Origin of the sequence: Paracoccus sp. 22332 (assembly GCF_052045125.1) — a bacterium.
GTDB lineage: Bacteria > Pseudomonadota > Alphaproteobacteria > Rhodobacterales > Rhodobacteraceae > Paracoccus > Paracoccus haematequi_A.
Map to the genome: position 1 here is coordinate 1 of NZ_JBQEOI010000013.1, position 53,084 is coordinate 53,084.

64 protein-coding genes (1 of these 64 running past the window's edge) are annotated in these 53,084 nt (G+C 62.6%); 40 read left to right on the forward strand and 24 right to left on the reverse strand.

Features of this window, described 5'->3' with window-relative positions; all coding sequences use genetic code 11:
• Together istA and istB are read left to right on the forward strand one after the other, a co-directional pair.
• The coding region (gene istA / locus ACTJI6_RS13825) for an IS21 family transposase (RefSeq protein ID WP_440801491.1) at positions 1-1,409 on the forward strand (1,409 nt) is incomplete at its 5' end.
• 58 nt (positions 1,410-1,467) lie between these two features.
• Positions 1,468-2,211, forward strand: a complete 744-nt coding sequence (gene istB, locus ACTJI6_RS13830; RefSeq protein WP_440801589.1) for an IS21-like element helper ATPase IstB — start codon at positions 1,468-1,470, stop codon at positions 2,209-2,211.
• 268 nt (positions 2,212-2,479) lie between these two features.
• Here the strand turns inward: istB and ACTJI6_RS13835 are convergent, their stop codons facing one another.
• Positions 2,480-3,802 (reverse strand): Nramp family divalent metal transporter, encoded by a 1,323-nt coding sequence (locus tag ACTJI6_RS13835; protein WP_440801493.1) that lies wholly within the window; start codon positions 3,800-3,802, stop codon positions 2,480-2,482.
• 97 nt (positions 3,803-3,899) lie between these two features.
• Between ACTJI6_RS13835 and mntR the strand changes: the two genes are divergently transcribed.
• Positions 3,900-4,352 (forward strand): manganese-binding transcriptional regulator MntR, encoded by a 453-nt coding sequence (gene mntR, locus ACTJI6_RS13840; protein ID WP_289895915.1) that lies wholly within the window; start codon positions 3,900-3,902, stop codon positions 4,350-4,352.
• Between the two features lie 45 nt (positions 4,353-4,397).
• On the opposite strand, the gene lspA (ACTJI6_RS13845) is transcribed toward mntR, so the two are convergent.
• From lspA (ACTJI6_RS13845) to ACTJI6_RS13855, 3 genes are read right to left on the reverse strand one after another with little or no spacing between them, the layout of a single operon-like run.
• Positions 4,398-4,874, reverse strand: a complete 477-nt coding sequence (lspA, locus tag ACTJI6_RS13845; protein WP_052081730.1) for a signal peptidase II — start codon at positions 4,872-4,874, stop codon at positions 4,398-4,400.
• The gene (locus ACTJI6_RS13850) at positions 4,871-5,494 is read right to left on the reverse strand and encodes a methyltransferase family protein (protein WP_036743564.1); all 624 of its coding nucleotides are present in this window, start codon (positions 5,492-5,494) and stop codon (positions 4,871-4,873) included. The genes lspA (ACTJI6_RS13845) and ACTJI6_RS13850 overlap by 4 nt, the downstream gene beginning before the upstream one ends.
• Positions 5,495-5,498: 4 nt before the next feature.
• Positions 5,499-7,757 (reverse strand): heavy metal translocating P-type ATPase, encoded by a 2,259-nt coding sequence (locus ACTJI6_RS13855; protein ID WP_052081729.1) that lies wholly within the window; start codon positions 7,755-7,757, stop codon positions 5,499-5,501.
• Between the two features lie 86 nt (positions 7,758-7,843).
• Here ACTJI6_RS13855 and ACTJI6_RS13860 point away from each other — a divergent pair, with 86 nt between their 5' ends.
• The 9 genes from ACTJI6_RS13860 to ACTJI6_RS13900 all read left to right on the forward strand — a co-directional run bounded on the left by ACTJI6_RS13860 (position 7,844) and on the right by ACTJI6_RS13900 (position 13,830).
• Positions 7,844-8,278: a MerR family transcriptional regulator gene (locus tag ACTJI6_RS13860; RefSeq protein WP_036743563.1), complete on the forward strand. Its 435-nt coding sequence runs from the start codon at positions 7,844-7,846 to the stop codon at positions 8,276-8,278.
• A gap of 506 nt (positions 8,279-8,784) precedes the next feature.
• On the forward strand, positions 8,785-9,969 hold the full coding sequence (locus ACTJI6_RS13865; RefSeq protein WP_052081728.1) for a M23 family metallopeptidase: 1,185 nt from the start codon (positions 8,785-8,787) through the stop codon (positions 9,967-9,969).
• Between the two features lie 63 nt (positions 9,970-10,032).
• The gene (locus tag ACTJI6_RS13870; RefSeq protein WP_231564792.1) at positions 10,033-10,479 is read left to right on the forward strand and encodes a disulfide bond formation protein B; all 447 of its coding nucleotides are present in this window, start codon (positions 10,033-10,035) and stop codon (positions 10,477-10,479) included.
• On the forward strand, positions 10,476-11,138 hold the full coding sequence (locus ACTJI6_RS13875; RefSeq protein ID WP_036743562.1) for a DsbA family protein: 663 nt from the start codon (positions 10,476-10,478) through the stop codon (positions 11,136-11,138). Before ACTJI6_RS13870 ends, ACTJI6_RS13875 begins: the two co-directional genes overlap by 4 nt.
• A gap of 12 nt (positions 11,139-11,150) precedes the next feature.
• Positions 11,151-11,738: an SCO family protein gene (locus ACTJI6_RS13880; RefSeq protein WP_036743561.1), complete on the forward strand. Its 588-nt coding sequence runs from the start codon at positions 11,151-11,153 to the stop codon at positions 11,736-11,738.
• A complete protein-coding gene (locus ACTJI6_RS13885; RefSeq protein WP_052081727.1) occupies positions 11,735-12,211 on the forward strand; it encodes a copper chaperone PCu(A)C in 477 nt (158 codons plus the stop codon). The genes ACTJI6_RS13880 and ACTJI6_RS13885 overlap by 4 nt, the downstream gene beginning before the upstream one ends.
• Positions 12,193-12,804, forward strand: a complete 612-nt coding sequence (locus ACTJI6_RS13890; protein WP_036743560.1) for an SCO family protein — start codon at positions 12,193-12,195, stop codon at positions 12,802-12,804. Before ACTJI6_RS13885 ends, ACTJI6_RS13890 begins: the two co-directional genes overlap by 19 nt.
• On the forward strand, positions 12,801-13,265 hold the full coding sequence (locus ACTJI6_RS13895; protein ID WP_036743558.1) for a DUF411 domain-containing protein: 465 nt from the start codon (positions 12,801-12,803) through the stop codon (positions 13,263-13,265). The genes ACTJI6_RS13890 and ACTJI6_RS13895 overlap by 4 nt, the downstream gene beginning before the upstream one ends.
• A 34-nt stretch (positions 13,266-13,299) precedes the next feature.
• On the forward strand, positions 13,300-13,830 hold the full coding sequence (locus ACTJI6_RS13900; protein WP_036743555.1) for a L,D-transpeptidase family protein: 531 nt from the start codon (positions 13,300-13,302) through the stop codon (positions 13,828-13,830).
• Between the two features lie 106 nt (positions 13,831-13,936).
• Here ACTJI6_RS13900 and ACTJI6_RS13905 read toward each other — a convergent pair whose 3' ends face one another.
• Positions 13,937-14,596, reverse strand: a complete 660-nt coding sequence (locus ACTJI6_RS13905; protein WP_289895919.1) for a L,D-transpeptidase — start codon at positions 14,594-14,596, stop codon at positions 13,937-13,939.
• Positions 14,597-14,781: 185 nt separating this feature from the next.
• Between ACTJI6_RS13905 and ACTJI6_RS13910 the strand changes: the two genes are divergently transcribed.
• Positions 14,782-15,054, forward strand: coding sequence for a hypothetical protein (locus ACTJI6_RS13910; protein WP_289895920.1), 273 nt, complete (start codon positions 14,782-14,784; stop codon positions 15,052-15,054).
• A 48-nt stretch (positions 15,055-15,102) separates the two neighbouring features.
• Here the strand turns inward: ACTJI6_RS13910 and ACTJI6_RS13915 are convergent, their stop codons facing one another.
• On the reverse strand, positions 15,103-15,768 hold the full coding sequence (locus ACTJI6_RS13915; RefSeq protein ID WP_289895921.1) for a L,D-transpeptidase: 666 nt from the start codon (positions 15,766-15,768) through the stop codon (positions 15,103-15,105).
• Between the two features lie 805 nt (positions 15,769-16,573).
• Here ACTJI6_RS13915 and ACTJI6_RS13920 point away from each other — a divergent pair.
• Positions 16,574-17,341: a DsbA family protein gene (locus tag ACTJI6_RS13920; RefSeq protein ID WP_289895922.1), complete on the forward strand. Its 768-nt coding sequence runs from the start codon at positions 16,574-16,576 to the stop codon at positions 17,339-17,341.
• On the opposite strand, the gene ACTJI6_RS13925 is transcribed toward ACTJI6_RS13920, so the two are convergent.
• Positions 17,226-17,873 carry a MerR family transcriptional regulator gene (locus ACTJI6_RS13925; protein ID WP_440801500.1) on the reverse strand — a complete coding sequence of 216 codons (648 nt, stop codon included), beginning with the start codon at positions 17,871-17,873 and terminating at the stop codon, positions 17,226-17,228. The two genes, ACTJI6_RS13920 and ACTJI6_RS13925, sit on opposite strands and share 116 nt — an antisense overlap.
• Here ACTJI6_RS13925 and ACTJI6_RS13930 point away from each other — a divergent pair.
• Genes ACTJI6_RS13930 through ACTJI6_RS13940 form a run of 3 tightly spaced genes read left to right on the forward strand, consistent with a single transcriptional unit; the run spans position 17,852 to position 20,539 of the window.
• Positions 17,852-18,721: a cation diffusion facilitator family transporter gene (locus tag ACTJI6_RS13930; RefSeq protein ID WP_440801502.1), complete on the forward strand. Its 870-nt coding sequence runs from the start codon at positions 17,852-17,854 to the stop codon at positions 18,719-18,721. The genes ACTJI6_RS13925 and ACTJI6_RS13930 overlap by 22 nt on opposite strands.
• On the forward strand, positions 18,718-19,230 hold the full coding sequence (gene lspA / locus ACTJI6_RS13935) for a signal peptidase II (protein WP_440801503.1): 513 nt from the start codon (positions 18,718-18,720) through the stop codon (positions 19,228-19,230). The genes ACTJI6_RS13930 and lspA (ACTJI6_RS13935) overlap by 4 nt, the downstream gene beginning before the upstream one ends.
• A complete protein-coding gene (locus ACTJI6_RS13940) occupies positions 19,223-20,539 on the forward strand; it encodes a cytochrome P450 (protein ID WP_440801505.1) in 1,317 nt (438 codons plus the stop codon). The genes lspA (ACTJI6_RS13935) and ACTJI6_RS13940 overlap by 8 nt, the downstream gene beginning before the upstream one ends.
• Before the next feature lie 91 nt (positions 20,540-20,630).
• On the opposite strand, the gene ACTJI6_RS13945 is transcribed toward ACTJI6_RS13940, so the two are convergent.
• The 3 genes from ACTJI6_RS13945 to ACTJI6_RS13955 all read right to left on the reverse strand — a co-directional run bounded on the left by ACTJI6_RS13945 (position 20,631) and on the right by ACTJI6_RS13955 (position 22,578).
• Entirely contained in the window at positions 20,631-20,795 is a 165-nt protein-coding gene (locus tag ACTJI6_RS13945; RefSeq protein WP_440801507.1) for a hypothetical protein, read from the reverse strand.
• A gap of 149 nt (positions 20,796-20,944) precedes the next feature.
• The gene (locus tag ACTJI6_RS13950; protein WP_217896912.1) at positions 20,945-21,694 is read right to left on the reverse strand and encodes a helix-turn-helix domain-containing protein; all 750 of its coding nucleotides are present in this window, start codon (positions 21,692-21,694) and stop codon (positions 20,945-20,947) included.
• Between the two features lie 314 nt (positions 21,695-22,008).
• Positions 22,009-22,578 (reverse strand): hypothetical protein, encoded by a 570-nt coding sequence (locus ACTJI6_RS13955; RefSeq protein WP_089389359.1) that lies wholly within the window; start codon positions 22,576-22,578, stop codon positions 22,009-22,011.
• A 586-nt stretch (positions 22,579-23,164) separates the two neighbouring features.
• Between ACTJI6_RS13955 and ACTJI6_RS13960 the strand changes: the two genes are divergently transcribed.
• From ACTJI6_RS13960 to ACTJI6_RS14025, 14 genes are read left to right on the forward strand one after another with little or no spacing between them, the layout of a single operon-like run.
• The gene (locus ACTJI6_RS13960) at positions 23,165-23,503 is read left to right on the forward strand and encodes a hypothetical protein (protein WP_176430369.1); all 339 of its coding nucleotides are present in this window, start codon (positions 23,165-23,167) and stop codon (positions 23,501-23,503) included.
• Positions 23,504-23,561: 58 nt separating this feature from the next.
• Positions 23,562-24,194, forward strand: coding sequence for a lytic transglycosylase domain-containing protein (locus tag ACTJI6_RS13965; protein WP_244898846.1), 633 nt, complete (start codon positions 23,562-23,564; stop codon positions 24,192-24,194).
• Between the two features lie 15 nt (positions 24,195-24,209).
• Positions 24,210-24,515 carry a TrbC/VirB2 family protein gene (locus tag ACTJI6_RS13970; protein ID WP_141133747.1) on the forward strand — a complete coding sequence of 102 codons (306 nt, stop codon included), beginning with the start codon at positions 24,210-24,212 and terminating at the stop codon, positions 24,513-24,515.
• On the forward strand, positions 24,515-24,790 hold the full coding sequence (locus ACTJI6_RS13975) for a VirB3 family type IV secretion system protein (protein WP_089389357.1): 276 nt from the start codon (positions 24,515-24,517) through the stop codon (positions 24,788-24,790). The genes ACTJI6_RS13970 and ACTJI6_RS13975 overlap by 1 nt, the downstream gene beginning before the upstream one ends.
• A complete protein-coding gene (locus ACTJI6_RS13980) occupies positions 24,783-27,134 on the forward strand; it encodes a hypothetical protein (protein ID WP_440801509.1) in 2,352 nt (783 codons plus the stop codon). The genes ACTJI6_RS13975 and ACTJI6_RS13980 overlap by 8 nt, the downstream gene beginning before the upstream one ends.
• Positions 27,127-27,249, forward strand: coding sequence for a hypothetical protein (locus ACTJI6_RS13985; RefSeq protein ID WP_440801511.1), 123 nt, complete (start codon positions 27,127-27,129; stop codon positions 27,247-27,249). Before ACTJI6_RS13980 ends, ACTJI6_RS13985 begins: the two co-directional genes overlap by 8 nt.
• A 7-nt stretch (positions 27,250-27,256) precedes the next feature.
• A complete protein-coding gene (locus tag ACTJI6_RS13990; protein WP_089389355.1) occupies positions 27,257-28,414 on the forward strand; it encodes a lytic transglycosylase domain-containing protein in 1,158 nt (385 codons plus the stop codon).
• Positions 28,411-29,202: a type IV secretion system protein gene (locus ACTJI6_RS13995; RefSeq protein WP_440801512.1), complete on the forward strand. Its 792-nt coding sequence runs from the start codon at positions 28,411-28,413 to the stop codon at positions 29,200-29,202. The genes ACTJI6_RS13990 and ACTJI6_RS13995 overlap by 4 nt, the downstream gene beginning before the upstream one ends.
• Before the next feature lie 2 nt (positions 29,203-29,204).
• Positions 29,205-29,786: a hypothetical protein gene (locus ACTJI6_RS14000; protein ID WP_089389353.1), complete on the forward strand. Its 582-nt coding sequence runs from the start codon at positions 29,205-29,207 to the stop codon at positions 29,784-29,786.
• Positions 29,786-30,784, forward strand: a complete 999-nt coding sequence (locus ACTJI6_RS14005) for a type IV secretion system protein (protein ID WP_089389352.1) — start codon at positions 29,786-29,788, stop codon at positions 30,782-30,784. Before ACTJI6_RS14000 ends, ACTJI6_RS14005 begins: the two co-directional genes overlap by 1 nt.
• A 33-nt stretch (positions 30,785-30,817) precedes the next feature.
• Positions 30,818-31,504: a virB8 family protein gene (locus ACTJI6_RS14010; protein WP_089389351.1), complete on the forward strand. Its 687-nt coding sequence runs from the start codon at positions 30,818-30,820 to the stop codon at positions 31,502-31,504.
• On the forward strand, positions 31,501-32,226 hold the full coding sequence (locus ACTJI6_RS14015; RefSeq protein WP_089389350.1) for a TrbG/VirB9 family P-type conjugative transfer protein: 726 nt from the start codon (positions 31,501-31,503) through the stop codon (positions 32,224-32,226). The genes ACTJI6_RS14010 and ACTJI6_RS14015 overlap by 4 nt, the downstream gene beginning before the upstream one ends.
• Positions 32,226-33,599, forward strand: coding sequence for a TrbI/VirB10 family protein (locus ACTJI6_RS14020; protein ID WP_089389349.1), 1,374 nt, complete (start codon positions 32,226-32,228; stop codon positions 33,597-33,599). The genes ACTJI6_RS14015 and ACTJI6_RS14020 overlap by 1 nt, the downstream gene beginning before the upstream one ends.
• Positions 33,599-34,597, forward strand: coding sequence for an ATPase, T2SS/T4P/T4SS family (locus ACTJI6_RS14025; RefSeq protein ID WP_089389348.1), 999 nt, complete (start codon positions 33,599-33,601; stop codon positions 34,595-34,597). Before ACTJI6_RS14020 ends, ACTJI6_RS14025 begins: the two co-directional genes overlap by 1 nt.
• Here ACTJI6_RS14025 and ACTJI6_RS14030 read toward each other — a convergent pair.
• The 3 genes from ACTJI6_RS14030 to ACTJI6_RS14040 are packed head-to-tail and all read right to left on the reverse strand — an operon-like array spanning position 34,594 to position 39,108.
• Positions 34,594-36,705: a type IV secretory system conjugative DNA transfer family protein gene (locus tag ACTJI6_RS14030; protein ID WP_089389347.1), complete on the reverse strand. Its 2,112-nt coding sequence runs from the start codon at positions 36,703-36,705 to the stop codon at positions 34,594-34,596. The two genes, ACTJI6_RS14025 and ACTJI6_RS14030, sit on opposite strands and share 4 nt — an antisense overlap.
• An 11-nt stretch (positions 36,706-36,716) precedes the next feature.
• Entirely contained in the window at positions 36,717-38,567 is a 1,851-nt protein-coding gene (locus ACTJI6_RS14035) for a relaxase/mobilization nuclease domain-containing protein (protein ID WP_440801517.1), read from the reverse strand.
• Positions 38,560-39,108 (reverse strand): DNA mobilization endonuclease VirD1/MobC family subunit, encoded by a 549-nt coding sequence (locus tag ACTJI6_RS14040; RefSeq protein WP_176430368.1) that lies wholly within the window; start codon positions 39,106-39,108, stop codon positions 38,560-38,562. The genes ACTJI6_RS14035 and ACTJI6_RS14040 overlap by 8 nt, the downstream gene beginning before the upstream one ends.
• 548 nt (positions 39,109-39,656) lie before the next feature.
• Between ACTJI6_RS14040 and ACTJI6_RS14045 the strand changes: the two genes are divergently transcribed.
• From ACTJI6_RS14045 to ACTJI6_RS14065, 5 genes are all read left to right on the forward strand, one after another.
• Positions 39,657-40,385 (forward strand): nucleotide-binding protein, encoded by a 729-nt coding sequence (locus tag ACTJI6_RS14045; RefSeq protein ID WP_440801519.1) that lies wholly within the window; start codon positions 39,657-39,659, stop codon positions 40,383-40,385.
• A complete protein-coding gene (locus ACTJI6_RS14050; protein WP_440801521.1) occupies positions 40,382-41,176 on the forward strand; it encodes a hypothetical protein in 795 nt (264 codons plus the stop codon). The genes ACTJI6_RS14045 and ACTJI6_RS14050 overlap by 4 nt, the downstream gene beginning before the upstream one ends.
• Before the next feature lie 354 nt (positions 41,177-41,530).
• The gene (locus tag ACTJI6_RS14055) at positions 41,531-41,743 is read left to right on the forward strand and encodes a hypothetical protein (protein ID WP_440801523.1); all 213 of its coding nucleotides are present in this window, start codon (positions 41,531-41,533) and stop codon (positions 41,741-41,743) included.
• Positions 41,744-41,771: 28 nt separating this feature from the next.
• Entirely contained in the window at positions 41,772-42,251 is a 480-nt protein-coding gene (locus tag ACTJI6_RS14060; RefSeq protein ID WP_440801526.1) for a hypothetical protein, read from the forward strand.
• Positions 42,251-42,397 (forward strand): hypothetical protein, encoded by a 147-nt coding sequence (locus ACTJI6_RS14065; protein WP_440801528.1) that lies wholly within the window; start codon positions 42,251-42,253, stop codon positions 42,395-42,397. The genes ACTJI6_RS14060 and ACTJI6_RS14065 overlap by 1 nt, the downstream gene beginning before the upstream one ends.
• Before the next feature lie 144 nt (positions 42,398-42,541).
• Here ACTJI6_RS14065 and ACTJI6_RS14070 read toward each other — a convergent pair whose 3' ends face one another.
• The 8 genes from ACTJI6_RS14070 to ACTJI6_RS14105 all read right to left on the reverse strand — a co-directional run bounded on the left by ACTJI6_RS14070 (position 42,542) and on the right by ACTJI6_RS14105 (position 49,102).
• Positions 42,542-42,709 (reverse strand): hypothetical protein, encoded by a 168-nt coding sequence (locus tag ACTJI6_RS14070; protein ID WP_440801529.1) that lies wholly within the window; start codon positions 42,707-42,709, stop codon positions 42,542-42,544.
• Positions 42,706-42,885: a hypothetical protein gene (locus ACTJI6_RS14075; RefSeq protein ID WP_440801532.1), complete on the reverse strand. Its 180-nt coding sequence runs from the start codon at positions 42,883-42,885 to the stop codon at positions 42,706-42,708. The genes ACTJI6_RS14070 and ACTJI6_RS14075 overlap by 4 nt, the downstream gene beginning before the upstream one ends.
• Positions 42,882-43,760, reverse strand: a complete 879-nt coding sequence (locus ACTJI6_RS14080) for an ArdC family protein (RefSeq protein WP_440801533.1) — start codon at positions 43,758-43,760, stop codon at positions 42,882-42,884. The genes ACTJI6_RS14075 and ACTJI6_RS14080 overlap by 4 nt, the downstream gene beginning before the upstream one ends.
• Positions 43,761-44,201: 441 nt before the next feature.
• Positions 44,202-44,396, reverse strand: coding sequence for a hypothetical protein (locus tag ACTJI6_RS14085; protein ID WP_310458822.1), 195 nt, complete (start codon positions 44,394-44,396; stop codon positions 44,202-44,204).
• A 660-nt stretch (positions 44,397-45,056) separates the two neighbouring features.
• Positions 45,057-46,499, reverse strand: a complete 1,443-nt coding sequence (locus tag ACTJI6_RS14090; protein ID WP_440801535.1) for a DUF4942 domain-containing protein — start codon at positions 46,497-46,499, stop codon at positions 45,057-45,059.
• 51 nt (positions 46,500-46,550) lie between these two features.
• Positions 46,551-47,153 (reverse strand): DUF6927 domain-containing protein, encoded by a 603-nt coding sequence (locus ACTJI6_RS14095; protein WP_440801537.1) that lies wholly within the window; start codon positions 47,151-47,153, stop codon positions 46,551-46,553.
• A gap of 3 nt (positions 47,154-47,156) precedes the next feature.
• The gene (locus tag ACTJI6_RS14100; protein WP_440801539.1) at positions 47,157-47,585 is read right to left on the reverse strand and encodes a hypothetical protein; all 429 of its coding nucleotides are present in this window, start codon (positions 47,583-47,585) and stop codon (positions 47,157-47,159) included.
• Between the two features lie 614 nt (positions 47,586-48,199).
• Positions 48,200-49,102, reverse strand: a complete 903-nt coding sequence (locus ACTJI6_RS14105; RefSeq protein WP_440801541.1) for a LysR family transcriptional regulator — start codon at positions 49,100-49,102, stop codon at positions 48,200-48,202.
• A 98-nt stretch (positions 49,103-49,200) separates the two neighbouring features.
• On the opposite strand from ACTJI6_RS14105, the gene ACTJI6_RS14110 reads away from it, so the two are divergent.
• Together ACTJI6_RS14110 and ACTJI6_RS14115 are read left to right on the forward strand one after the other, a co-directional pair.
• A complete protein-coding gene (locus ACTJI6_RS14110) occupies positions 49,201-49,776 on the forward strand; it encodes an NAD(P)H-dependent oxidoreductase (RefSeq protein WP_440801543.1) in 576 nt (191 codons plus the stop codon).
• A 3-nt stretch (positions 49,777-49,779) separates the two neighbouring features.
• The gene (locus ACTJI6_RS14115; RefSeq protein WP_440801545.1) at positions 49,780-50,178 is read left to right on the forward strand and encodes a DUF6220 domain-containing protein; all 399 of its coding nucleotides are present in this window, start codon (positions 49,780-49,782) and stop codon (positions 50,176-50,178) included.
• A 15-nt stretch (positions 50,179-50,193) separates the two neighbouring features.
• Here the strand turns inward: ACTJI6_RS14115 and ACTJI6_RS14120 are convergent, their stop codons facing one another.
• The 3 genes from ACTJI6_RS14120 to ACTJI6_RS14130 all read right to left on the reverse strand — a co-directional run bounded on the left by ACTJI6_RS14120 (position 50,194) and on the right by ACTJI6_RS14130 (position 51,848).
• Positions 50,194-50,460 (reverse strand): hypothetical protein, encoded by a 267-nt coding sequence (locus ACTJI6_RS14120; RefSeq protein ID WP_440801547.1) that lies wholly within the window; start codon positions 50,458-50,460, stop codon positions 50,194-50,196.
• Positions 50,461-50,562: 102 nt separating this feature from the next.
• Positions 50,563-51,096 carry an SDR family NAD(P)-dependent oxidoreductase gene (locus ACTJI6_RS14125; protein ID WP_440801549.1) on the reverse strand — a complete coding sequence of 178 codons (534 nt, stop codon included), beginning with the start codon at positions 51,094-51,096 and terminating at the stop codon, positions 50,563-50,565.
• Between the two features lie 11 nt (positions 51,097-51,107).
• Positions 51,108-51,848, reverse strand: coding sequence for an SDR family oxidoreductase (locus ACTJI6_RS14130; RefSeq protein ID WP_440801550.1), 741 nt, complete (start codon positions 51,846-51,848; stop codon positions 51,108-51,110).
• A gap of 118 nt (positions 51,849-51,966) precedes the next feature.
• On the opposite strand from ACTJI6_RS14130, the gene ACTJI6_RS14135 reads away from it, so the two are divergent.
• Together ACTJI6_RS14135 and ACTJI6_RS14140 are read left to right on the forward strand one after the other, a co-directional pair.
• On the forward strand, positions 51,967-52,851 hold the full coding sequence (locus tag ACTJI6_RS14135; protein WP_440801552.1) for a LysR family transcriptional regulator: 885 nt from the start codon (positions 51,967-51,969) through the stop codon (positions 52,849-52,851).
• 156 nt (positions 52,852-53,007) lie between these two features.
• Positions 53,008-53,084: the 5' portion of a recombinase family protein gene (locus ACTJI6_RS14140; protein ID WP_440801554.1), read on the forward strand. 490 nt of this gene lie beyond the right edge of the window; the window shows 77 of its 567 coding nt (coding positions 1-77); its start codon is at positions 53,008-53,010; its stop codon lies off the right edge, out of view.

A 53,084-nucleotide genomic window follows, 5' to 3' on the forward strand; every position in this document is an offset into this window, starting at 1 on the left:
ACCGGCGGACGGCCGAGGTCAGGCGGCCGAAGCTTGATCCCTTTATCCCGATCATTGAGGGCTGGCTTGAGGCGGATCGCTCCATGCCGCGGAAGCAGCGGCACACCGCGAAGCGGGTGTTCGACCGGCTGCGTGACGAATGCGGGTTCACCGGCGGCTACACGATCATCAAGGATGGAGGCCGCCAGCCCGCCACCGGTTCAAGGGCAAGGCCGACGATCCGGGAGCGGGAACGGCGGGGCCAGGAAGTGTTCGTGCCGCTGGCGCATCCACCGGGCCATGCGCAGGCCGACTTTGGCGAAGCGATGGTCAGGATTGGCGGTGTCGAGCAGAAGGCCCACTTCTTCGTGCTGGACCTGCCGCACAGCGACGCCTGTTACGTCCGCGCCTATCCGGCGGCTGTGGCCGAGGCCTGGGTGGACGGCCATATCCACGCCTTTGCCTTCTTTGGGGCGGTCCCCCAATCGATTGTCTATGACAACGACCGGTGCCTGGTGGCGAAGATCCTGCCCGATGGCACCCGCAAGCGGGCCGCCCTGTTCAGCGGGTTTCTATCCCATTACCTGATCCGGGATCGCTATGGCCGCCCCGGCAAAGGCAACGACAAGGGGAATGTTGAGGGTCTGGTGGGTTATTGCCGCCGCAACTTCATGGTGCCGCTTCCCGAGTTCGCGACCTGGGAGGCGTTCAACCTCTGGCTGGAAGAGCAATGCCGCAAGCGCCAGCACGATGTCCTGCGCGGTGAGGGCGAAACGATCGGCGAGCGGCTGCAGCGCGATCTGGCAGAGATGCGATCCTTGCCTGCTTCACCCTTTGACGCCTGCGATCAGGACACCGGCCGCGTCTCATCGCAATCGCTCGTGCGCTACAAGACCAATGACTATTCGGTGCCGGTCGCCTTTGCCCATCAGGATGTCTGGATCCGGGCTTATGTCCACGACGTGGTGATCGGCTGCCGGGGCGAGATGATTGCCCGCCATCCCCGGTGCTGGGAGCGCGAGGAGATCGTCTTCAATCCGGTCCACTACCTGCCGCTGCTGGAGCAGAAGCTCAACGCATTCGATCAGGCCGCGCCGTTGCAGGCGTGGGAGCTTTCCGAGGAGTTCGCAACGTTGCGCCGGCTGATGGAAGCTCGCATGAACCGGCATGGCCGACGCGAATACGTCCAGGTCCTGCGGTTGCTCGAGACCTTCGACCTGGCTGACCTGCATGCCGCGGTAAAGCAGGCGCTTCAGATGGGCGCGATCGGCTTTGACGCCGTAAAGCACCTGCTGCTTTGCCGTATTGAACACCGTCCGCCCCGGCTGGACCTGGACTGTTATCCCTATCTGCCCAAGGCCACGGTCGAGAAGACCAAGGCCGGTTCCTACATGCGGCTGTTGTCGGGCAATGCGGAGGACGCGGCATGAACGATGTCCCGGAAATCCTGCTCGCCTTCGTCGGGCCAACAGTCCCCCGGACTGTTGCCTGATCCTCCTCAACCTCAAGGCGCTGAAGCTGCCGACGTTCCTGCGGGAACATCAGAAGCTGGCCCGGCAATGCGCGGCCGAAGGCATGGACCATGTCCGGTATCTCGCCCGGCTTGTTGAGCTGGAGTTGATCGACCGGGAGCGGAGGATGGTCGAACGCCGCATCAAGGCCGCCAAATTCCCCACGGTCAAAAGCCTCGACAGCTTCGACTTCAGCGCCATTCCGAAGCTCAACAAGATGCAGGTGCTGGAACTGGCGCGGTGTGAATGGATCAACCGTCGCGAGAACGTCATTGCCCTTGGCCCAAGTGGCACGGGCAAGACGCACGTCGCCCTTGGCCTCGGGCTGGCGGCTTGTCAGAAGGGGCTCTCCGTGGGCTTCACCACCGCCGCGAGCCTGGTCAGTGAGATGATGGAGGCCCGCGACGAGCGCCGCCTGCTTCGCGTTCAGAAGCAGATGGCCGGTTACAAGCTGCTCATCATCGACGAACTGGGCTTCGTGCCGCTGTCCAAGACCGGCGCCGAATTGCTGTTCGAACTGATCTCGCACCGCTACGAGCGCGGCGCGACCCTGATCACCAGCAATCTGCCCTTCGATGAATGGACCGAGACCTTCGGCTCCGAGCGCCTCACCGGCGCACTGCTCGACCGGCTGACCCACCACGTCAGCATCCTCGAGATGAACGGCGAGAGTTATCGCCTCGCCAACAGCACCGCCCGAAAGCGGCAACAAAAGTCCTGAAATCAGATGGTGCTGTTTTGGCCCCAAGGGGCCAATGCGCCATGGCACGCGCCAGCTATCTGGTAAGCGCGCGCGCCATGGCGCCGGTCACCGCCGCGTGGCCGGATTTTGCACCGCCGCGTGGCCGGATTTTGCACCGCCGTTGACAGCCACGCCCGACAGAGCTTCCTTTAAGATCCTCATAGATCTCCTTGACCGGTAACGACTACTCGCCAGGTTGAGTCGATCCAGTTGTGCGGCGGATCTCGGGCCCCGTGATGCGGGACGTTTATCCCACCATCACCGTCGCGAGCAGGTTTACATTGAGCACGATGATGGTGATGGCAATCAGGGCGCAGAGCGCGGTGAGCCACCTGGGCGACACCATCGCTCCCATCTTGGCGCGGCTGGCGGTGAACATGACCAGCGGCACAATGGCAAAGGGCAACTGAAAGGACAGCACGACCTGGCTGAGGATCAGCAGCTGCCCGGTCCCTTCGCTGCCATAAAGCAGGATCACCACCGTCGCCGGCAGGATCGCAAAGCCACGGGTGATCACGCGTCGCAACCAGGGCTTCAGCCGCAGCCGGATAAAGCCCTCCATCACGATCTGTCCTGCCATGGTTGCGGTGACGGTCGAATTCAGTCCCGAACACAGCAGCGCCAGTCCGAACAGGACAGGCGCGATCGAGGAGCCCAACAACGGCTCCAACAGCAGATGCGCCTTGTCGATCTCGGCCACGTCGGTCTCACCGACGGTATGAAACGCCGCCGCTGCCAAGATCAGGATCGAGGCATTGATGGTCAGCGCGAACATCAGCGCGATGGTTGAGTCCCACGTCGCCAGGCGCAGCGCCTCGCGTTTTGATGACAGGTCGAGGCCATAGGCGCGGGTCTGCACAATCCCGGAATGGAGATACAGGTTGTGCGGCATCACTGTCGCGCCAATGATCCCAAGTGCAAGATACAGCATGTCGGGATTTCCGATGATCTCACGGCTTGGCGCAAAACCTGCCATCACGGCGCCCCATTCTGGATCAGCGAGCGCGATCAGCACTGCGAAGCAGGCCGTGATCGTCGCCAACAGCGCAATGATGAGCGCCTCGATCCACCGAAAGCCCTTGTTCTGAAGCCACAGGATCAGGAACACATCAGCCGCGGTGATGAAGATCCCGATCTCAAGCGGGATGCCGAACAGCAGGTTCAGGCCAATGGCGGTGCCGATCACCTCGGCCAGATCGGTTGCAATGATCGCCAGTTCGGCAAAGATCCACAGGGGAATGGATACCCACCTGGGATAGGCGTCTCGACAGGCTTGCGCCAAATCCCGCCCTGAGGCCACTGCAAGGCGTGCGCACAGCGACTGCAGGAGTATGGCCATGATGTTGGACAACAGCGCCACGAACAGCAGCGTGTAACCGAAGGCCGCTCCTCCTGCCAACGAGGTCGCCCAATTACCCGGATCCATGTATCCGACGGCGACCAGATAACCAGGACCGACAAAGGACAGAAAGCGGCGGAAGGGCGTCACTCCACCACCTACAGCTATGGTGCGGAAAACCTCGGAAAGGGAAGGAGTGTCGCGCTCTTGGCGCCAGGCTTTTGATGACATGGGCTGCAACTTTCCAGAACACTCAAAAAGTTAGTCTCGGCTAAGAATTTACCCTTTGTCTTTGCCTGTCAATCTACGATGTGCAACAGTTCCCCCAATGACATGTGATAGCTCTTCAACTGCAGCCACTGATGAACCCCGTCCCGCCGACAGTCGCGCCGAGGCCTTTCAGGAAGTGCGCAGCGCACGGCGCAACGAACTGGCGGAAGATTACGTCGAACTTATTGCCGAGCTCATCCACGAGCACGGAGAGGCCCGGCCTGTCGCCATTGCCGCGCGCTTGGGTGTGCGCGCGCCAACGGTGACCAAGGCCTTGGAGCGGTTGGCCAGGGAGGGACTAATCACCCGCGAACGATACCGCTCGGTCTTTCTGACGGAAAAGGGGCGTGCCCTGGCCGATGAATGCCGCCGCCGGCACGAGATTGTGCTGCGCTTCTTGATCCGCCTCGGCCTTGATGCCGAGACGGCTGAACGGGACGCCGAAGGCATCGAGCATCACGTCAGTCAACGGACATTGGCTTTGTTCGAGGCTTACGCCGATCAGGTGTAGACTGGCGTCCAACTCGGCCTGTCCAGCTTCATAGTCTTGCTCTGGTTAAAACGCAGGTTCCTTGGATTTCGATGGGCGAAGCCATACGGTGAAGACCAGCAAGGCCCCGAGCGTGATTGCGATATCGGCGCCGTTGAACGTGGGCCAGTGCCAATTCCGCCAGTAGAGATCGAGGAAATCGGTGACCGCACCCTGCCGCAGTCGATCGATGATGTTGCCGAGCGCACCGCCCACGATCAGCGCAAGACCTGTCCGCTCACGAAGGCTTTCCGCACGAAACGCCATAATCGCGAACATCAAGGCGAGCCCGCCCGTCAGTGCTGCCATCAGCAGCGGCCGTCCCGCCATGGCACCCGACATCATGCCAAAACTGGCTCCTTCGTTGAAGCCAAGCGTCACATTAAACCCAGGAACAACAGGCAGGATCTCTCCTGGAGAAAGCAGCAACAGTGCCACCGTCTTGGTGGCCTGATCTGCCAACACGGTGGCACCAATCAGGAGAATGATCGGGGTCGCCTTCATGTTTCGTTTCTCCGGTGAAAGCCGATCCAGCGCGGCACAGTCTTGAGATAATGGTCATAGTCTCTTCCCAACGCCTGCTGCAACGCGGTTTCCTCGGATTGAACCTGTGTGGCAGCCGACCAAAGGAAGAGCATCGAAGCGAGAAACGTGGGAACTGCAGGAATGGCAAGACCCACTCCCGCAAGCAGCATGAACTGACCCACAAAGGTGGGGTTGCGGCTGAAACGATAAAGCCCGCCTGACACAAGCGTGCCCGTTGCACCCTCGGCGACACCCACACGCCACGAGCTGCCCATCGACATCTGCGCGGCGAAGGCGAGCATTGCGCCGGTGCCGGCGATAAAGACGCCGAGCAGGCCAATCGCCACCGCCTCACCCCCGGTCCAAAAAGGGTCAATCTTGTGCAGGGCGGGCCAAGCCAGCCAGAGCAGCGGGCCAAAAAAGCCCAGAACAAAGGCCGCCCGAAAGCCAAACGCTGCCCAGCGATCGCGTCCCCTGGCTTGGCCAAACAGCCAGATCGACGTCCGCGCTGCCTGAGCCGCCATGGCGCTGCCCCAGAAAAAGAGCAGCAGATAGCCCGCCAACAGCGCCAGTACGGACCAGCCAAACCCTGACAGCATGGCCTCAGCCCTCACGCTCGGGATTGAAGCCCAGCAGGCGGAGCGCGTTCAGCGTGACAAGCACTGTAGCCCCGGTATCGGCAAGGATGGCAATCCAAAGGCCGGTGATCCCCAGCACTGTTGTCACAAGAAAGACCGCCTTCAAACCAAGCGCGATGGTCACGTTTTGCCGAATGTTGGCCATGGCCGCGCGGGCAAGCCGGATCTGTGCGGGAATGTCAGTCACCCGGTCGCGCAGAATGGCCGCGTCGGCGGTCTCCAGCGCCACGTCGGTGCCCGAGCCCATGGCTACGCCAATGCTGGCCTGTTTGAGGGCAGGAGCATCATTGATGCCGTCACCGATCATCATCACGCCGCCCTGTTCGTTCATTTCGCGAATGGCGCTGAGCTTGTCCTCGGGCATCATGTCGGCCTGGAACTGCATGCCCAGACCTTCGGCAATAGCCGCGGCGGTGCGGGGGTTATCCCCTGTCAGAATGGTCGATGTGATGCCCATGGCCGACAACTGGCGCACCGCTTCTGCAGCGTCGGCCCGGGGTTCGTCGCGCATGGCAATAAGGCCAAGCGGGATGCCTTCGCGATAAACGGCCACGGCAGTCTTTCCCTGCTCCTCGAAGATGGTCGCTTGTCGCAGACCGAGTCCATCCAACCCGCCATTCTCGGAGGCATGTCGGGGCGAGGTCACCCAAGCCGGCGCATCCCCCACTGTTGCGACGACCCCCCGTCCTGCCAGTGCGCGTGCATCGCGGGCTGGAAGGGCCGGGACGCCGGCCGTTTCGGCCCTGTTCAAGATAGCCACGGCAAGCGGATGGCTGGATCCGCTTTCGACCCCTGCCGCAACCTCAAGCAGCTGCGCCTCGGTCGTGTGGCCGAACGGAACCAGATCGGTGACTTGCGGGCGGCCATGGGTCAGGGTGCCGGTCTTGTCGAATGCGACCTTCGAGACCTTGGCGGCGGCCTCGATCACAGCGCCCCCCTTCATCAGCAAACCTCGCCGGGCGCCGGTAGAGAGCGCCGATGCGATGGAGGCAGGAACCGAGATTACCAACGCGCAGGGACAGCCAATCAGCAGCAGCGCCAGCCCGCGATAGATCCAGGTGTCCCAGGACTGGCCCAAGACCAGCGGGGGCACCACGACCACAAGGACCGCGACCGCAACGATGGCGGGCATATACCAGCGGCTGAAGCGGTCGATGAAGCGTTCAGTTGGCGCACGCGCCTCCTCGGCTTCTTCGACAAGACGGATGATGCGGGAAATGGTGTTGTCCTGGGCGGCCTTGGTCACGGTGACGCGCAGCACAGCCTCGGTGTTGATCGAGCCCGCAAAGACCCTCTCCCCCGGACCGCGTGTGGCGGGCACGCTTTCCCCTGTTACCGGGCTTTCATCGACACCGGATATGCCTTCGATGATGTCTCCGTCGGCCGGGATCCGATCGCCCGGCCGGATCAGAACGGTCTGGCCCACCTGAAGACTGGCGGCGGCGACTTCGCGTGTCGTGCCGTTTTCCTCCAGCAGCGCTGTTTTTGGAACCAGATCGGCCAGTGCGCGGATGCCGTTGCGAGCCTTGCTTGCGGCGACGCCCTCAAGGACTTCGCCCACGGCAAACAAGAACACAACCAGTGCAGCCTCTTCCGCTGCATTGATGAACAGCGCGCCGATGGCAGCGACTGTCATCAGCCCCTCGATGGTGAAGAACTGGCCGGATCGCGCCGCAGCAAAGGCGCGACGGGCGATCGGGGCAACGCCGATCAGGCAGGCCGCGACGAATGCCCAGGCACCAATGCGAGGCGCGAACAGCTCCACGCCCCAAGCCGCAGCCAGCAGCAGACCGGTGAAGATGACCAGTCTGCCCTTGCCGGTCTGATACCAGTTCTTGCCGCGATCGGCTGGGTCGTCATGGACATGGCCGGGACTGCCATGCCCGGAATGAGCGGCCTCGACCCCAGCGGGACGTACGTGATCATCCGCCTCGTGATTGCCATCGGATGCCGCACCAGGAAGGACGAACTCCTTCTTCTCGGCCCCGCGTGGCTTGATCCCGTATCCCAAAGCTCGCACGGTCTTTTCGACTTGCTCCCGGCCGGTCTTGTTTTCGTCCAGGGTCAGGCGAAGACGTTCGGACATGATGCCCACCTCGACCCCGGTGACTCCCGGCAAACGGGTCACGGCGTTTCTGATCTTGCCTGCACATGATCCGCAATCCATGCCGGACACTGTCCAGTCGCAGACGGTTTCGTCAGCCAGATCCGATTTCGTCATCATTCTCTCCTCCGCCGAAGCAGGGCGGTTGCCATCATCGAATCAGGGTTTTAAGTGCTCTAGCTACTATAGGTTCAAGGAGAATCTTGATGCTGACCATCGGAAAGCTCGGATCGTCGACCGGCGTGAAGATCCCCACGATCCGCTATTATGAGCAGATCGGCTTGTTGCCGGAGGCCGAGCGCAGTCTTGGCAACCAGAGACTTTACACCCACAAGGCGCATGAGCGTTTGGTTTTCATCCGTCACGCACGCGACCTGGGATTTTCGCTGGAGGCAATCCGCGATCTGCTCAGCTTGTCGGACAATCCGGATCAACCCTGCGCCGCAGCGGATGCCATCGCAAGGGCACAGCTTGCCGAAGTCGAAAGCCGCCTTGCCCGACTTGCCGCACTCAAGACAGAGCTGGAGCGCATGGTGGTGCAATGCGCGGGCGACAGGATTTCCGACTGCAGGGTCATTGAAGTCCTCAGCGATCACTCCCAGTGCATCACCGACCACGCGATCGAGGATGCGACTTCCTGACGGAGGCTACGCGTCCTGCGCTGCTCATTGTCTGGTGCGTTAACCGCGCGCGCACCAGGTCCTGTAGCCGGCAAGCTTTGCCCCATTGCGATAGGCCGGAACATTTCCGCATCTCCCTTCCTTGCCGCGACCAACTGACAAATCTGTGATCCCCCCAGATTTGGCTTGAACCTCTAGCTGCTTGAGGTTGCAGAAGGCCCCGACCGGCCGCAACGAGCAGGACAGACAAAAATGATACCTTTCGGACATCGAGTGGACAGATGCTGACGCTCCTCGGGGCTATTCTGGGCGTCTGGCGCGGGATAATCCGCGCCCGCCAACTGGGCGGGAACAGACTGGACATGATCCAGTATGCCAGCGCTCACGCAATTGCTTTCGGAGTGCTGGGAGCATTGGTCGGAATAAGCCTCGGACGTCTTTTCACGCCATGAACCCGGAATGCTGCCGCTTGCTGGCTGTTTCCTGCAGCCAAAGCGACGCTTCCCACATCTGACGGGATATCAGACTTGAAGATCTTGCAAACCCTGCTTCTTGTCGGCGCTGTTGCCGTGACCGCGCCGCTACACGCCGAAACCCTGAGCGAGCCCGCGCCCCTGGCGGGACAAACAGCCAATCTTTCGCAACACGAAGTGGTGGCGGGCGATACGCTGGACGCGATCCTGTCTCGTGCAGGAATAGCCGCAGAAACGCGAAACGAGGCGGCACTGGCCATTGCGGATGTTTTCGACCTGTCGACCTTGACCCCTGGCCAGGTGCTGAGATGGAGCGTGTCGGAAGAGGATCCCGCCCGTTTGGAGCGCCTGTCGTTGTTGATCGAGAACGGGACCGACATTGTTCTCGATTTCAGCAAGCCTCTTGAGGCTGCCTTGGTCAACACTCAGATCCAGGTTCGAGATCGCCGCGAGGCCTTCGTGCTTGTCGGGCCGCTTTATGATGCGCTTGCAGAACGAGAGGCGCCGGAGAGCTTTGCCGTCGATCTTGCTGCGTTCCTGGCGGGACAAGTCGATTTCCGCCGCGACCTGAAGGGCGGAGAACGCGTGGCGCTGATCTGGCAGGAAAGTGCTCTGCCTGACGGAACAATCCTGGGAGAGCCTCGGCTGTCCTATGCCCGGCTGGAGTTGAACGGGCATGTTTACGAACTGGTAGCAGGTCCACCGGACGAACCGGCCATTCTGTTCAAGAATGGCAAGCCGGTGCAACACACCGCTCGACCTGTCATCGGTGCGCGTCTGTCGTCGGTCTTCGGCAAGCGAAAGCACCCGGTTCTTGGCGTAGGGCGAATGCATACCGGGGTAGATTACGCCGCAAAGATTGGCACCCCTGTCAGGGCGACCGGTGCGGGCAGGGTGATTTTTGCAGGAACCATGCGGGGATACGGCCGAACCATCGATATTGACCATGGTGGCGGCGTTGTGACCCGCTATGCCCATTTGTCCCGCTTCGCTCCTGGTATCGAGAAGGGCACTCAGGCGAGCGTGAATGACCATATTGGCGATGTCGGTGCGACGGGCCTCGTGAGCGGGCCGAACCTGCACTACGAAGTTCGTGTCGATGGCCAGCCGACAGACCCCATAGAGGAAGCGCCGGCATTACACGCCATGGCGATCAAGCCAGGCGATCTGTTGATGCTTGCGACGGCAAGGGTCGCGACCGGGTTCTTCATCCGCACGAATGTGGAGAACAAAGGCTGATGGTAGCCGGAGATGGCTGCCGACCGGCAGGACGCCCCAACACGAAGTCAGAGATTATGTTCGATGTTCGACTTGCCCATGCGTGACTCCACGACCTCTCGCGCCGAGACGCTTCTGCTCATCGCCTTCTTGATGGCCTTGGGCGCGACGCTGGGCGCGCTCTTCATTGGTGAGGTGCTGGGGCAGACCCCTTGTATCCTCTGCTGGTATCAACGCATCGCGATGTTCCCGCTGGTGCCGATCCTGGCTGTCGGCCTCTGGCGGGGTGATGCGACAGCAAGGATCTATGCACTGCCGCTGGTCCTGACGGGACTTGCGGTCGCGCTATGGCATTCAGGACTTTACGCCGGGCTGATCCCGGAAGGCGTCAGTCCTTGCACCCAAGACGGGCCATCCTGTTCCGACCGCACCCAGATGACCATCCTGGGACTGCCCATTCCCTATCTTTCGCTCGGTTGCTTTATGGCAATCGCGCTGTGTCTGAACGTCATGAAAGGAAAGCCATCATGAAACGAAGAACCGTCGTTGTAGGAGCCTTGGCTGTGGGCGCAGGCACATTTGCCGGAGGCTCATGGTATGTCACGCGTCAGCGAGAGGCCGAACAGGCCGAAGCTGCGCGCGCCGCCCTGCAAGCACAACCCGAGGCGCTGATCCGGCCCTATTCGCCGATCCTTGGTCCAGCCGATGCGCCAGTGACCCTGGTGGAATTCTTCGACCCTTCTTGCGAGGCCTGCCGAGCTTTTCATCCGGTTCTCAATGAGTTGCGTCGCGAATATCCTGTCCAGCTTCGTGTGGTTTTGCGATACACGCCGTTTCACGAGGGTTCGGATGAGGCCGTGCGTATCCTGGAGGTTGCGCGTCGTCAGAACCTCTTCGAGCCGGTGTTGGACATTCTCTTCGACCAGCAGCCCGCCTGGGCGCTTCATGGCCAACCCCGCATGGATCTGGCTTGGAAAATGGCCGGGGAAGCCGGCCTTGATCTGTCACGCGCCGAGTCCGAACGCTTGCATCCCGAAATTACTGGCGTGCTGAATCAGGATATGGCCGATGTTCAGGCCATGCAGATCGAAGGGACACCCACCTTCTTCGTGAATGGCGAGCGGCTGGCTAAACTCAGCATCGAGAACCTGCGCGCATCGGTCTCGAACGCGATTTCCGAACTTGGATAAGGCACACCACCAATGAGCCTTCGAGCAATCCGCCTGGCCCTCTGGGGAGTGGTCCTGGTGGCGGGAGCTGCCTTAGCAGTCCAGCAATGGACAGGACGGGAAAAGTCCGCAGAAACCTTCCGGCCAGACTTCGCCCTGCAGGACGGAAACGGACAAACCTACACCATGGCTGATTTCAGGGGAAAGTTCAGCTTGGTCTTCTTCGGCTTCACGAATTGTCCCGATGTCTGCCCGACCACCATGTCGGAAGTGGCCCAGCTCATGGACGATCTGGGTGCAAAGGCGGACGGGGTGCAGCCCTTGTTCATCTCGATCGACCCGGAGCGGGACCGCAGACAGGGCCTGACTGAATATGTGGCGGCCTTCCATCCGGCAATCCTGGGCTTATCGGGGGACGATGCCGCCACGAAGGATGCTGCCACCAGCTTCAAAATCTATTTCGGGCGCGAAGAGGATCGATCCGCTCCCGGAGGCTACACTATGTCGCACAGCTCGGGGCTGTATTTGATCGGGCCGGATGGTGAATGGTTGCGCCAGTTCGCCTATGAAACCCCTGCTGCCGAAATACTGGCGGACATCGAGGAAAGGATTCTACCATGAAGGTATCCGCGTTTGCCTTTGGATTTGCGATGCTCCTTCCCGCACTCGCCTCGGCCGATTGCGCCAGCGTGACGGCGGGCGATCTCACGATCTCGAAGGCCTGGTCGCGTGCCACAATAGGCGCCCAGCGGCCGGCTGCGTTCTATGTCGAGATCCGCAATGACGGTGAAGCCGATGATCGTCTGGTTGGGATCGAGACACCGGTTGCGGGAATGCCGATGCTGCACCAGACCGTCATCCAGGACGGCCTCGCCACGATGCCGCATGTCGAGGCTGTCGACGTTCCGGCAGGCGAAACGGTCTCCCTGTCACCTGGCGGCTACCACGGCATGCTGATGGAGTTGACCACGGCACTTTCGGAAGGCCAGACCTTTCCTGTCACTCTGACCTTCGAGCAGGCAGGGGCAATCGAGATCGACACCCAGGTCCTGCCGATGCGTGCGCAGGAGGCGCAATGCGACGCCGCAAACTGATCCTCGGCGGTGCAGGCCTTCTTGGCGCATTCGGCTTTACCTTGGGGCTTGGAGCATGGCGCAGCGGCGATTTGCGCCTGACGGCCGTCAGGGAAACTGAGAACGGTCGGCCAGACCTGTCCCGAATGGCGTGGCGGCTGATCGATGATCAAGGCAATCCTGTCGTCCCGCAGGATTGGCTTGGTCAAGCCAGCATGGTCTTCTTCGGCTTTACCTGGTGTCCAGATGTCTGCCCTACTACGTTGATGGATATTGCAGATTGGCTGGAGGGCCTGGGGCAGGACGCAGACCGGATCCGGGTCGCCATGATTACCGTCGATCCTGAACGGGATAGCCCTGAGATCCTGGCCGAATACTTGTCGAACTTCGACATCCGGATTCGCGGCTTGACGGGCTCGGCTGACGCGGTCGCCAAGGCTGCGGAAGCGTTTGGCGTGACCTACACCCGCCTGTCGCGAGATGACGGGGACTACACCATGAACCATACATCCGGCGTGTTCGTGTTTCGGCCTTCGGGTGAACTTGCCAGCACCATTGATTTTCATGAGGAGCGCCGCTTCGCGGTGCCCAAAATCCAGAGAGCCATCGGATGAAACATGCCTTGCTTATTGCAGTTGCCCTGATGGCAGCACCTTTGTCCTTGGAGGCGCAGGAGGTCTTCCCCGCCATTCATGTTGTTGAGGGACAAGGCTGCGAATGCTGCGTGAAATGGACAGAGTATCTGCAACAGCAGGGTTTCGACGTGACCTCCGAAGACCGCTTCGGTGTCCTGCTGATCCAGCACAAGATCGAGCTTGGCGTTCCCGCCGAACATTATTCCTGCCACACCGGCCAGATCGCTGGCTACTTCCTGGAAGGCCATGTCCCCGCCCAGGATATCCGAAGGCTTCTTGAAGAACGGCCCGATGCGGCGGGCTTGGCTGTGCCCGGAATGCCCTATGGCAGCCCCGGCATGGGCCCCGAAGACAAGCGCGAAGCGTATGACGTGTTGTTGATACGCAAAGACGGAAGCAGCGAAGTGTTCACCAGCTATCCCGCTGCCGACGGCATTTAGATCGATCATTTTACCTAGGACGGAGCATTCCTGAATGGCCAGTTTAGACCGGCGTCATTTTTCCCTGGCAGGCTTGGCGGCCCTTGCGGCGTGTGGCGCTCCGAAGCCGCAGACGCCGAAGCCGACGTTCAAGGTCTATTCCGGTCCCCCGGTCACCCAGGTCGTCATTCAGAAAGGGCAGCGCCGGATGTATCTTCTGAACGGAATGACGGTGCTGAAGTCTTATGATTTCGGCCTTGGATTTCAGCCGGTCGGACACAAGCAGTTCGAGGGCGACGGCAAGACGCCTGAGGGGCTTTATTTTGTGGACCGCTTCAATCCTCGCAGCCGGTATCACCTTTCCGTCGGCGTGTCCTATCCGAATGAGCGCGACCGCGCTTTTGCGGAACAATTCGGTCGCGATCCCGGCGGCGATATCATGATCCATGGCCGCGGGCCTGAAGGCAACCAGCTGGTGCGCCAGAAACGGGATTGGACGGCCGGGTGCATCACCGTCAGCGACGAAGAGATCGAGGATATCTATGCCATGCTGCAGCCCGGCGTCCCGATCATGATTCACGCCTGACAGAGGAATGAGACGAGTACAGAAAGCTGTGCTCAATCATTCTTTAGGCTTCTGGGAGGGACGCCAGCGACCAGGTTCGTTGGCGTCCCTCTATAAAGATCGGCTTCTAGAACACCGTCACCTGCGTTCCGATTTCTGCCAGCTCGTAGAGCCGGGTAATGTGCTCATTATAGAGTCCGTAGCAGCCGTTGGATGATTTTCGGCCAATCTTGCGTGTGTCATGCGTGCCATGGATCAAGTAGGCGGGCCATGACAGATAGAGGCCGTAAGGTCCCAGGGGATTGTCCGGACTTCCGCCCTCGACACGCTGCGGCAGATTGGGATCCTTCTCCCGCATGCTCGGCGTCGGTGTCCAAGGCGGATTCTTTGCTTTTCTGACAATTTCGGTCTCGCCCCGGCGCGTCAGATCTTCGGTAACAGGGATAGAGCACGGAAAGACCAGACTGATCGATCCATCACCTGACCAGTAGTGCACTGCACGCGATGTCACATCCGCAAGGATCACCCCTTTTCCCAAGCTCGGGTAAAACTCGCTCCAGTGTCTCGCGCGAAACGACGACTGATTTCGCCTGGGATCTGCGTTCGGGTCAACCTGATAGGCCCCGAGATCGGGCGCCCCGCTGGTCGGGGGGCCGCCATAGAGAGGCTGCCCGGTATAAGGATCAAAACCCTGCGCCAGGACGGCGCCGCCCGGCAGAACCGCCGCTGTGGCCAGCAGACCACCTAGAAAGCGCCGTCGGTCGCTACCTGTGTCCTTCAGGACCATTCACTGCCTCGCTTTTTTCAAATAGTTTATCTAACGATTGCAGAAGATTATTCGCCCAAGGGGATCTGGCCAAGAAGACGAAATGCCGCGTGGATCAAGATCCTGTGCGTTTCAGCTGAGACCCAATGCCGCGATATCGAATGCGAAGGACAGTCCTGATAAGCAAACTACACAAGGAGATAGAAATGAAAAACAGTTCCCTCCCTATCTTGGCAGTTGTCCTGATCACTGCCGGTTGCGGAAACATGGCAGCAAGAACAGAAACGACAGAAGCCGGGTCCGAAAGTCTTCCTCCAGACCTGTTCGCGCTAGCTGCGCCGGGGCAGGACGTTGCATCGGCCCGTCTTCTTTCAGAGGATAATTGCTATTGGTACGAGCATCGGGGGCAGGTGGAAACAACACTTCTTCCGCTTACCACGCCTGAGGGCCGTCCAATTTGCATGCAGTCGCAAGCCTGAAGCCGCTCGGGCATATGGTTAGGCCTGCAACTCCAGCAAAGGCATGGCCTAGCTACGCGTAGTCACACTATCCGCGGCCGAATATAGAAACGCGGTGGAGCCGAGTTCTACCTTCGGAAAGAGATCGTTGATATGCGTCATGACCATTCGCACGCAGCCAGAACTAGCGCTAGTGCCGATGCTTTTGGGAAACGGGGTTCCATGGATGCGCAAGTAAGTATCCTTGTCGCCCACATAGAGATAGAGAGCCCGTGAGCCGAGGGCGTTTTCGGGACCGGGCTCCATTCCACCTTCAAACTGCCCATAGATCTCCGGCTCACGCTCAATCATGTTCTGAGTTGGTGTCCAGTGGGGCCATTCGACCTTTCGCTTGATCGTATAAACCCCTGGCTCGTATAGGTCCCCTCGTCCAATGGCTACGCCATAGCGCATTGCGGTTCCGCCAGCCTCGATGTGGTAAAGATACTTCGCCACAGCATCCACATGAATGTCACCCGGCACCAGGCCGTCGTTGGCCCTTACCCTTTGGGGTAGGAAGCGTGGATGCAATCCCCACGGATTCGAACTGGTGGGATTGTAACCGGCAGGGGTGACCTGTGCATCCCAAGCAGTCTTCTGTGCTTCCGTTGGCCATGAGGCCGCAAACAGAGGCCCAGAAATAGTTGCCGAAAACAGCGCCGTGGTTGTGTGGATGAAGTGTCGTCTTGTCAGCATCTGTTGAGCTCCTATTATCCTTAGATACCCTCACGGTCCATGCTTCCAATGCAACCTGCTCAGCCCGCCATTTCGAGTTGTTGAGATCAAATATGCTTGTGCCATCGCACCCCTGTAACCCTAGGGCCGGTGCCTTCCTTTCCTCTTGACCTATGGTAAGCATCAGACTTCTCTGGCGCCCGCTTATGCTGTTCTCACCCAATCCGCCGCAGGGGTGCGACAATCTGTCCTCGTCGCCTCTGGCCTGGCCGTCACCATGATCACGGTGCATCTGCTGCGCTGCTTCAAGCACAAGGGCTCTCGCTTGCCGACGCGGTAGCAGTCGGGGTGCTGTTCGGTCCTGCGCAAGTCGCGGCGCGCGTTGTGGAGATGGCGGGACTCGGCCGTCATCATCCGATCTGGTCCCTGTTCTTAGCCTGCGGCAGCGTGTCAGCCGGGCTCATGTTACTGGCGTTGGCCTACGCGGATTCAAGCTATTCAGGCCAGGAATAATAATGGCTAGACAAGGATCAGGATATTCATCTGCCACGGCATCCGATAATGAGCGCATACCACACATGATCCGGCGTAATCCTGAACGCTATGCGCAGTTCGCCGATAGTGGCCCGGGGAACCCGCTCGGGCGCGGGCACTTTACCTCTATCTCTACCGCGTCAGGCGCGACACCCGCTACCGCATCCGCAATGGGACCGAACCCCGGACGATTGATCGGGCAATCGGTGCCTATCGGCTGCATCAGGATGTTGACCGATCACGTGATCCAGCTCTACGAGCAGGTCTCGGTCGAAACCTCTGTGACTGTACTATGACAGTCCAGCGACGTGATGTCCTGGTTCTCGGAGGCATTGTCACCGCGATTTATGGCTTGCGTGCGTTGCCTTGGGAGCGGCTGACAGGCCGCAGCCTCGCTTATGTCGAGATCGAAGACGTGCCGCCATTTCGTCGCCTGAAGTCCATGGGGCAAACCTCCACTGCATCCGTTGCGCTGATCGGCCTCGATGCGCCATCGGCTGATGCTGAAGCGCGCCATGCGCGAGTGGAAGCCATGCGCGCCGCGGCCTGTCCTGCCCTATTCGGCACCGACCTTCCGACCGATGTCGTTCCGATCGCCTATTTCAGCGAGTTTCGCTGCTCCTTCTGCCGCGCCCTTGAAAAGGATCTGGACAAATTACTGGCTGATGACCCCGCCGCCTATCGGCTGGTGCAGCACGAGTTACCGATTTTCGGACCGGCATCTGAACTTGCCGCCCGCGCTTCGGTCGCGGCCGGACGGCAGGGTAGACAGCAGGATCTACGGCACCGCTTCATGCGAACGCCACTCGTTGCCGAAGAGTCTTCGGTATTGCGTGTGGCATCTGACCTCGGTCTCGATGTCGAACAGCTTGCGAAGGATATGGCCTCACCCGAGGTACAGGCCGAACTTGATCAAACGCGTGCCTTGGCTGATCTTTTTGGCTTCATTGGCACCCCCGGCCTTGTGATAGGACGGACCGTCCTGAATGGTGCAATCCCAATTTCGGTGCTCCGTCAGATCGCCAAGGACGAAAAGACCCTACCGCTCCCGGTATGTTGATAGGATGAACACACCTTCGCTTATGTTGATCGGATCTGTTGTTTTCGCCCGGCCGGTCGTGCTCGCGCCCTTGCTGGCTAGACTTGCTCCTGATCTGCCGATGTTCACCATCGCTGGCCATTCGGGCCAGTTCACCCCGCAAAGAGAGTAGACGGGCGATCCGGCTTCGGACTGCCTCAAGCTGCTCTTGAGCAATGCGGCTCGCATCCTCGCATGATGTTTCCGGCCGTTCTTGCAAGGCCAGCAGGATACGGATGCTTGGCAGATCAAAGCCAAGCTCGCGAGCATGGCGAATAAAGCCCAGGCGTTCGGCATCGGCAGGGCTGTAAGTGCGCCGTCCGTTCGGCTGGCGGGCAGGCTTGGGCAAAACCCCGATGCGCTCATAGTACCGGATTGTCTCGATGTTCACGCCAGCTTGACGGGATAATCGCCGATCTGCATCTTTTTGCCTTGCTCCTGTAGTCGCTACAGGTTGTAGCAGGGCAAGGCTGGAGTTTCGAGGATCGACGAATGGCCGCTGCAACCGACACAATCCGCTATCATGTCACGGGCATGGACTGCGCATCCTGCGCCGCCAAGATCGAGGGCGCAGCCCGCAAGGTTGAAGGCGTGGGCAATGTGAAGGTGTCGATTGCCTCTCAGATCATGACGCTCAATGTCGATGATCCGCAGGCGCGGCTTCCCGCTGTTGAGCAGGCGGTGACAAGCCTTGGTTATCAGCTTGACCGCATAGGGCAGCCCAAGGCGGCCGGAGCGGAAACCGATGAAGATGACGACAAGATCCCTGACCTGTCGCACGTCACCCCAGCCTACAAGCGCGCGCTCTGGATCGTTGTCCTGCTCAATGTCGGCTATGGCGTGATTGAGATTGTCGGCAGCTTTCTGGCGGGTTCGCAGGCACTACAGGCGGACGCGCTCGATTTCGTAGGCGATGGCCTGATTTCCTTCCTCGGCCTCATTGCGGTGGGTTGGGGTCTCGCGGCGCGCGCCAAGGCGGCACTGCTGCAAGGTGTGTTTCTGGGCCTTCTCGGCCTTGGCGTGATCGGCTCGACGCTCTACCGCGTCTTTGTCGAGCATGAGCCGGAAACTCTCCTGATGGGCGGCTTCGCGGTCGTGGCCTTCATCGTCAATGTGGCCGCTGCCCTTGTGCTGCTGCCCCACCGCAAGGGCGATGCCAATATGCGTGCGGTCTGGCTGTTCTCGCGAAACGATGCGATTGGCAACCTCGCCGTGGTCGTCGCGGCCGTTCTTGTCTGGGCGCTTGGCTCGTCTTGGCCTGACCTTCTGGTAGCCTTCGCCGTCGCGGGCCTGTTCCTGCAATCGGCGTGGTCGATCATTCGGGATGCGCGCTCCGACCTCAAGCAGGCGGGCCGTACATGAGGACCGGGGCCGCCGTTCTTGTGATCGCCACGGGCGCGGCGCTTGACCTCGTGGCCAAGGCTTGGGCGCGGGCCGCGCTCGAACCCTACGGCGCCGCGAGTGGGTTCCTGCCCTTCGTCTCGTTACGCCTGACTTTCAACGAGGGGGTCTCCTTCAGCCTTCTGTCGTTCGACGGGGAAAGGGGCCGGCTCGCGCTCCTCGCCGCCACCGGCCTGTTGACGGCCTTGGTAACCGTCTGGGCGCTCCGCTCACAGGGATGGGAACGGCTCGGCCTCTCGATGATTACTGCGGGCGCGCTCGCTAACCTGATGGACCGCGCAGCGTTCGGGGCCGTGACCGACTTTCTTGGGCTGCACCTCGGGGCGTGGCATCCCTTCGTCTTCAATCTCGCTGACGTGTGGATCTCGCTCGGCGTCGCGCTCCTGCTGATCGCGCCGTTCCTTTCTGGCTGGGCCCGCAAGACGGCTCCCCCCAGGCCGGGTCGTGGGACGGAGGGCTCTGATGCCTGAAACCCCGCTGAACGAGCGCCTCCCGATCCCCTCCGACGGGGTGCTGGACAGCACCCTCGCCTTCCTGCGCGACGGCTACCTCTTCGTCTCGAAGCGTTGCGACCGGCTGGACTCGGACCTGTTCTCGACCCGCCTCATGCTGCGCCGCGCGGTCTGCATGAGGGGCGCAGTCGCGGCCGAGCTGTTCTACGGGAGCGACCGCTTCACCCGCGTGGGCGCGATGCCGGTCACGGTCGTGAGGCTCCTCCAGGACTACGGCAGCGTCCAAACCCTGGATGGGGCACAGCATCGCCACCGCAAGCGCATGTTCATGTCGCTGGTCAAGCCCGAGGCCGTCGCGCGGCTGGCGGAACTGACGGAGGCCGAGTGGCTACGCCGCCTGCCCGACTGGGCGCGCGCCCCGAAGATTGTCCTGTTCGACGAGGTCCGCGCGATCCTCGCCCAAGCCGTCTGCGCTTGGGCCGGCGTGCCGTTGGAGGGCGCCGAAACCGCGCGGCGGACCCGCGAGTTGTCCGAGATGATCGAGAGCGCGGGCTCGGTGGGGCCGCGCAACTGGCGGGCCCAGATCCTTCGCGCGCGGTCGGAACGCTGGGCGCGCGACTTGGTGAGGCGCGCCCGAGCCGGGACGCTGCCTCTCGGCGAGGATGCTCCCCTCCGCGTGATCGCCACGCACCTGGACCACGACGGACGGCTTCTCGATGTGAAGGTGGCGGCCGTGGAGCTGCTGAACGTCTTGCGCCCCACCGTGGCCGTCGCGCGCTTCATGGTGTTCGCCGCCCTCGTCCTGCACCGGCACCCGGATGTCCGGCAGCGGGTCCTGAACGAGGGCGAACCCTACTTGGAGGCGTTTGCCCAAGAGGTCCGGCGGCAGGCGCCGTTCTTTCCGATCATCGGCGGCCGGGTGAAGGAACCCTTCGACTGGCGCGGGCACCGGTTTGCCCAAGGCGACTGGGTGATCCTTGACCTCTACGGCACCAACCACGACCCGCGAAGCTGGCGTGCCCCCGAGGCGTTCCGGCCGGAGCGGCTCCTGGAGCGGCGGCCGAGCCCCTTCGACCTTATTCCCCAAGGTGGGGGCGAGCATCTTCAGGGCCACCGATGTCCCGGCGAGGGGATCGCCATCGAGCTCACCAAGCTCGCCACCCGGATGCTGACGGGCCGGATGCGCTACGACGTGCCCGCTCAGGACCTGTTGATCGACCTGGCCCGCGTGCCGGCCCTGCCGGAGAGCGGGTTCGTCATCAAGCAAGTTGCGGCGACACCGGCCCGAGCCCGTGCGGGAGATGAGAACAAGGGAGAGTCAACCTGATGGGCAAGTCGCATTTTTGCGCCCTGTCGCACTTGCGCAATTTCATCCCTTGCGCCCAAGGCCGCCAGCAGGGCGAGGGCAAGCCGGTCGATCACGGCGCCTGATCCTGCCGCTTGCGCTCGCTCAGACCGATCAGGCTGCCCATCAGATTGAGTTGGCCTTGCTGGAAGGCGCGGGTCATGCCCCGAAGATAGCCGCCCGGCTTAATAACACTAATTATGGAACAATAATCGTTTACTTTCAATGATTTGCCCAATTATCATAACACCATCTTCATTGGGATGGTTGAGCTTGTGCGACAGTTCTGATGTGCCGTGCGGCTTCCACAGGCTATGTTCATAGCCATGCTCGGGTGCCGTCAAAGTTGACGGATCAGTCTGAGTGCATCTGTGTCACGCCTTCGTTCTACATCGGGACATAAGAATAAGAGGTAGACTGGGATTCAGTCCGCTTGGCAGACTCGCGTAAGTCCAGGGCTTGACCCATCTGCGCCAGTGCCCTCCCGAGAGGTGAGTCACCACACTGGAAACTGGCGAACGCCCCCAGATCGAGCGATGCCACATACTCGGCCTCGATGGCCTTCCTGTCAGCCCGTGCAGCGGCATCGTCATCTGGCAGGTAAGGACGTCCGGACCAGCGACCGAGAAGTGCCAGGGCACGCTTGGGTGCGAAAAGACGATAAGCGTTGCTGACCTGCCGGACCTGAGGGCCACGGCCTTTATTCGGAGTTGGCTCGAACCGACGCAGCCAATCCAGAAAGCCGTTGTCACGCAGCGCCTTCAAGGCGCGAACAACGGCGTCCCTCGACCGCTTCAACCTGCCCATGATCCAATCAAGGGAAGGGTCCAGCCGTCCTGTCTTGAAGCTGATCAGATTGCCGAACAGCGCCAGGATCTCCAAGGCGATGCTTCCCAAGGGTCCGTTGCGTCTGCCGGGCTTGCGGCCGTGCAGCTCGTATCGCTGCGCCGCCTTGATGATCTTCTGCACCTCCTGCCGCGTGGTGCTGCGCCAGAATGTGGCTTCACAGGCACCCGCCCGGTGAGAGTTGCGGTGCAAGCGCGTCCGGCCTTGAGGGCGCGCGTCGGTGCAAGCCTGGGCCAGAACGCCAAGGCATCTGAAAAAATCGCCGCCTGCTGCGGCTGCTACAGTCGTCAAGTGCTGCTCCTGTGTCACAAGAAGCGCGGTGTCCGCAGGCAAGCCTCATCCGGTCGCACAGATGCGCTTTTTGCTCTTGATTTCCGGGAGTAGGCAGCTAACTATAGCAGGTGAGATGTCTTGCTAATTCAGGTCGCCAAACCTGTGTTATGCTTCCCAAGCCCCCTCGTGCGGACCCCCGCGCGGGGGGTTTCCTTTATGGGCTGGTGTTTATCCGATTCCGCTCGTCCCTCCCGTTTCGGGCATTTTGCCGAACAGCCTACGCCAGCAGGGGCTTAGCGGCAATTCTTTGTGTAGACCTCGGCGGCAATTCATCAGTAGCTCACCCACTCGGTCATGTAGGCGCCTGTGTAGTCCTGCATTCGAACCACGATGCTCCTGAAGGCTCGACCATACTCGTCCTGAAATCCTCTGCCGGTCTTCTGCCTGATCGTGTCATCGAGCCATTCGGGCAACTCGTCGTCATGGGCTGGAAACCGGACCCAATCACCAGACGAAGGCGCATACCCGTAGCGAGCCGTGCTGGTGTAAACGTCTCGTCCTCCGCTGCCGTTCGTCACATGCTTGGAAAGCTGCCAGAGTTCGATGGCGTCACGATATTGGGCGACCTCGGGCGGGATGCTGTCAGATCCACCTCCACTTGGGAGGCTCATGCCACCGCCACCCATTGGGCACCGCCAGAGTTGCAGCGGCGGCTCAACCGGCCAGGGCGTGATTCTGCGGATCACTTCTGCCTTGGCCCGGCTGCACTCGACTGACGCGGGAAAGCCGCCTGCCATGCAGAGAAGGATTGCGCAATCAATCGGGTACGCTTGTGCCGGGGCAATTGAGGCGCTCGCGCCAGCAATCGCACAGGCGGCTGCAAGATTTAAAGATCGCTTCATCGAGAATCCTCGTGCGACACACGGCTGTATTTTTGATAACAACCTAAAAACGTTCCTGCAATACTATGATTTTAATCCATGTCTCAGGCGGACTACTCCGAGGGTGTTGCAGCCTTTCGTGTGACGCCAAGTGCTTCCGCACGTGCCAGGAACTCCCTATGAAGCTGCGACACAGCCTGTGCTTCTGCAAGAAGCTCGGTATGAGCATGATGAAGGCAAGAAGAATATGTCGATAATTCAGAGAAGTAGCGTTCAAAATCGCTATTAACTAAGTCAGCATATTCCTTGAACGTAGCGTCACTTTCGGGCATGAACGGAGCTACAGGCGGGACGCAGACTGGTGCGGCCGCTGCGAGAGCAGCAATGATTGTTGCTGAACAGCAACAGCTCTGTATTTTCCACATGATCTTCAAGCTGCCTTTATGGATAGCTGACCATTCTATGTCTTTGATCCTATGTTTGTTTCCGATGAATGTGCGGAAGGCGACTTCTGTAGATCAAAAACAAAGTATTGATAGTGCGGGACTCGTGTCGTAGCAAGGGGCATGGCCCCCAAACCAGCCGGTGAGGAAGGACCACAACGTAAATGCCAACCAAGATAGAGTTGACGAACGGTGTGTCAGAAGAAGGTCTGCGAGAGTTGGTCGATCAGGGCTACACGACAGAGGTCGTGTGCGTGGACGACCCTCAATACACAGGACAGTATTTCATGGGGAAGTGGAACATCCGGGCTGTCTCACCAGATGGCGAGTCGGAAATGGTCTTGGTCACGCAGCGCAAAACCAAGCAGCCTCGCGAAATCAAGACAATCATCGGTGTTATCAGCCTGCTCGTCGGCTTGGGGTATGATGGCGTTAATCTTCCCATGCGGGCAGGTGGCCGACGCTCGAATCGAAAGCGCGGTGCGAACCCGCCGGTGGATTGACGCTGCCTGTGCCGCCCTGCTTGCCGCCGCAGTGACGATAGCTCCTGCTGAGGCAGATGTGATCCGCTTCGATGCTGGCGGAAAGCAGATCGGCGGATCGCGAACCAGTTCCGTGCAACGATACGATGCCGCAGGTCGCTTGATTGTCCCGCTACAGCCCAAGGTGGCGACAACTGATCTGGAAGTTGCAGACTTTGAAGCCGATGCAATGATGCTGCTCGAACCTCGCGCGGCATCTCGGGCGGCAATCCCGTCCAATCCGGGGCACGCGGCAGGCATTGCTGCCGTTCGCAGCGTTGCATTGCGCTACCAGCACCATCCTGCCCTCAAACTCAACAACATCGCACCGCAGGAATGGGCGGCGCTGTTCCAGGCGCTCGTTTGGCAGGAGTCGCGCTTCAATCCACGCGCGCGAAGCCACAAGGGGGCTATCGGCTACGCGCAACTGATGCCGGGCACGGCGGCGAAGCTTGGGGTTAATCCACACGATCCGGTTCAAAATCTCGATGGCGGCGCGCGCTACCTGCTCAATCAGCTCCAGACATTTCGCTCCCCAATGCTGGCCCTCGCCGCCTACAACGCCGGGCCGGGCGCGGTCCAGAAATACCGCAACAGCGTCCCACCCTATCGCGAAACCCGTGATTACGTGATCCGCGTCCTCGCGGAGCGCGACCGCATCCTGCGCCAATAGAAAAGGATTTTTCCTGTGACGAAAAACTACTCCCTGATGCTGGCTCTTGCAGCAGCCCTCGTCGTGACGGGAATTGCGGGCGATGCCCTGGCGCAATCTGCCGTTGATTTCTCCAAGGCCGATACGGTCGGCACCGGTTTTACAACTTGGATTCGCGGCAATATCGCTACCGTGTTCTTCACGGTGGCGATTGTGCTGGCCGGGTTCGCGGCTGCGTTCAACAAGATCAGTTGGATGTGGGTGCTGATGATCGCGTTGGGCGCTTTGCTGGTGTTCGGTGCGCCTGGCTTCGTTGCCGATTTGCGGTCGGTGTTCAGCTGATGGAGCGGCACGCCGTCATTCTCGGGCTTTCTCGGCAGGCCAAGCTCCTTGGCCTGCCGATGCCCTACATGATGGCAGTGGGCGCGCTCACTATGCTGCCGTTCATCTGGATCAAGGCGATTGCGTGGCTGGTCACAGGGCCGCTCTGGTATGGGGTTGCCCGCGCCATCGTCGCGGTCAATCCGAACGGCCACAAGGCAGTTGCGGTGGTTCTGAACAAGACCCCGCCGGCGCTGTCACGCAAGAAGCGGAAGGCGGGCCGCCATTATGTTTAACGCAAAGATCGGCCCGATCAGCGAACGGGCGCAGGCCCATGTGCCGAAATCCACGCAGTTCTATGCGGAAATGCCCTATGCGCTCGAAGTGGACGACCACACTGTCCGCACTCGTGACAACGCGCTAATGATGAGCTTCGAGATCCAGGGCCTTGACGGGATCACGGCATCGGATCGGGACATTCTCGATCTCGCAAAGAACGTCGCGTCCATCATGGACGGCCTCGATGATCGGTTCACCTTTTATGTCCACCGGCTGATGCGTCCGGCCGCTTTCGGATTGAAGCCGATCTATGGCGATGGCTTCGCGCATGATGTGGAAACCGCCTGGCGCAGCCACCTGTCGGGCCGCAACCTGCGGGAGTTCATGCTGGTGCTGACAGTGGTGCGCAACAAGCGGGTGCCACTCAAGGTGCCGCTGTTCGCCAGGGCCGCGAAGCGGCTTCTGGACCGCAATACCGCCGAACGCTTGAGCGAATTGCGCGAGGTCGTCTCAATCCTGGAAACGAGTCTTGGGGTCAAGGCGAAGCGGCTCAGGATCAGCGACGGAACACTGCTCGGATTCTACAGCGCCATCAGCACCGGCCTTTACAAGCCCGAGTATCGCGGGCTGCACACGCTGATTGCCGAGGACGTGTCGCTTTTTTCGGTGCATATCAAGGGGTCAGTGGCGGAGTTCCGCGACGGCTTTGACGTGCCCCGCTTTGCGGCCGTCCTGTCGGTCTGGCGCAACGCCAACCAGACCTGGCCGGGGATGCTCGATGCGCTCGATACCGGCACCGACACGGTGATCTCGCACGCCTACACGCCTGTTTCCATGACGAAGGTGAGCGAGTTGGCGAAGCGCCGCATCCAGCAGATGGAGGCGGCGGGCGATCTGGTCGGCTCCATCGCGGACGACTTGCGCCAGACCTATGATGATGTGGAGTCCGGCCGTTGCGGTTTTGGCGAGCATCAACTGACAATCACGGTGTTTGCGGACAACGAGGCCGCGCTTGAAGAACGGGTGTCGCAGGTCCGCAGCGTGGCGGAGCAGGCCAAGGTCAAGCTCGTGCGCTGCGACGACACGCTGGCTGCAACCTATTTTGCCACGCATCCGGGCAACCAGGACTACCAGATCTGGAACCCCCTTACCAAGTCGATCAATTTTGCCGACATGGCCTCGTTCCACATGACGAAGGCCGGGGCCGTGGCAGATGAACTGCCCTGGCGGACGCCGATCACAGTGTTCCAGACGGTGACGGGGGCAGCGCACCGGTTCAGCTTCCACGCGCCGGGCGATCCGAACGCCGAACCCACAATTGGGCACACGCTGTTTCTGGGGCCGTCCGGCGGCGGCAAATCCTCGACAGTGGCTTTCCTCGCGGCGCAATCGCAGCGCGCGGGTGCGCGCGTGATCCTGTTCGACAAGGATCAGGCGCTGCGCATGGCGATCACTGCAATGGGGGGCCGCTACACGGCGATCCGCGCGGGCCAACCGACCGGCCTCAATCCGCTCCTGACCGAGCGTGGTCCGCGCGGCGAGGCGTGGCAGATGGACTGGCTCGCGCGGCTGGTAGAACGCGGCGAGGACAAGCTGTCGCCGCACCAAGCCGAGGCCCTGAAAAGCGCGGTGCGCCAGAATGGGCAGGCCCCCGATGAGCTGCGGACATTCGCACATTTCGGGGATCTGATTGGGGACGTGGGCGACAACCGCGCCCTTGCCATGAAGCTCGCGGAATGGGGACCGGAGGGTCGCTATAATTGGGTGTTCGGGGAAGCCGATCAGCCGGTGATCGACCTGTCCGCGAACGTGACCGGCATTGATCTCACGGAAATCCTGTCGATGGCGACGGAGCGAACGGCGGTGCTATCCTACATTTTCCGCCGCCTGGAGCTGCTGTTCGAGGAAAAGCGTCCGACTATTCTGGTTATTGATGAGGCTTCGACGGTCTTTGACGACGAGTTCTTTGCCCGCTGGTTGCCGAAGTGGCTGGTGACGGTGCGCAAGCTGAATGTGGTGGTGGCGCTGCTAACGCAGTTCCCGTCGCAGATCAGGGAAAGCCGATCCGGCTCGATCATCCAGGGGATGCCGAACCAGGTGATCTTTCCGAACCGCGCCGCCGATGTGCCCGACTACGAGGGCTTCGGCCTCACGGATAACGAGCTGCACTTCGTCCTGACCGGGCGGACTGCGCAGCGCCAGGCGCTTCTGCGCAGCCATGACGGCTCCACGATCCTGAACGTCGATCTTTCGCCGCTCGGCCCCCTGCTGACGGCGCTCGGGGGCGGCGAAGCTGGCATCCGGGCCTTCGGGCCGGACTATGCCAGCCGCAAACATTTCTGGAGGACTGATGATGCGTAGGGTTCTGATCCTCGCGGCTCTGGCCGCATCGCTCACGGGCTGCGCCGAACAGCCGATCCGCAAGACCAACTGCTGGTCAAGCATGGCTTTCGTCGCCTCGGCCAACTGCCGGTAAGGAGGTGATGGTGCGGGGCCGCAAATCCGTTCTGGCTCTGGCGCTGATCGGCGCGGCGGCGATCCCGGCCGGGGTCGCCGGGCAGGGCGTGCCGATTGGCGACTTCAAGCGGATCGCGCTTGAAGTCCTCGGGTTGCGTGAAGAAGCTGCCAAAACCAAGGAAGCGCAGGCCAGGAACGAGGAACGGCTCCGCCAGGTCGAGGCCCGCACCGAACAACTGGCGGCGGCGCAGGAAACGCTGGACCTGCTCACCGAAACCTCGCAATTCGTGCCCGATCTCGAAGGTGCGGGCGTTTCGGGCGGGGGCGGTGCGTTTATAGGTGCTGCGGAAATCTATGCTATCGAGGACAGCAACCCCTATGCCGAACGGATCATGGGGGATGCGCCGGTCACGATCGAACAGATGATCTCTGACACCGCAAAGAAATATGCAGGGCACCCTGCCCTGGAAAAGGCGAGCATCAACGCGGTCGAGTTCCGCTGCTGGCTACAGGCGCTTGTCAAGCAGGAGTCGAACTTCTCCATCGGGGCGACAAGCCATGTCGGCGCGTTCGGCCTGACGCAGATCATGCCCGGCACCTTCACGGAGCTTGGCATCCCTGACAATGGCAGCCGCCAGAACCCTCGGATGCAGCTCGACGGCGGCGCTCGCTATCTCCTGAAGGGCCTGGGGATGTTCGGTTCGATGCCGCTGGCGCTCGCCGCCTACAACGCCGGGCCAGGCGCGGTCCAGAAATACAACGGCATTCCGCCCTACAAGGAAACGCAGAATTATATCGTGAAGATCACGGGCTACTACAACCGCTACGCGGCCCGGATGGACGGCAACGCGGAGGCGGTCGGCACGCTTGATCCGCGCGACATGGTGATTGCGGAAGCCTCGAACCTGTCGGACGCGGCCATGGGCTACGCGGCCGTCAGCATGAACACGATGCACGGTTCCATGACCCGGCTGCGGCAAATCCTGCTGCAAGTCGAGAACACCGGGTCGGTGAAAACCGCAATGGACCTGAACACCTACACGCGGGCGGAAGTGGCGCGCATGGCGGTGATCCTGGCGCGGCTGCAAGCGGTGCAGCGCAAGGTTGAGGCGGTGCGGTATGCGCTACTTCTGGAAGCCTATGCGCGAGATGAAAAATACCTGCGAGTGAGGTTGGACGGATGAAGCTGACAACGAAAGTCCTGGCCATCGGCGCCGTTGCCTGCGCCCTCGCGGTGCCTGCGGGCAGCCAAGGCGTGCCGACCATCGACGTGACTAGCTTGGCAAAGCTGACAGATCAGCTTGTCGAGGCGAAGCTGCAACTCAAGGAGCAGATCGCGCAGAACGTGAAGCTCGATGAGCAAACCCGGCAACTACTGGAACAGATCCTGCTGCTGCAAAACCAGATCGACGCGTTGCGCAACGGGCTGACGCTGGCGGACCTGGGCGTCGATCCCGACAGCTTTCTACAAGACATTCTGCCCGATTTTGCGGACCTGACCACCTCGGTCGAGGCGGCGCGGTCCGGCGATTGGGGCCGGGTTCTGGCCTCGGGCGATGCCTTCCGGGGCGGCGGAACCGTCACCGGCCATGTGGACAGCACGTTCGGGAAATCGGGCCTGTCGCGGGATCGCGTGGACACGCTGGCGCAAAGCGAGGATCAGACCGCTTCGCGCATCGGCCAGTCGGCCAACGTCAACGCCTTTATGAGCGTGGCGGCGGAAAGCTCGTCGGAAGCGGCCAAGGACAGCCTGACCCGGCTCGACGGCCTCGTGCAGAAGATCCCCGACACGGGCGGGTTGAAGGAAGCGATCGACCTCAACACGCGGGTCACAGCCGAGCTTGGCATCGCGCTCGCCAATGTGTGGTCTATGGAAGCGATCCAGACGGTCGGTCAGGGCAACATGGGCGTCATGGACGCCGCGACCGCCGCAGACGAGGAAAAATACCTGCGGATGAGGCTGGAGGAATGAGCATGAAGCGGACGGTTCTCGCAGGCGGACTGGTGATCCTGGCGGTGGGCACGCTGGCGATGGCGCAGATGATGCCTCCAGACGGCGGCGCGGTGCCCGCCCAGGAGCAAGACAGCTTCTTTGGCAGCATCGATGCGCCCGAGCCTGAACTCAAGGAGCTGCTGGAAATGCAGGCGGGGATGAGCAAGGCCGAGCGGCAGGCGGAGGAAGATTATCTGAACCTCGACCTTGGCCCCGATGTGGACGTGTCCGGCATCGAGCGGGTGCCGAGCGCGAACGACAACCAGCCTTATCGGACCTGCGAAAAGACCCCGGAAATGCAGGCGAACCTCCGACGTCATGGTGATCCTGGAGATCGAGCCTACCGGGATATATCTGGCTATTTGTCGGTCACGAACGTCATTGCGACCAAGGACTGCACCTGTGCTGGCAAGGTCATTCCTCATGAGGCGGTTACCATGTTCGAGGATCGGCTGCGCGACAGGTTCGCAGTCGAGGTTCTTGAACCTAAGCACACAAGCGACCTCTACAACGAATATGACCGACAATTGAAAATCGTCACTGCCATGTGTGGTGAATACTAATGGCTTTAGTCGAGAACATCATTGGAACTCTTGATAAAGCCGTTTTGAACGTGGGCGAGAAGTATTTCACCTCCACGGCCAATGCGCTTGATCCGATGCTGACTATCGTGACCACGCTGCTCATCGTGCTGATCGGGGTGCAGATGGCGCTTGGCGTGAGCCGCATGTCCATGCGCGATGCCTGGCAGCTCGTCTCGCGGATCGTGCTGGTGTTCATCTTTGCCCGATCTTGGGCCAACTTCGGCACGATTTATGATGCCTTGTCATCGGGTATGGGCAGCCTCGCCTTGAGCTTCTTCCAGGGTGACGTGCCGACGCCGGAAGCTGCGATGGACAAGTTTGCGGTACAGATGTCCGATGTGTCGGATGGGGTCGCCAGCGCAGTCAGTTCGATTGCGCGGGGGGTCATTTCGGCGCTCCTGTTCATCGTCCTGTCGATCCTGATGGCGGCCTATGTCCTGATCGTCGGCTTCTCCAAGATCATGATTGCGTTCCTGCTCGGCGTGGCGCCGCTCGCGATGATTGCCACGATCTTCGAGCGGACCAAGACATTGTTCGAGGCGTGGCTGACCGCCTTCGTGGGTTACCTGCTCTATCCCGTGGCAGCGGCAGCGGTGATCGGTGCGGTGGTGTCGATGGCTGACGCACAATTCAGACCGCAAGCCGATGTGGAAACAGCCGCCATGATCGTCGGTTTCCTGGTTGTTGCTTTCGTCGGCATCTTCGCCCTTCTGGCGATCCCGACTGCGGCTTCGCACATCACCGGCAGCTTTCAGCTCGCCAACTTTGCCCCCGAGGCGCTCCGCGCGGTGGCAACACCCGGAAAGATGCTCGGCCGGTATGTCGCTCCGCGTGCCGAAGCCGCTGCTTCGGGCGCTCGCACCGGCAAGACCCCAGCGATGGCGGCTCGCGCCCGCGACCGCGAGTGGGCGGAAAAAGGCGCCGAATGGCGCAGGAAAATGCAGGGCATCGAAATTATGCAGGGCAAGCGCAAGTAGCGCGCCTGACCCTATCGAAACGTGGAGGATGCGATGGCGGACCGCGAGTCTGACAGCAGGACGATTCTGGAAAACGAACTGATCTTCGGGGTCCGCCGTCGCGAGCGGCTGGCCTGGATGGTCGCCATCGGCGGTGTTCTGGCAGGCCTGGGAGGCGTCGCCGTGGCTGGACTGACGCTGCCTCTCAAGGAAACGCAGGCGTTTGTGACCATCGTGGACAAGGACACCGGGATTGCCGAACGCGCCGTGCGTGTCGAGGCGGCGGGGGTGGAGCAAGGTGCGGCGGTCGAGCAATCGCTGCTCTACAACTACGTCAAGAACCGCGAAACCTATGACGAAGCGGACAACGAGGCACGAATCCTCCAAGTGTATCGCATGTCGGCACCCCGGATGCAGGCGACGCTCAAGGCACAATGGGACAAGGCAAACCCCAACTATCCGCCGCTCATCTATGGCGCGAGCGGCAAGGTGATCGTGGATATTCTCTCGATCACCCCGGTTGCATCCAAGACGGCGCAGGTCCGCTTCACCAAGCGGCTCAAGAAGGCGGGCGAGCCGGACCGGATCGGCAAGTTCTACGCCACGATCACCTATGAGTTTCAGCCCACGACCGCGAGCGCGGTGCAGCTCGTGTGGGAAAATCCCTTTGGCTTTACCGTCACCGACTACCGCGTGACCGCTGAAAGCCTTGAAGCGCAGAACATGGAGGGCCAGCAATGATCCGTCTGACCACGATTGCGGCGCTGATCGCGCTCACCGTCCCGGCCGCGGCCCTGGCGGAAGCGCGCCCGCGCGCGGGCGGCAATGACAGCCGGCTGACCTATGCCACCTTCCAGGAGGGGCAGGTTTATACGATCCATACGCGGGTACGCAACGTCACCCTTGTCGAGTTGGGCGACGGCGAGACGATCCGCTCGATCGCCATTGGCGACAGCGAAGCCTTCCAGGTGGACAAGCTCGAAGGCTCGAACGTCTTTACCGTTAAGCCGGTTCTCGATGGTGTCAGCACCAACCTGACGGTCGAAACCAATCGTCGGTTCTACTTCATCAACGTGGTCGAGTCCTCGTCTGTCACACCCAACTGGTCGGTGAAGTTCACCGTGCCGGGCAGCGGCGGCTCACGCTCGCGCGCGGCCTCGGCGTCGATCCCGGCGGAAGTTCCCATGACCTATCGCGTCCTCAACCGCACGGGCGCGGCGGAGTTCACGCCGGTCGGGATTTCCGACGATGGTAAGCGAACGCTGTTCCAGATCCCACCCGGTGCCCCGATCCCCTCGATCTTCCGGGCCGATGCCAAGGGACGGGAAACCAGCGTCAACAGCAGCGTGAACGGGACGATCATCACCGTGGGCGCACGCTCGGAACGGTGGGTGCTGCGCTACGGCGATGAGTATGTCTGCATCGAAGGCACAAAGCCCGGCAAAGGGCGGAGGGCACGCTGATGGCCGACGACGATCAACTTCAGGCGCGGCTGCAACGGATGCAGAAGCCGGTGGCGGCGGCGCCGTGGTGGCGGCGGTTCGCCTTGCCGGCCGGGATGCTCGCCACGGGCCTCGCCGGTGGGGCCTATGTGGCGACGGTGCAGCCAACCCAGACAGAAGCGCCGCCCCCCATGCAGACTTCGGAGGTCCGCGAGTTCCAGGACGACACCGGCCTTGATGGCTTTACGCTGACGGAAAACGATCCTGCGCCTGCGCCGGAACCAGTTGCGGCCCGAACAGAAATCCGCACGGTCGCGGACCCGCAAGCCCAGGCGGATGCGGAAAGGGCACGGGCAGAGTTGGCGCGGGCCAAGGCCGAACTTGACGCGGCGCGGGCGGAACTTGATGCGGCCAGGGCCGCACCAGGGACGGAACCGGCTGAACTCAATGCGCTGCGGCAGGAAATGCAGCAGTTGCGCGACGACATGACAGCCAAGGACCAGACGCTTGATGAACTGACCCGCGACAATATGCGCCTCCAGACGGAACTCGACATGGCCGACCAGATTGCAGGCCAGACACAGATGCAGGCTGATCTGGAAGCGCAGCGCCTTGCTGCACTCGAACAGCGCCGGGCCGAACTGGAAGCCCGCCGCGCCGAAGAAGAAGCCATGCTCCAGGCTCGAACACAGTCCGCGATGGTGGCCTATCGCGCAGGGGGCGGCGGATCGAATAGCGAAGGAAACGCCAGCGGAACGGATGAACGCCTTGATGCCGCTGACCGCTTCCGCCGGGCAGGCCGGACAGAGGCGGTGCAGGCCCAGGTGATCGGGGAACCCTCGCGCACGGTGGTCCAGGGCACGCTGATCGAGGCCACGCTGGCGAACGCGATCTCAAGCCAGCTCGAAGGCAATGTGGCTGCCACGGTCAGCTATGACGTGTGGTCGATGGACATGGCGAATGTCCTGATCCCGCGCGGCTCGCGCCTGTTCGGGCGCTACAGCTCGTCCATAGAAAAAGGCCAACGACGGATCATGGTCGCTTGGGATCGGGTGGTCACGCCGGACGGCCAGTCGGTCGAACTCGACGCCTATGGCACGGATCGCGTCGGCCGCTCGGGCGTGACGGGCCGGGTCAACAACCGCACCCTGTCCCGCTTTGCGGCGGCGGCGGCGGTGTCGATCATCGGTGCCGCGCCCGCCGTCCTGGCCGCAGCCGTCGAGAGTGACAGCGACGACGACATTGCAGTGAACACGGCCGAGAACATCGGCACCAACGCCAGCGATACGGTCGGCTCAATTATCAAGGACTACATCGACATTCCGACAACGATCAGCGTGGACCAGGGCGCGGTCGTCATGGTCATGGTGAACGCCGATCTGGAAATGCTCTGATGGCGGCGCTTGGGCATCTGGAAAGCAAGCTCCGCGTCCTGCGCCCGCTGATCGAGGCGGACAGCACGATTGAACTGGCGATCAACAGCGATGGGCGGGTGTGGGTGGAGCGCGCGGGCGACAGCGCCATGTCGCTCTCGGATGTGGCGCTCTCGCCCGTCGAGGTCAAGGATCTGGCGGGCCTCATTGCCAACAAGCAACGCCTGACGCTGACCGATACCCTGCCCGCGATCTCGACCACGGTGGATTATGCCGGAGCCACCCTGCGCTGCCAGGCCATCATCCCGCCGGCTTCTGCTGGTGGTACCACGATCACCTTCCGAGTGTTCCGTCGCAGGCCCGCAGGAGAAGCGCCCAAGCACTTCCGCTTCCTGCGCGATCAGACGGTTTCGCTGGAAGCTGAGCGGCTGGAACGGCTGCGCATGATCCGTCAGATGGCAATTAAAGGACAAGATCCCGACGAGTTCATGCGCGCCTGCATCGAGGCGCGCATGAATATCGTGATCTCGGGGGGCACGTCCTCGGGCAAGACCGAGTTGGCCCGACGCCTGCTCTGGATGGTGGAGGAATGGCATCGCCTGGTGCTGATCGAGGACTCGGCCGAGCTGCTGCCTGCGCAAGCGAACGTGGTGAGCCTGATTGCCGAACGGGTTGAAGCCTCCGCCCGCGCGGCCGACAAGCTTCTGGAAATGACCCTGCGCCTGCGTCCCGACCGGATCATCCTGGGCGAGTTGCGAGGTGTCGAAGCTGTCACTTTCCTGGAAGCCATCAACACCGGCCACGAGGGGAGCTTCACCACCATCCATGCCACGACCGCTCGCAAGGCGGTCAACCGGCTGGCCTTTCTGGTGATGCGGGCGGGGATGCCGCTGACGCTCGCGGAAATCCGGGACTATGTGCGCGAATCCATCGACGTGATTGTGCAGACCGGCCGCATGGGAGAGGATCGCGGGATTTTAGAAACCTACTTTCCCGCGCTTGATGGGGAAAGCGGCTAGGCCGCTTTCTTCTTGCTAAATAGCCGCGCGTCAAACTCGTCCATCTTGGACTGGGCCTTCTTCTTGATGGCTTCCTTCACGGCCTCGTCGCTCCGGTTGTCATGTTCGCCACGTCGTTCTTCTGCCACGTCACGCGCGAGCGTCGGCTTTTTCGATGATCCGGCCACGGACTGCCCGGTACTGTCAGCAGGAAGTGCCGCCGGTTTGCTGCCGGGTGCCTCGGCCTCCTGGGCCGCGCCTTCCTCAGCGGCGACCTTCTCGACCTTTGCCTTGTGTTCTTCTTCCGCGACCTCGCGGGCTAGCGGCGGCTCTGGTTGTTCCGCAGCTTTGTCCTTCTTTCCTTGCTCGTCCTTGCGCGCGTTCTCTGCCGGAGGATAGGCTACTTTCGCTTGTTGCAGCGACGTGACCTTGGCCTTCAACTCGTCCAGTTCGGCCCGCATGGAGTCGGGATAGGGCAGCGGTCCCTTCTGCGCGTCAAAGATGGTTTTGAAATAGGGATCCTGGTAATAAACGATCCGGTCCACCAGGATCGGGTTCTGCCGTTCGGGGATCAGGATGATCTTGTTCGGGTCGAGCTTGCGAACCTCGTCAGGTGTCAGCAGCGGCCGTTCCTCGTTGCGTCGCGAAATCGAGCGTTTCAGGATGCCCTGCGCGTCCTGCGAATAGCTGTCGCTGAGGGACAGGCGGGTGGTCTTGCCAAGCGCCTCGGACACTTCCCCGGCGGTCTTTTTCTCGTTGGGGGCGATGTATAGCTTCATGCCCGCTGCGGACTCGATGGAAAGCCGTTCGTTCTCCGTGTAGATGCTTTCAAGCCCCGGAACGGATTGCGTGATGATCGACACCCGCGCACCATGTCCAGCGAGTTGCTTCAAGGACTGCACGATGATCGGCATATGGCCGAGCTGGTCAAATTCGTCGAGGATGATCTGCACCGGCCACGGCTCAAGCCGCGGATCGGGGATCCGGGCGCGCATGGTGGCGATCAGCTCCCCAAACATCAGCCGCAAGAGCGGCGCCAGCGTCGGAATGTCGTCAGAGTTGGCGACAATATAGATCGAGTGCGGCGCGCGGCGAATGTCGTCCCAGGAAAAGTCGTTGGCGCTCGTCACCTTGTCAATGCGCGGGTTGAGCCACAGACCAAGCCCAGCCCCATCCAGCACCGAGGAATAGGACGACAGGGTGCGATCCGAATAGCCTGAGAAGTTGAGAAAGATCGTAGCGGACTGTTCGTGCTGCATCTCGACCGAAAACTTCTGGTAAGCCTTCTCTTTGTTTCCGCTGCCGAACAGGATGCGACTGATCGCGCCGATGGTCGGCGTCTTGCGCTCGATGGCGAGCATCCCAGCCGCAACGAAAAGCTGCCGCGCGCCCACAATGAAATCGGAAGCCCCGCCCTTCTCATTCTTGGGCGTCAGGAAGTAGCTGGCGAGCTTGGACAGTTCGGTGAACCGCTGGTCGGTATCCGTGATCCCGGCAATCCGTTCGAGCGGGTTGTAGCGATGCGTCGGGTTCTCGAAGTCGAAGGGCGCAAAGCGAAACACCGCGTCGCCCTGCGCCAGCCGGTGTCGGGACGTGGCCTCGAAGATGTCCCCTTTTACGTCCATCACGACACAGGAACCGGGGAACAGCAGCACATTGGGAATGACATAGCCTACGCCCTTGCCCGAGCGGGTCGGGGCTGCGATCAGAGCGTGCGGGAACTGGTCATAGCCGCCGCAGACGAAGCGCCCGGTCCTGTTCTTTCTCGCCGGCTTGCCGAACTTGCCGAACACCAGACCCGCCCCCATGGGCATCAGAAGCCCGCTTTTCCTGACCTCGCCCTTGGTCTGAAAATGAGCCTTGCCGTAGGTGGTCAGCCGGTGGGTGAAACTGAACACGAGCGCCACAAGCGCCAGAAAGACTGACCCGCCCACGACAATCAAATAGGCGGTGCGCCACGGATCTTGGCGCAGCCCGGATAAGCCGGGAAAGTCCGTTACCAGGATGAACGGGTTGCCCGCGTTCATGTTGGTCCCGAGCTGCCATTGCAGCCAGAGGCCCCCGATCATCAAGCCGACGAAGGCCCCGGCGATCAGGCCCGCCGGGATGGCGACGCTCATGCGGTTCATTGGCCCTCCTCCTACAGCTCCAGGTCGTGATCTTTGCGGCGCAGTTCATGCTCAGGCGTGTCGCGCTCGTGCAGCCGTTCCTTGGCAAGCTCCACCTGCCGCATGGTCAGGCCGATGCTCTCGTGGCTCTCCGCGGCCGCGACAAGCGCCTTCGAGATTTCGCGCCGCTGCCCCGGCTCGGGGAAGTCGAGCGCAAGCGCCCGGTCGTCGCCGGCGGCGATCTGCTCGACCACCTTTTCCCCGTAACGCTCCTTCAGATCGTTGGCGAAGCGTTCGGCGTGATCCTCATGCTCGAACTCGACGCGGCCGTGCTGGCGATGAACCTCGGTCAACGATTCCAGCGTCCGCGTCAGGCGGTCTTTCTCGTGGCTGTGGTCAATCTCAAGGGCGTTGTTGAGCGTCTTGGCGGCGGTGGCATAGAAACGGTCCACCAGATCGGCGGCGGCGTGGCGCTCGTCCTCGCGGTCCAGATCGAAACCCCGCGCCTTTGAGACAGCGTTAAGATCCTGCTTTACCCATTCGCGCTCCTGCCAGGCGTTCGCGGCCGGATGCTCCAGTCGGCGCTCCATCGTCTCCCGGTCGATGCCGATGGCTTCGCCGGCCTCGAACACGGCGGATTTGACCTCGCGGGCGGCGTCCTCGCTCAAATCCATCGTCACCTTGCCACGCCGGATTTCGTCGTCCAGAACTTGCGTCTTGTATAGCTCGGAACGGGGCGCACGCTGCACCAACTCGGCCCCGCGCGCATCGCCCAGGTCGCGCATGATTTCGGTCGTAACCTCGGCCAATTCGTGCCGCATTTCGCGCCGGTCGGCGGGGTCGAGCGTGGAAATCTCGCGCTCGGCAGTGTCCAGCCAGGATGTGAACACGCGGTCCAGTTCCTTCCGGCTTTCGGCTTTTTCAAGGTCCATGTTTTCAATCTCCAGGGCTTTCGGGGTCAAAATACCGCCCGCCTCAAGAATCTCGGCCGCCCGCTCCATGCGAAGCGCCACGTCCTTTAGACGGGAAAGCGAGGCAATCGAGGCCAGCATCCGCAATGTGGCGGCACTCTGTTCCACCACCGCAAGGCCGTCCTCAAGCGCCTTGTCATGCAGCTTGCGCTCGTGGACCGCCCGCTTCTCGCGCGCGGCACCCTCGATCTCGGCGCGGGTCGGGCCGTAGGTCAGGATGCCCCGCTCCAAGCGCGAGGAGGCGTCCAGTTCCACCCCCATGTCAGCGGCCAACTCGACCAGGCGCTCCTTCATCATGTCGAGGCAGAACACGTTGTCGCGGGCGATGTAGAACCACTCGTCGTTGTGCAGCCCGCGATTGTTCAGAACGATGTGGACATGCGGATGCGCCCTGTCAGTGTGAAGCGCCGCGACATAGGACCACTGGTCGTCAACATGAGTGCCCGACTGGAACATCTCGAAGGCCCAATCCTCTGCGATCCGCAGCGCCTTCTTGGCAGACAGATCGGCCGGAAACGACAGCAGCAGATGCGTGGTATGGCCGTTCTTCGGTTCTCCCGACCACGCATCCTCCCAATCAAGTGCCATATCGTTGCGCTGCACGTCGGTAAGCGACCGCGCGCCCCACTCAAGTTCAACCGCGTTGCCGAACACCGCTTCCGACTTGCCGAACAGATAGTCGAACTGCGCGGCCAGTTGCGCGCCAGTATGGGTGCCGCCCTGACTGATCTTTTTCAGGACTGCGGCGTTCGACCCCTGCCCGACCCGCCACAGGTTGCGCGCCCGTGCGGAAAACAGCGACCCCCCTGCCCTATCCCGCCGCGCCTTGCCGAAGGTGGTGTTCCTGAATCGCCCACCTCCGCCCCGGCCGAGGCGGATTTCACCGATCAGGTCATCGGCCAGATCAGCCACGTCCGGCCTCGATGAACTTCTGGAACAGCCGCGTCCCGCGCCGCCGCTGCTCGTTCACCACCGCCCGCAGGTAGCCCTCCACTCGTGGAAACGCGCGCCGCAGCTCGTCAACCGCCTGCCACTCCTGCCGCGCCAAGTCGATCCGGCCCCGGTTCGATGCCATCGCGATCTGGTTCACGTTGACTCCAATCTTGCGCAGATCGCCCCGAACCTCGTCCAGTTTTTCGGCCGTCACCGGATCGAACTCCAGCATCCCCGACGCTGCGCGCACCAGGGCGCGGATTGCATCGGAGTTGGAGCCGAATCCGAAGCGGGCTTTCAGCCACTCCAACTGCTCGATCTCGGCCGGGGTCAGCCGCGCCGACACCGGCTTGCCGTCTGTGGTGGCACTGTCGCGGCTGCGAACCTCGTGCTGCCGCACCTTGGCAATCGTGTCCTTTGACGCCCCTACGGCATCCGCGACGGTTTGGGCGGTCCCGCCTGCCCGCAAGCGGCGGATCGCCTCATCGCGCTTGGAAGGAGTGAGTCTCTGACGGGTCAAGGGCCACCTGATTCAGCTTTGTAAACATTTGGCAGTTCCTGCCACTTCCACCCTTCCCTCTTTGCCCTACCTTCGTCAACCGTTTTCAAGCCTCCCTCGAAGCGTGATCGGAGCAAGAGGTTCGGGCATCACCCTCAACCCTCCCGGTATGACGGTCGGATCGCCAAGGCGCTCGGATATGGCTGAGACTTGCTGTGCGGGCCGGGAAGCGCCTCCCTCGCTACGCGGCAGGCGTCAGAGCGTCACAACTCGCCAGGAAGCCTATACGATCATTCTGGAGCCTCTTTCGCCACATCGACAGACCACAACAGCGACCGAACGAACCAGCGCAAGACAGCGTTACAGCCGGACCGCCTTAACGAGTTACCGCCAGACCGCCAGACAAACCGACAGACCGAGTGAAATACCGACCGACCGCCAGACAAACCGACAGACCGAGTGACAAACCGACAGACCACCAGACCGACCCAACGAAAAAGCGATTGATCGCCGGAAAGCCACAGTGCAGGATCGACCGAACAAAACAACGCAAGGCATGAGGGACAGTGATGAGCAAAGGCATCCGGGTGATCGCCGTTATCAACCGCAAGGGAGGTTGTGGGAAATCGACGCTGGTGCGCGGGCTGGCGAGCGCCGCCATTGTGCGAGGTGAACGGGTGACGATCTTCGACACCGACAGCAGCAAGGGTTGCTATGGCTGGATGATGGCGGCCAAGCAGCTCGGCAACTGGAATGACCGCGCCGATGTGATCCACACGTTTGATCCCGACGAAATCACCGCCACGATCGAGGCCATCAACGCGGAACCCGCGCATGATCACCTGGTCCTGATCGACACCTATGGCGGTGCAAGCGAAGCTCTGGACGATGTGGTTCTGCAATCAGATCTGGTCGTTGCGCCGATCCGGCCCGGTCGAAACGACTTCACCGAAACGATGGAAACGCTGATCTGGCACGAGCGTCTGAAAGGGCGTGTCAGAAATCCGGACGGGGTGCCGGAGTATCGTGTTGTCATTAACGGGGTGTCGGCAGAACCGAGTGCAATCGAAAGAGAGACGATCCAGGAAATCCTTGCCTCCATGCCGGTCATTGAAGAACCGATCATGGAGCGCAAAGCCTATAAGCAGGTCGATGGCGAAGGGCTGCTCGGCGCGATCCGCGATAACACCCGGAAGGGCATCGTCCAGAACCATCTGACGAACGCCCTGGATGAGATGGACGCGGTTCTGGAACTGCTCGATGAAGTGATGTTGTCCGATGCCGAGGCAGTAGAATGAGAAGCTCCCGCAAAAAGCCGAACGTGATACTGAAACGCGACGGCGAGTTTACCCAAACCATCGGCAAGACCGCCTCAAGCAAGCCCAATCCCCTTAGCTCGTTGGCACAGGAGCTCCGGGGTAAGCTGGACGCAGCCCGGCCAACCGAACCTGCGGACGTGCAGCCGGAGGCGGTCGAGGTTGTTGAACGGGGGAGGGGACCGGAACCGGCCGCACCCCTCGATCCGCCAATCACAGAGCAACCGTCGCAAAAGCAGCCGCCGGCGGTGCAGACGCCGCCCGCTGGTCAGGCGAGCGGCGAGGCCGCGGAAACAGCGACGGTCGGACATGACGCAGAAACTGCACCAGGCCGCGGACGGCACGATATCGCACCTCCGCCGCCGCCGCCCGAGAAAACCCCGGAGGCAGGACGGGCAGGGGCCACGGATGCCGGTGTCGATGTGACCCTGACCATCCGCATCCCCTCGGATCTGGAAAGGCGCGCGGAAATATGGGCCGCAGCGGTGTGCCTGCCGCCAGTGACCTTGCTGCGGAACAGCCTCAACAGATTCAAACCCGAACTGATGGGGCAGCTCAAGACCGTCAAGGCAGGCGAGGTTGACCTTGATCGGGCGGAAAGTGTGGGGCGACATATGCAAACGCGGGTGCGGTTCACTTCGGCCGAATATGCCAAAATGGAAGCCCGGCTCGATCCGGCCGGTTTCGGCGTTCTGCGCTCGATGCTGAACCATTACGCCCGCGCCCGCTTTTCCGATTTCCTCGATGAGCTGATGACCAACGCCGGATATTGATTGAGTGATCCCCGCGAAGGCGGGGATCGCGGCAAAGGCGCGCAACTGCGCGCCTGCCGGGGGGATTCGGACAAGCCGAACGCCCCCGGCCCGGTGAGCCACGCGCGAAGGGCGCGCGGCTGTCTCGGAACCGCTGGTTCCCCCACGCAAGGCCGCGCGCTTGACGGGGGCGAGGGGTTTCCCCGGCCTTCCTGCGCCTTCGGCTCCGTGCAGGCCGGGTGATCCCCCTCCCCTCGCCCCCTACGCGCAACCTTGCGCGGGACCCCCTCCGCTGCTCGCCACGAAGGCAAGCCGGGAAGCGAGCTTCCCGGCGGCCTTCATTTTCTTTCAGCCGGGCCAGAAAGGGGTTTCAGGATGCAAAAGAAAAGCGGGGCGAAGGGGAAGGGCAGGCGGCTGTTTGTTCGGGCCATAGCTGAAATCATTGACGCGAGGACCGGTCAACTGGTCGGGGCACAGTATCAATGGAATACGGGTGAGCGGCGGTTGGAATGGTTCGGGGCGAAGGTGGCCGATTACCGATTGCGCCCTCTGGACGTGAAAGCCGATCCCCCGATCACTCGTCATTGAGCGGGGGAAAATTGCTCATGTCTGGTAGGTGTTCGAGCCGGAACCGCTTGATCGGGCCGCGATGCCATTCCTTCTGCGTCGCGCCCGTGTTCCAACGGTAAAGCAGCCCCGCTTCCTCGCCGGTCCGGGTGTCGATGATCCGCGCGATCACAGTGCAAAAGAGCTTACGGGATCGTTTTGGCTTCATGGCTGCGTTTTCTCGTGTCATGTGGTTGGAAACCTATCAAGCGAGCTGTGTTCGATCAATATGAAATCAAGTGATGCCTTTACAATCATTCCGGCCCAGATCAGGGCGGGCCGCGCCCTGGTGAAGCTCTCGGCCGAGGACCTGGCCGAGCGGGCGAAGGTCGGGATTGCCACCGTGCGCCGGGCGGAAAGCGAGGGAGGACCGAAAACCTCTGCGGTGGTTCTCAATGCGCTGCGCCTGGCGTTGGAGGCGGCGGGAGTGGAGTTTCTGGCAACGAACGATGGGGGGCCGGGCGTTCGGCTCAAGGAAAGGAAAAGCTGATGTATATTCTTCTGGTGATCGTGATGGGCGGCGGGTTTTCGGCCGAGTTTTTGAGCGAACCTGCTTGTGAGGCCGCGCGCGCGCAGGTGATCGAGGCTGTGAGCGCGTCGAACCGCTTTCTGTCCGTCTGCGTCCCAAAAGGCTGACTTGCGGTCAGATATGGCCGCGCCAGCGGCTGCGGGCGCCGCACAGGCGCATGGCGGCGCGCGTCCTGGCCCTGGCCGGGGCGCGCGCGGCCTACTTTTCAGAAGGGTTGCGCCCCGCGACAGGCGGGACGCGGGGCAGGGGTGTTAGTCAACCGTGCCGATGAACCGTTCGCCGTGGCGGTCGTCCACCTCATAGATCAAGACCGGCTGACCGATCCGCGCGGCCCGACGCCGGCCCCGGCGGCGGGCCTCGGCCTCGGTGGCGCAGATGATCGGCAGATCGTCGGGGTCGTCGCGCAGCTCGTAGGTCATAGGGCGATCCCCGATTTGAGATTTCCGTTGCGGTCCAGCCAGCCGCGCGCGGCGGCGCAATCCATGCAGATGCAGGTGCCGGTGCCCTCGACCACAACCGGCGCAAGATAGACTCGGGGGTTAGACCTGCCGCATTTGCGGCAGGTCAGCGCGGGCAGGGGGGTAGGGCCGCTCACGCGGCAGCCCTTTCCTCGGCGGGGCGGCTCTGCAACAGCAGGTCGGCTGCTTTCTGTGCCTCGGTCGCGGCCTTGAAGATGGCGCGCTTGTCGTCCTGAAGCGCGCGCAGCCAGCTTCCGACATAGGCGGCGGACTGATCGAAGTCGGGGGTAAGGCCAAGGCTGGCGCAAACCATGCAATTTCCGATTTCGGCAACCAGTTCCTCGAACGCATAGGCTTTGCGGTCGGTGAAGCGGCCAAGCCGGTCAAGGCGGCTGGTGTGTCCGGTCCAGTGGCAAGCCTCGTGGGCGAGGGTGGCATAATATCCGCCCGCCTCGTGGAAGGTCGCAATCGGCGGCATGTGGATGAAGTCGGCAACGGGGTTGTAGTAGGCGCGCGGCTCGTCGCTGGTGCGGATTTCCGCGCCGGTTGCGGCAAAGAAAGCGTCCAGTTCGGGATCGGCGGCGGTGCCAAGGTCGCGCGGTTCTTCGGCGGGGGTGCCGTAAAACTCGGCGGGCAGGCCGTCGATCTGCTCGGCGTTGAATACGCGATAGGCTTTGAGATAGGGGATTTTGCGCGGATCGTCGCTGCTCTCGGCCTGGCGCTCAAAGGTGCCGTATTTCACCACGGTTGCGGATTTCTCGCCCTTGCGGACCTGCCCGCCCGCTTCCTGTGCTTGACGATAGGTGAACCAATGGGCGGCGCGATAGCCGTTTTCGGCGGCGGTCAGCCACAGCATCAGGACGTTGATGCCGCGATAGGGTTCGCCATTGGCACGGCGCGGGAAGGCTGCGCCGCCGGTGTCGCCGGTCCACGGCTTGCGCCACGCCGGGGTGCCTGCCTCAAGGCTGGCAACGATGGTATCGGTGACGTGCTGGTAAAGATCAAAGGCCATTATGGCACTCCTTTTCGCAACGGTCCCGCCTTGGTCTGTGCCTCGGTCGGGGTGCCCCTTGATGGGGCGGGGTTTCTGGCGAGGAAGCGCGAAGCGCGCCCCTCTCCTGAAACCCTGCCTCCCGGCGAGGGCAGGAGGGGGACCCATGCAAGGTTGCGCGTAGGGGGCGAGGGGAGGGGGATCACCCGGCCTGCACGGAGCGCGCAGCGCGGAGGAAGGCCGGGGAAACCCCTCGCCCCCGTCAAGCGCGCAGCCTTGCGTGGGGGAACCGGCGGTTCCCAGGACGGACACGCGCCCCTTCGCGCGTGGCCCACCAAACCGGGGGCGTTCGGCTTGTCCGAATCCCCCCGGACAGCGATCACCGCGACAGCGGGGATCTCCGACGATCTGTTGCGCCCGTCGCAAGACGGGGGCAGGGGCGGCTTGCGCCGCCCCTTCTTCTCACTCCGGGTCGTCGGGCGGGGCATCCTTCGGCTCGAACAGGACCAGCTCGGTGACGCCGACCGGGAAATCCAGCTTGAGGGTGAAGGCGCTCTTGGCCCCGTCCCGCTGCGGGAACATGACGCCCACGGGGCGGAAGCGGGTCTTGCCGTCGCGGCCTTCGACGGGAACGGTGACGCGGTAGTAGGTGGACATGGCGGTTCTCCTTTTTCCGTGCATATCGAAAAGGGCCGGGGCCATGAGGCCGGCGGTCAATGGCTGATTTGCCTCGCGAGGAATGGCCGTAGGCCAGGGGAAATCAGGCGTTGAAGGCTCGCTTGCGGGCCGGTCCGCTGGCCGCCCCGGTCCAGATTGCACAAGAGGAAAAAGGAGAACCGACAGGATTGCCGCTCGCACCGGCCAACCCCGGAGGATGCGACGGCAAGACATGCTTTGTGACAGGGCCGTTGCCTCTCGCGGCGGGACAGGGCCGGGGGCGACGGTCGAGCTGCTGGCTTTCCCGGTCGGCGGCATCGGGCGGCGGATCGAGGGGATGCCTTGCCACGCCGGGATGGAAGGGGCGGCGCAAGCCGTTCCTGCCTGCGCAACAGATCCCGCGCGAAGGATCGTGACCCGAAGGGCCGAGACGCGCCTGCGCGGCTCGGGTGGAAGCCGCTTTAGCGGTTGAAACTAGAGCCTGGTCCCGGCTTGCCGGGACGCGCTCGGCCGGATCGAATTGTGGCTGGACGGTCAAAAATGGGCGGCGCATGGCGGCGACGGGCTATCGGTTGAAACCTCCGGTCGCGCAGCAGCCAAAAATAAGCCCCGCGTGAGCGGGGCCAGTTAAACCTCCGTTGCAAGAAGGAATGGCTGACTCTAGGCCGGTGGCTTGCGCAGGGTCAAGATCACGGTGGCGATCCGGGTGCCGACCTCGGCAAAGCTCTCGGGGGGCAGATCACGCCAGAGGCCGCGCCAGCCGGGGCTGTAACGCTCGGCCCATGCTCGAAACTTGGTGTGCGCGGGGGTTTCGTTGACCTCGGCCGAGGCGGGCAGGATCGCGCGCAGCTCGCCGCCGGGTTTGAGGAAGTCGAAGGCCAGCCGGACATGCGCCATGAAGTGCTTGCCCGCGAAGGGCGGGTTCATCAGCACATGGTCATAGACCGGCTCGGGGCGCATGGTCAGGAAGTTGGTGCAGGCGACGTGCAGATCGGCGTGGCCGATCCCAAGCAGGGCGTCGGCCCGGCCGGGATGGATTTCGACGGCATCGACCTGGGCACCGCGCGTCAGCGCGGCCCGGACGATGTTGCCGATCCCGGCTGATGGCTCCAGCACGCGCGCGCCGGGGGTGAGATAAAGCCCGTCCATCAGCTCGTCCACGGCGGCGGCGGGTGTGGGGTAGAAGGCCAGATCGCGGGCAACGGCGGTGCCGGTGGGCTTGTAGTCCTCGGGGCGGGCGGTATCGGGGGCGGCGTCGGCCAAGGCCGCTCCGTAGTATTCGGCAAGCTCCCGGTTCACCTTCTCAACCAGATCGTCGCGGGTCAGCCACAGATGGGCGTTGCCGTTCTTGAAACCCCGCGCCTTGAAATAGCTGGTCTCGACCTCGGACTGGCGCGGTCCCCATGATCCGCTGCGGTCGCGGATCAGGGCGCGTTCCAGTTCTCCGGCGCGGTCGGGTGCGTGATCGAGCACGGCGAAGGCGCGCTCTATATCATAGAGCGTGTCGCGGATGCGGCCATAGCTGAACCCGCCATAATCGCTGAACACATGGGTCAGGATGATGCGGCTGCCAACCTTGAAGCCGTCATGCGATTTGAAGCGGCGATCAAGCGCGGCGAAGGCGCGCGCGATCCCGCGCCGGAAGATCAGTTCGGAGTCGCCAAGCAGGCGGTCCACGGTCGCGCCGATGTTCTCGGCCGTCGCGGGCGGCACGTCCTGCTGCAAGGCGCGGTCCATGGTGTCGCGTTCCTGCGCGTCCATGATGCGGCGCAGCCCGCTTTCTTCCAGAAGCCGGGTCCAGATGGCGGCGTCCAGGTCGCGGCGGAACGCCTCGATGCTTTCGGCCGGGTCGAAGCCGTCGCGCCAGAGGCGGGCGCGGGTGGCTTCTTCACGGCGATCCGTGCGGGGCGAGTGCCAGCCGCCATGCGCCGCCTTGGCGGTGTTGGCGGCGTCAGTGGTCAGGTCATAGGCGGCGCAAAGGGCGGCGGCGGCGCGCTCCATCTGTTCAAGGGCGGCGTCTCGGGCGGCGCAGATGGCACGCAGGTTGGCGGGCGCGGTCAGCGCGCCCCCGACGGTGGGGGTGGTGCGGTCGTGCATGGTCATGGCGAAAATCCTTGCGGGGCAGGGGCCGCGCCCGAAGGCGCGGCGGGCTGCTTAGATGCGGGTCCAGTTGCGCTGCCGGATGTTGCTGATGCGGCAGGCCGCACCGGTTTCTGTGCAGACGAAAACCGTGCGGCTGCGGCGCGCGCCGGGATACTTGTCGGTGCTGACGCGGAAGGTCTGGCGTTCGCTGCCGTCCGTGAAGCGCAAGGGCTGTTCCAGCCGGATCACGTCGCCGGGTTTCAGGGGGCGGGACGTGAGGGCGGCATTGTCGCGGCATTTCTGCCGCCATTTCTGCGCCCATTCGCTCGTCGTGGGCGACAGAAGGTCGAGCAGCTTGAGAGGCGCTTGCGCCTCGTTCGGCCCCATCGTCTCGTCCATGTCCTTGTAGCCCCATCCGCCACCCTGCCGGGTGGTCAGGAACACGGCGGCAAAGGTGTAGCTGCCGGTGGCGTCCGTCTCATAATCACCGGTGGCATCAAGGCCGGAGGGCAAGCGCGCCTCCTTCGGCTCTACGCGGACAGCGGCATACCAGACATTCCCTTTCTGGCTGATGTGAACGGCATAGCTCTGCCGCGCCTCATTCTCACCGCCGCAAAGCCGCGCGATCTCGTCGCGGATGCTGGCGGGGGTGTGGTTGTAGATGAGCCAGCCCATGCGTCAGCCCTCCCGCGCCAGAAGGGCCAGGTCGATGTGCTGGCGCAGCTCGTGCAGCGGTATCCAGTGCGGATCATCCGCCGCAATTTCCTCCATCCGCTTCCTGAGCATTTCCGACAGGCCGAACAGGGTGGTGTTGGCATAACTGCGGTCGGCATCGCGGTATTCGATCCGGTGCAGGGTCGTTTCCGCGATCCGGGCGAGGGCTTCGCCCATGTCGCGGGCATCGGCATCGTGGACGATCTGCCATTCCTGCGCTTCCCTGTGAAAGCCATAGACTGACCAGAACCCGGCTTCATGCGGGCAGCACACGGTCACGTCGCCGTCGCCGGTTTCGCGGACGGGGGACAGGCAGAAGCCGTCGAAGTCGGACAGGGTGACGCCGCGCGGAAGGCCGTTCGGCTCCCATGCGTGGACGGTTGAAACAGTCATTGCAGACTCCTTTTCGCAACGGTCCCGCCTTGGTCTGTGCCTCGGTCGGGGTGCCCCTTGATGGGGCGGGGTTTCTGGCGAGGAAGCGCGAAGCGCGCCCCTCTCCTGAAACCCTGCCTCCCGGCGAGGGCAGGAGGGGGACCCATGCAAGGTTGCGCGTAGGGGGCGAGGGGAGGGGGATCACCCGGCCTGCACGGAGCGCGCAGCGCGGAGGAAGGCCGGGGAAACCCCTCGCCCCCGTCAAGCGCGCAGCCTTGCGTGGGGGAACCGGCGGTTCCCAGGACGGACACGCGCCCTTCGCGCGTGGCCCACCAAGCCGGGGGCGTTCGGCTTGTCCGAATCCCCCCGGACAGCGATCACCGCGACAGCGGGGATCTCCGAGGGCAGTTGTCCAAGGCAATCAGCCGCCAGGACGAGCGGGACGCGCCCACACAGAGCGAAGGATCGCGAGTCCTGTGGTCAACTGCTGCGTCAAGGATCGAAACCCGCAGGGCCGAGACGCGCTTGCGCGGCTCGGGTGAAAACCGCGTCAGCGGTTGGAACGAGAGCCTGGCCCGAAGGGGACGCCCTGTCGCGGAACTCCTGAGTTTCGAACGTGCCAGAAATCGACCAGCTCATGCTCGATGTGACACCAGCTTCGAAACAACATCTGCGACATGCTGCAAGGCTGGATCGCCGTTGCGGCGGCTGTGCCAAGCGAGATGCAGAGGAAATCCGGGAACCGGGAGGGGCGGGTCGAAGACTGCCAAGGCCGTCTTGAGCTCCGTCGAAACAGTGCTTGATGGCACCGTGGCGATCAGGTCGGTCTTGACGAGCAGCTCAGGCACGACGTGGAAGAACGGCACGACGAGCCCGACTCGTCGCGTTCGGCCCTTCGCTTCAAGATCTCGGTCGAGCGGTGTGCGCGCCTCACCGCGGCCAGACACCACGACGTGCGGCCATTCAAGCCAGCGCTCGAGATCGAAGGAGTGGGCGGCGGGATGATCCCGCCGCATGGCAACGACGTAGGTCTCAAACAGAATCTGCCTGCGCTCCAGCCCCTCGACGTCGCGCTCAAAGACAGAGATCGCCAGGTCCGCATCTCCGTCGAACAATGCAAGCTCAGCCGGCTGGGCGCCGCGCCAGGGCTGAAACACGATGTCGAGGCCCGGCGCACTGGTGCGCAGATCTGACAGCAAAGGCCCCGCGAGCAATGCGGCGAGACTGTCGGCGGCCACAATGCGGATCGTCTGCCGGATTTCAGTCAGCGGCACCTCCGGCGGGTCGACCAGATCGTGCACGCCCGCCAGAAGGGACTTCAGGGGCGCGCGCAGCGTCTCTGCCTTCTGTGTTCGTCGCATCGTCCCACGACCACGCTCCAGGAGCGGATCGCCGAAGAGACCACGGCAGCGCTGCAACGCGCTGGAAACGGCAGGCTGCGACAGGTTGAGCCGCTCGGCGGCGCGGCTGACGTGGGCCTCGTCGAGCAGCGCATCAAGGACGACGAGCAGGTTCAGGTCGATGGCACGTAAATTCATGAGATCGATAATTGCACATACTAAGGATCGATTGGAATGATTTATTACGGTCCCCCATCTTGCTCAGCGGCGCACTAAAGCCGCCAAAGGAGCAATCCATGTCCAAGACCCTGATCCTCCTCTTCCATCGCCACCCTGCAAAGTCGAAAGCCAACGCGGCTCTCGCCAAGGCGGCAGCGACGGTGCCGGGCGTCGAGGTGGTCGATGTTCAGTCCGAGTACCCGGATGGCCGCATCGATTTCGAGGCGGACGGAAGGCGGGAGGCGGAGCGCCTTCTCACAGCCGACCGGATCGTGCTGCAGTTTCCCATCCAGTGGTACTCGACCCCGCCCCTGCTGAAAGCGTGGCAGGACGCGGTGCTGACGCGGATGTATTACATCTTCGCCGAGACCGAAGGGGATAAGCTGAAAGGCACGCCGCTAATGATCGCGGCGACCGCCGGCAACCTCCCCGGTGCATATACGCGCGGCGGACAGAACCACTTCACGGTCGACGAGATCTTCACGCCTCTCAAGGCCACCGCATATCGCTGCGGCCTGCCCTGGCACGAGCCGTACCTCGTCTTCGAGGCCGACCGTCTTGCGCCCGACCAACTCGATCAGGCGGCCCACGGATACGCAGCGACGCTCGAGCGCTTCATCGCGACGACAACCGCCGAGCGGAAGGCTGCTTGAGCCATGGCTAGCACAGCTCATGACACCCTCGTCGACCTCGAGCGCGGCACACCGTCCTGGTTCCTCTGGTCGGCACGGCTGCTGCCAGCAGGATTGGCCGCGCAGTTTCTCCTCGCGGGCCAAGCCCTTTTTGGAGGTCTTCCCTGGGAGGCACACGTCACGCTAGGGATGGCGCTCTTCGTTCCGGTTGCCGCGCTACTCAGTGGAGCACTTTCGATCCGCCGGCTTCGCGGCTTCAACTGGTGGGCGGGGCTGATGTCTCTGCTTTACCTGTTGCAGGTCGCGCTGGCGGCGGCCGGACCCGCCGCCCTCGCTTTCCACCCCTTCAACGCAGCCCTTTTGCTCGCAAGCGCTCTCGTCCTCCTCGCTAAGATCGAGCGCCGCCTCAGGCATCAGGCATGACATCGGGAAACAAGCTCAGCTGGCCGGGAACTCAGGCCGGAGCAGCCTTTCCAGACCGATGCGCCGCAGCATCTCGGCACGAACCCGGTCGGCAACGCCGTTGACCTCTTCCGCTCCGTCACGGGATGGGTCCATATGCACGCGAAACGGCCGCTTGCCGAACGGCGTGTCCACGACGCGCACGATCGCTCGGGAGACCTCTGCAGGGTCGGCATCATCAGGTTCAAGTGAGGCGAGGCCCTGGAGCGCTTGCTGGTCCACGCCTGCAAGCGGTCCGTCCATATATGCGGCGTGCACCGTTGGGTCCGCGGGCTTGCCAGCATGGGCAAAGTGGTTCGTGCCGGAGGTGAACGCGCCGGGCACGATGATCGAGGTCTCGATGCCCTAGGGCGCCAGTTCCGCGGCATAGGAGACGGCTAGGCTATCCATCCCCGCCTTGGCCGCGAAGTAGGGCGCGAGGAAGGGTGGCGTGCCACCCCGCGTGCTGGAGGAGGAGACCCAGACGAGGAGCCCGCGACCCCGCGCCCGCATGGCGGGAAGCGCGGCGCGGTTGACCCGCTGGGTTGAGAGCACGTTGGTGTCGTAGTAGCGCGCCAGGTCCTCGGGCGAGAACGCTTCCGCCGGACCGAAGCCCATGTGCCCGGCATTGTGGATCAGCACGTCGATGCCGTCCGTTTCCGTCTCGATCGTTGTCACGCACGTGGCGACGGAGTTTTCGTCGGCCACATCCATTTCAGCATTGCGCAGGTCCACGCGGTGGTCCTTGGCATAGGCCGCAGCCTCTTTGACGCGGGGCGCGTTGCGCCCCTCGGTCTCGCGCATGGTGCCGTAGACGGTATGTCCCGCATCGGCGAGCGCGCGGGCCGTCATGGCTCCGAACCCGCTCGATGTGCCGGTGATGAGGATCGTCTTGGTCATGTCCGCCTGCCTCACACCATGCCGCCATTGGCGCGCAGCGTCTGGCCGTTGATCCAGCCGCCGTCCGGGCCGGCGAGGAACGATACCGTGCCGGCGATGTCCTCGGGCTGGCCGAGCCGCTCCAGCGGGTTGGCGTGGCTGAGGACCTCGATCTGCTCCTCGCTCTTGCCGTCCAGGAACAGGGCCGTCGCGGTCGGCCCCGGCGCCACGGCATTGACGGTGATGTTCCGGCCGCGGAGTTCCTTGGAGAGAATGGCGCCCATTGCCTCGATCGCCGCCTTGGTGGCGGTGTAGACGCCATAGGTCGGCAGCTTCGCGCCCACGACCGAGGTCGAGAGATTGATGATGCGGCCACCGTCCTGCATGCGCCGCGCCGCCTCGCGCAGCGTGTTGAAGGTTCCCTTCAAGTTTACGGCGATGGTCTTGTCGAAGAGGTCGTCGTCGCTTTGCGCAATCGGGGCGAGCTGCATGATCCCGGCCGAGTTGACCAGCACCTGCGGCACGCCGAAGGCGTCCTCGGCGCGATCGAAGAGGTTCGACACCTCCTTCGGATCGGCGACGTCGGCCTGCGCGGCGACGGCGCGGCCGCCGGCCGACTCGATCTCCGACACGACGTCCGCCGCGGCGGAGGCGCTGCCGGAATAGTTCACCACGACAGCGAAGCCGTCAGCGGCGAGGCGTTTGGCGATGGCCGCCCCGATGCCCCGTGAGGCGCCGGTCACGAGGGCGATCCTCCGATCGTCGATCGTCATGATGTGTCCTTTCCGGTTCGCACTCCGGCGGTTCTTGCCGGGCTGCCCCATAGTTAGGTGTTGGCAGCGCACGGATAATATGCTTCCACCCGGCATCAGAATCCGGGATAGGCGAACAATGGACAGGATCGAAGCCATGCGGGTCTTCTGCCGGGTGGCGGAGACGCGCAGCTTCACCAAGGCCGCGGCCGACCTTGAGTTGCCGCGCTCGACGGTGACCGATGCGGTGAAGCAACTTGAATCGCGGCTCGGCGTGCGCCTGCTCGACCGCAGCACGCGCGTGGTGGCGCCGACGCTCGACGGGGAGGCCTTTCGACGGACCTGCCTGTCGATCTTGACCCAAATCGAGGATGCGGAAGCGGCGTTCAAAGGTGGTGCGCCGAAGGGCCGCCTCCGGGTCGATGCGCATGGGACGCTGGCACGGCATTTCCTGATGCCGAAGCTCGGCGGGTTCCTCGAACGATACCCGGAGATCGAACTCGTTCTCTCGGAGGGCGACCGGCTCGTCGACCTCGTGCGCGAGGGTGTCGACTGCGTCGTCCGGGTGGGTGTGCCGCGCGACAGCGACTTGGTCGCCCGCCGGCTGGGCGAGCTTGCCGAGATCACCTGTGCGGCCCCTGAGTACCTCGCGCGCTACGGCACGCCCGCTTCCCCGAAGACGCTCAACGGCCACCGCATGGTGGGCTTTGTGTCCTCCGTCACCGGCATCCTGATGCCGCTGGAGTTCGCGACGGAAAGGAGAATCCGGCAGGTCGTGCTGCCGGCGCCGATATCGGTAACGGGCGCTGAGACTCTGGTGATGGCGGCCCTCCAGGGCCACGGCCTCATCCAGTTGCCGCGTTACCACGTCGCGGCGGAGTTGGAGACGGGTCGTCTCGTCGAAGTTCTGGCGGCGACCCCTCCGGCGCCTTCTCCGGTTTCCGTCCTCTACCCACGGGATCGGCAGCTCTCGCCGCGAGTTCGCGTGTTCCTCGATTGGCTGCGCACCATCCGGTTCGCTTGAGGCATGGACAAGCGAGGCGGTGACAAAGGACTGGTCCGAAGCCGCGCTGTAGAATTCCTAAGTTCCGCGACGGTCGGCAACCGCGCCTGTTTGCTGGCGTTGCGCTGTCGCAAATATCGGTTGCATATCTGTTTCATTTCGAGACATATCTGCGACATGCTGATGGGATATGCGCGCGTCTCGACCGAAGACCAGGACTTGCGGCTGCAATGCGCCGCCCTGGAAGCAGCGAG

Excerpts from the sequence above, each read along its gene's own strand:
- ACTJI6_RS13835 (WP_440801493.1), bottom strand. The coding sequence starts at position 3,802 with ATGTCATCAAAAGCCTGGCGCCAAGAGCGCGACACTCCTTCCCTTTCC.
- mntR (WP_289895915.1), top strand. The coding sequence starts at position 3,900 with ATGACATGTGATAGCTCTTCAACTGCAGCCACTGATGAACCCCGTCCC.
- lspA (WP_052081730.1), bottom strand. The coding sequence starts at position 4,874 with ATGAAGGCGACCCCGATCATTCTCCTGATTGGTGCCACCGTGTTGGCA.
- ACTJI6_RS13850 (WP_036743564.1), bottom strand. The coding sequence starts at position 5,494 with ATGCTGTCAGGGTTTGGCTGGTCCGTACTGGCGCTGTTGGCGGGCTAT.
- ACTJI6_RS13855 (WP_052081729.1), bottom strand. The coding sequence starts at position 7,757 with ATGATGACGAAATCGGATCTGGCTGACGAAACCGTCTGCGACTGGACA.
- ACTJI6_RS13860 (WP_036743563.1), top strand. The coding sequence starts at position 7,844 with ATGCTGACCATCGGAAAGCTCGGATCGTCGACCGGCGTGAAGATCCCC.
- ACTJI6_RS13870 (WP_231564792.1), top strand. The coding sequence starts at position 10,033 with ATGTTCGACTTGCCCATGCGTGACTCCACGACCTCTCGCGCCGAGACG.
- ACTJI6_RS13875 (WP_036743562.1), top strand. The coding sequence starts at position 10,476 with ATGAAACGAAGAACCGTCGTTGTAGGAGCCTTGGCTGTGGGCGCAGGC.
- ACTJI6_RS13880 (WP_036743561.1), top strand. The coding sequence starts at position 11,151 with ATGAGCCTTCGAGCAATCCGCCTGGCCCTCTGGGGAGTGGTCCTGGTG.
- ACTJI6_RS13885 (WP_052081727.1), top strand. The coding sequence starts at position 11,735 with ATGAAGGTATCCGCGTTTGCCTTTGGATTTGCGATGCTCCTTCCCGCA.
- ACTJI6_RS13890 (WP_036743560.1), top strand. The coding sequence starts at position 12,193 with ATGCGACGCCGCAAACTGATCCTCGGCGGTGCAGGCCTTCTTGGCGCA.
- ACTJI6_RS13895 (WP_036743558.1), top strand. The coding sequence starts at position 12,801 with ATGAAACATGCCTTGCTTATTGCAGTTGCCCTGATGGCAGCACCTTTG.
- ACTJI6_RS13900 (WP_036743555.1), top strand. The coding sequence starts at position 13,300 with ATGGCCAGTTTAGACCGGCGTCATTTTTCCCTGGCAGGCTTGGCGGCC.
- ACTJI6_RS13905 (WP_289895919.1), bottom strand. The coding sequence starts at position 14,596 with ATGGTCCTGAAGGACACAGGTAGCGACCGACGGCGCTTTCTAGGTGGT.
- ACTJI6_RS13910 (WP_289895920.1), top strand. The coding sequence starts at position 14,782 with ATGAAAAACAGTTCCCTCCCTATCTTGGCAGTTGTCCTGATCACTGCC.
- ACTJI6_RS13915 (WP_289895921.1), bottom strand. The coding sequence starts at position 15,768 with ATGCTGACAAGACGACACTTCATCCACACAACCACGGCGCTGTTTTCG.
- ACTJI6_RS13920 (WP_289895922.1), top strand. The coding sequence starts at position 16,574 with ATGACAGTCCAGCGACGTGATGTCCTGGTTCTCGGAGGCATTGTCACC.
- ACTJI6_RS13930 (WP_440801502.1), top strand. The coding sequence starts at position 17,852 with ATGGCCGCTGCAACCGACACAATCCGCTATCATGTCACGGGCATGGAC.
- lspA (WP_440801503.1), top strand. The coding sequence starts at position 18,718 with ATGAGGACCGGGGCCGCCGTTCTTGTGATCGCCACGGGCGCGGCGCTT.
- ACTJI6_RS13940 (WP_440801505.1), top strand. The coding sequence starts at position 19,223 with ATGCCTGAAACCCCGCTGAACGAGCGCCTCCCGATCCCCTCCGACGGG.
- ACTJI6_RS13955 (WP_089389359.1), bottom strand. The coding sequence starts at position 22,578 with ATGAAGCGATCTTTAAATCTTGCAGCCGCCTGTGCGATTGCTGGCGCG.
- ACTJI6_RS13960 (WP_176430369.1), top strand. The coding sequence starts at position 23,165 with ATGCCAACCAAGATAGAGTTGACGAACGGTGTGTCAGAAGAAGGTCTG.
- ACTJI6_RS13975 (WP_089389357.1), top strand. The coding sequence starts at position 24,515 with ATGGAGCGGCACGCCGTCATTCTCGGGCTTTCTCGGCAGGCCAAGCTC.
- ACTJI6_RS13980 (WP_440801509.1), top strand. The coding sequence starts at position 24,783 with ATGTTTAACGCAAAGATCGGCCCGATCAGCGAACGGGCGCAGGCCCAT.
- ACTJI6_RS13985 (WP_440801511.1), top strand. The coding sequence starts at position 27,127 with ATGCGTAGGGTTCTGATCCTCGCGGCTCTGGCCGCATCGCTCACGGGC.
- ACTJI6_RS13990 (WP_089389355.1), top strand. The coding sequence starts at position 27,257 with ATGGTGCGGGGCCGCAAATCCGTTCTGGCTCTGGCGCTGATCGGCGCG.
- ACTJI6_RS13995 (WP_440801512.1), top strand. The coding sequence starts at position 28,411 with ATGAAGCTGACAACGAAAGTCCTGGCCATCGGCGCCGTTGCCTGCGCC.
- ACTJI6_RS14000 (WP_089389353.1), top strand. The coding sequence starts at position 29,205 with ATGAAGCGGACGGTTCTCGCAGGCGGACTGGTGATCCTGGCGGTGGGC.
- ACTJI6_RS14005 (WP_089389352.1), top strand. The coding sequence starts at position 29,786 with ATGGCTTTAGTCGAGAACATCATTGGAACTCTTGATAAAGCCGTTTTG.
- ACTJI6_RS14010 (WP_089389351.1), top strand. The coding sequence starts at position 30,818 with ATGGCGGACCGCGAGTCTGACAGCAGGACGATTCTGGAAAACGAACTG.
- ACTJI6_RS14015 (WP_089389350.1), top strand. The coding sequence starts at position 31,501 with ATGATCCGTCTGACCACGATTGCGGCGCTGATCGCGCTCACCGTCCCG.
- ACTJI6_RS14020 (WP_089389349.1), top strand. The coding sequence starts at position 32,226 with ATGGCCGACGACGATCAACTTCAGGCGCGGCTGCAACGGATGCAGAAG.
- ACTJI6_RS14025 (WP_089389348.1), top strand. The coding sequence starts at position 33,599 with ATGGCGGCGCTTGGGCATCTGGAAAGCAAGCTCCGCGTCCTGCGCCCG.
- ACTJI6_RS14030 (WP_089389347.1), bottom strand. The coding sequence starts at position 36,705 with ATGAACCGCATGAGCGTCGCCATCCCGGCGGGCCTGATCGCCGGGGCC.
- ACTJI6_RS14045 (WP_440801519.1), top strand. The coding sequence starts at position 39,657 with ATGAGCAAAGGCATCCGGGTGATCGCCGTTATCAACCGCAAGGGAGGT.
- ACTJI6_RS14050 (WP_440801521.1), top strand. The coding sequence starts at position 40,382 with ATGAGAAGCTCCCGCAAAAAGCCGAACGTGATACTGAAACGCGACGGC.
- ACTJI6_RS14055 (WP_440801523.1), top strand. The coding sequence starts at position 41,531 with ATGCAAAAGAAAAGCGGGGCGAAGGGGAAGGGCAGGCGGCTGTTTGTT.
- ACTJI6_RS14065 (WP_440801528.1), top strand. The coding sequence starts at position 42,251 with ATGTATATTCTTCTGGTGATCGTGATGGGCGGCGGGTTTTCGGCCGAG.
- ACTJI6_RS14070 (WP_440801529.1), bottom strand. The coding sequence starts at position 42,709 with ATGACCTACGAGCTGCGCGACGACCCCGACGATCTGCCGATCATCTGC.
- ACTJI6_RS14080 (WP_440801533.1), bottom strand. The coding sequence starts at position 43,760 with ATGGCCTTTGATCTTTACCAGCACGTCACCGATACCATCGTTGCCAGC.
- ACTJI6_RS14085 (WP_310458822.1), bottom strand. The coding sequence starts at position 44,396 with ATGTCCACCTACTACCGCGTCACCGTTCCCGTCGAAGGCCGCGACGGC.
- ACTJI6_RS14090 (WP_440801535.1), bottom strand. The coding sequence starts at position 46,499 with ATGACCATGCACGACCGCACCACCCCCACCGTCGGGGGCGCGCTGACC.
- ACTJI6_RS14095 (WP_440801537.1), bottom strand. The coding sequence starts at position 47,153 with ATGGGCTGGCTCATCTACAACCACACCCCCGCCAGCATCCGCGACGAG.
- ACTJI6_RS14100 (WP_440801539.1), bottom strand. The coding sequence starts at position 47,585 with ATGACTGTTTCAACCGTCCACGCATGGGAGCCGAACGGCCTTCCGCGC.
- ACTJI6_RS14105 (WP_440801541.1), bottom strand. The coding sequence starts at position 49,102 with ATGAATTTACGTGCCATCGACCTGAACCTGCTCGTCGTCCTTGATGCG.
- ACTJI6_RS14110 (WP_440801543.1), top strand. The coding sequence starts at position 49,201 with ATGTCCAAGACCCTGATCCTCCTCTTCCATCGCCACCCTGCAAAGTCG.
- ACTJI6_RS14115 (WP_440801545.1), top strand. The coding sequence starts at position 49,780 with ATGGCTAGCACAGCTCATGACACCCTCGTCGACCTCGAGCGCGGCACA.
- ACTJI6_RS14120 (WP_440801547.1), bottom strand. The coding sequence starts at position 50,460 with ATGGACGGACCGCTTGCAGGCGTGGACCAGCAAGCGCTCCAGGGCCTC.
- ACTJI6_RS14125 (WP_440801549.1), bottom strand. The coding sequence starts at position 51,096 with ATGACCAAGACGATCCTCATCACCGGCACATCGAGCGGGTTCGGAGCC.
- ACTJI6_RS14130 (WP_440801550.1), bottom strand. The coding sequence starts at position 51,848 with ATGACGATCGACGATCGGAGGATCGCCCTCGTGACCGGCGCCTCACGG.
- ACTJI6_RS14135 (WP_440801552.1), top strand. The coding sequence starts at position 51,967 with ATGGACAGGATCGAAGCCATGCGGGTCTTCTGCCGGGTGGCGGAGACG.